The following is a 57671-nucleotide window of genomic DNA, read 5'->3' as shown; positions in this document are numbered from 1 at the left end:
AGGTCCTGCCCGGCCTCGCCCGCTCCCACGGCGCCGGCGACGAGCAGTCCACCACGCTGCGCATCGTGCGCACCGAGCGGATCCCCGAGGGCCTCGCGCTTGTCGACGCCCCCGATTTCGACTCCATCGACGACCACAACAGGGCCCTGGCCTCCCAGCTCTTGGCGGCCGCGGACCTGTGGATCTTCGTCACCACACCCGCGCGCTACGCGGACCAGCTGGTGTGGAACTTCCTCAACGACGCCGCCGGGCGCGGTATCGAGGTGGTCGTGGTGCTCAACCGCCTCGACGAGTCCTCCGCCGAGACCGTCCCCGCGGACCTGCGCCGCATGATGGACCAGTCCGGGCTGACGGGCGCGACGGTGTTCACCGTCCCCTTCGTCAACGGCACGGACGAGTTCCTGCCCAACGAGGTGGTAGCCCCGCTGCGCGACTACCTGTCCACCCTGGCCAACGACACCGCGGCCCGCCGCGACGTGGCCGGCAAGACGGTCGCGGGTGCGCTGGCGGGGGCGCTCGGGCGCGTCGACAAGCTCACTACTGCCCGCGAGCAGCAGGAGACGTTTGCGACCCAGCTGGATGCGGCGATTTCAGAGCAGTACCGCGCCGCCAGCCAGCACGTCATCGAGGCGACCAGCGACGGCAAGCTCTTGCGCACCGAGGTCATGGACCGCTGGCAAGACGTCGTGGGCACCTCGGATGTCTTCCGCGGCGTCGAGCGCTGGTTCTCCCAGGCCGTAGACAAGGTGGGCAGCTTCTTCACGGGCCAACCCGCCCCGCTGCGCGAGGTGGAAACGGAGATTGAAACCGGGCTGCACGCAGTGCTTATCGACGCCGCCGAGACCGCCGCCGCACGCTCCTGGTCCCACGTCGGCACGGTCGCCCCGGAGCTGCGCGCCCAGGCGGACCCCTCGCTGGCCCGCGCCAGCGCCACCGTCTCCGACGACGCGGCCCGCCTCGTCCGCGACTGGCAGCAGGCCATGCTGGAGCGGATCCAGGACACCGCCGGCCAGAAGCGCCAGCGGGCCCGCGCGATGTCGCTGGGCCTCAACGTGCTCACCGTCGCGCTGATGCTCGTCGTGTTCGCCTCTACCGCGGGGCTGACCGGCGGCGAAGTCGCCATCGCCGGTGGCTCCGCAGTAGTGGGACAGAAGATGCTGGAAACCATCTTCGGCGAGGACACGGTGCGCCGCATGGCAGCCGAGGCGAAGGCCGACCTCAACGAGCGCCTCGAGGCGCTCATGGAGGCCGAGCGCAACCGCTACCGCGACGTCACCGCCCCGCTGCACCGTGGCGCCGACGCGGACCAGCTGCGCGAGGCGGCAGGCCAGGCCCGCGCGCAGGCCAGCGTCCGCTTCCCGGAGGCCCTGCCCGCCCCGGCGAACCTCCCGGCGGTTGCGGGCGGTGAGGGTGGCGTCGACAAGCAACAAAGCTCCGGCGAGGCCGACTCGAAGCTGCGCGGCCTCCTGGACCAGCTGCGCGGCACGTTCACGCGCCCGGACGGGCAGGACGGGGGCACCGATGGCGCTGTTTAGCTCGAAGCCACCGCTCGGCGAGCGGCTCGACGCGCTCGGGCAGGCCGCGGAGATCGGCCGCCCCTACCTCTCCCCCGCGCAGCGCGAGCGCCTCGAGAAGGTCGCCCGCGCCGGCGCTGAACGACGCGCCCTGTCCGCCGAACACACCGTCGTCGGCTTCTTCGGCGCGACTGGCTCGGGCAAGACCTCGCTGTTCAACGCCATTGTCGGCGAGGACCTGGGCAAGGCCGCCGCGCGCCGCCCCACCACCTCCTCGCCGCTCGCCGCGGTGTGGGAGCCCGCCGGTTCCGAGGAGCTGCTCGACTGGCTCGGCGTGGAAGACCGCCGCGCCCGCGGCGGCGAGTTCGCCCCCGGCGCGGGCCCGCTCATCCTGCTCGACCTGCCCGATTTCGACTCCGTTGAGGCCTCCAACCGGGAGATCGCGGAGCGGCTCGCCGGCCAGGTCGACGTCCTCGTCTGGGTGTCTGACCCCGAAAAGTACGCCGACAGCGTCATCCACGAGCAGTTCATCCGCCCCCACGCGGACCACGCCGCGGTGACCCTCGCGGTGCTGAACAAGTCGGATCTGCTGGCCGAGGGCGACATCCCCACCGTCAGCGCCTCCTTCAAGGGCCTCTTGCTTGACGACGGCCTCTCCAACGCCCACGTCATCCCCACCTCCACCCGGACCGGCGCTGGCCTGGACAACTTACGCGACGCTATCACCCGCGTCGCCCGCGCCCACACGGCGCAGTCCGCCCGCATCGAGGCCGACATCCACTCCGCCACCGCGGACCTCATCCCGGCCGCCTCCGGCAAGCAGCTGGCCAAGCAGGAGAAGCAATCGCGGCCGGACAAGCACGCGAAGCGCGACATGGACGCCACGCTCGCCGAGGCGACGAGCGCCGACCGCATCGCCGACAAGGCCGCCGCGGCGTACCGCAAGCGCCTGCACGAGCGCACCGGCTGGCTGCTAACCTCCTGGATCACCCGCTTCCGGCCGGACCCGCTCAGACGGATGGGCGTGCGTGACGACGCCGACGAGCTCGGCGTTCACCGCTCCTCCCTCCCGGAACTGGACGCCGCCTCGAAGGCGGTGTCCAACCGGGGCGTGCGCGAGTACGCGGAGGCGGTGTCGCAGGGGTTGCCGCCCCAGTGGGCCGCCGCCGTGTCGGATCGGGCCGGTGGGGTCGCCGAGCAACTCCCCGCGGAGCTCGACCGCGCCGTCGCCCGCACGCGCGTCCCGGCGCAACCGTCGAAGGCGTGGTCGCTCCTCACCTTGATCCAGTGGCTCGCGCTCGTCGCCGCGCTCGTCGGCGTCCTCTGGTACTTGCTTGTCGCCCTCGTCCCCGGCGTCCTTACGCCGCTGCTCGGCGGAGACCTCGTCCCGGACGTCGAGGGCTGGCCCATCCCCACCCTCCTCATCATGGCGGGGCTGCTCACCGGGCTGGTGATCGGCCTGGTCAGTGCCGTGTTCGGCGGGGTGCTCGGTTCCGGGGTGCGCAGGCGCACGAAGGCGGCGCTGCGGCGAGAGATCGCCGTGGCCAGCGAGGACACCGTGGTGGCACCGCTCGGCCAGATCCGCGAGGACTACGCCCGCTTCGCCGACCGGGTGTCGCTCGCCCGCGGGTAGGCGGCGCGCTCTCCCCCCGCGGCGGGCGCTTTGTCGCGTCTCTTGGGGCGCCCCCGAATGACGAGAATGCGTAAAATTTCCCGCGCAGCCAACGGCCTAGACCGCGCCACGTGGTGAAACGCGGCGCCCCTCCGGGAAACCTCAGAAATCTCTCACACCCAGTAGGCGCCCTCCCAATGCGCTGCCACCCCACCAACGCGAAAATGCCCCCGGCTCCAAGCCGGGGGCATCGTCGTCAAGCGATCAAGCAAGCGCTTATGCGCGCTTCATCTTGCCGTCCTTGTCGGCGAACGGGAAGCCGAGGTGCGTCAGCAGCGCGCGACCCTCGTCATCGTTCGTCGCGGTGGTGACGACGGTGATGTCCATGCCGCGGACGCGATCGATCTTGTCAATGTCGATCTCGTAGAACATGGTCTGCTCGGTCAGGCCGAAGGTGTAGTTACCTGCACCGTCGAACTGCTTGTCGTTCAGGCCGCGGAAGTCGCGAATACGCGGGAGCGCAACCGTCAGGAGACGGTCCAGGAACTCCCACATGCGGTCGCCGCGGAGGGTGACCTTCGCGCCGATCGGCATGCCTTCACGGAGCTTGAAGTTAGCGATGGACTTCTTCGCGCGACGGATCTGCGGCTTCTGGCCGGTGATCGCGGTGAGGTCCTCGAGTGCGCCGTTGATGACCTTGGAGTCTCGTGCGGCGTCGCCAACACCCATGTTGACAACAATCTTGGTCAGGCCCGGGATCTGCATGACATTGTCGTAGCTGAACTTCTCGTTCAGCTGGGTGCGGATCTCGTCCTGGTAGCGGGTCTTCAGACGCGGGGTGTAGTTCTCGCTCATGCTAGATGTCCTTCCCGTTCGACTTGGCTACGCGGACCTTGTTGCCGTCCTCGTCAAAACGGTAGCCGACGCGAGTCGGGTTGCCGTCGGAATCCAGAACCATCACGTTGGACACGTGGATCGGTGCTTCCTGGGTGACGATGCCGCCGGACTCGGCGCCGCGCTCGTTGTACGAGTTTGCAACGTGCTTCTTCACACGGTTCACGCCCTCGACGAGGACCTTGTCACGCTTCGGGTAGGCCTCGATGACCTTGCCCTGCGCGCCCTTGTCCTTGCCAGAGATGACCTGGACCATATCGCCCTTCTTGATCTTCATAAGTTAGATCACCTCCGGTGCGAGAGAAACAATCTTCATGAACTTCTTGTCGCGCAGCTCGCGAGCAACGGGGCCGAAGATACGGGTACCGCGCGGCTCGGTGTCGTTCTTGATCAGAACGGCAGCGTTCTCGTCGAAGGAGATGTAGGAGCCGTCCGGACGACGGGTCTCCTTGGTGGCGCGGACGATGACGGCCTTGACAACCTCACCCTCCTTGACGTTGCCACCCGGGGTAGCTTCCTTCACAGAGGCGACGATCGTGTCGCCGATACCGGCGAAGCGTCGAACAGAACCGCCAAGAACGCGGATGCACAGCAGCTCGCGTGCACCAGTGTTGTCGGCGACCTTCAGACGCGATTCTTGCTGAATCACAGTTGGTCTCCTGACCTGGATCGATGTGCGTCAGATTTCCGTCCTGTACGCACGTGGTCATGTGCTTACTTGCATGCCTTCGCTTATCGACGAACACCACCCCGGCCCTTAAGCCGCAAGCTGGTGTCGAAGGGTCTCGGATTTTCAGCTCGGAAACGCGCTTATAACCCGACCAGCGAGAGACAACTGCAGTATTAAAGCACGATATGCGCCCGAAATCCAAATCCGGTACCATTGTCGCGGTGCCGATCCTCCCGGTTCTCGGCCATGCCCGCAACGGGGGCAATAGCGGGGGCACGGTGGCGAGGATCACCTGCGCAGAATTAGCATTGCGCAGCTTAAACCACGTATGGTGTTACCTATGAACTTCGACAGCACATTGGCCGAATCAATCGGCTTTAAGGCGTACCTTTTCACCCACGAACTCCCCAAGTTCGCCGTACGTTCCATGCTCGCCGGCATGTTCCTCACTATCATCACCGCGTTCGCCGCTGTCGCAGCGACCTCGGTCGAGGCCCAGCTCCCCGGCTTCGGTAAGTATGTCTTCGCCCCAATCTTCGCAACCGCCCTCTACATCATCATCGTCCTCGGTGCCGAGCTGGCCACCGGCAACATGATGTACGCCACCTACGGCACCATCACCGGTCGCGTCCCCGGGTTCAAAGCGTTCTTCGCCGTCGTCGTGTGCACGCTGTTCAACCTGCTCGGCGTTCTGATCACCGCGTACTTCATCACCAAGACGACCGCGTTCGACACCGTCACCGCAGAGAACTTCCTCTACGGCGCCACCGCGGGCAAGCTGGCCAAGGACCCGGCGCACCTCTTCCTGGAGGGCATCTTCGCGAACGCCGTGGTGAACATCGGCATCCTCATGGCAGTCCAGGCCGGAAAGGACTTTAGCGCGAAGCTCATCGCCATCGTGCTGGTCATCCCGTCCTTCGCAGCGATGGGCTACGAGCACTCCATCGCGTCCTTCGTCATCTTCTCCCTCTCCGGCTACGGCATCGGCCCGGAGCACTTCGAGGGCTTCACCCTGGCCAACGGCCTGTCCAACTGGCTGTTCGTCTGGCTGGGCAACTACGTCGGCGGCGGCCTCATCATGGGCGGCGTCTACGCCTGGCTGAACCGCGGCGTCTCCCCGCTGCGCAGCTTCCCAATCGGCCACAAGACGGTCTAATTACTCTCCCCCGGGGCGCGGATGCGCCCTTTTCCCAAGCGCCTACACAAACTGCCGCACAAGCGCCACCAACGCCACCACGACGATGATGCCGCGCAGTACGGAGTTTGGAAGGCGCTTTGCTATTTGCGATCCACCCACGCCGCCGATCAGGCCGCCCGCGGCGACGATGAGCACCCCGAGCCACACAATCTCCGCCCCGAAGAACGCCCACGCAACGAGGTAGACCAGCGCCGCGGTGATGTTGACAAACAGGGACAAGAAGTTCTTCACCGGGTTGACGTCCTTGAGCGAACGCCCCGTCGCCACGGACATAATGGCCATGTACAAGATCCCCTGCGCGGCGGTGAAGTAGCCCCCATAGACCGCGGCGGCCCCCATCGGCGCGATCAGCTGGGGGCGCTTCCACGCCTGGCCAACAGCACCGCCCGGCTCTCCCGGCGCCCCCGCCGCAGCTCGCTGCCCGAGCCACGCGGTGAGCTTCGGCTGGAAAATCACCATGAGCAGCGCCACCACGATGAGCACCGGCACGACAAAGTCCAGCGTGCTCGACGGCGACGACAACAACAGCAACGAGCCCGTACCGGACGCCAAAATGGTCACCACGATCATCGGCCCCAGGTACGGGAGTTCCCGTTTGATCTCCTTCCGGTACCCCAGCACCGAGCCGAACGACGCGAACATCATGCCCGTCGTATTCGTGCGCACCGCCACCCCGGGCGGCAACCCCAGCGCCATGAGCACCGGAAGCGTGAGCAGCGAGCCGGAGCCCACCGCGGAATTGATCGCCCCCGCCATCATCGCCATCACAAACAACAGCAGCGCGCTCAGCGGCTCCATTTCGTCCTCCTCTGTTGATCTACATCGCTGATTCTCCGGCCCGGAAGCCGGCCCACTCGTTCGCGTCAGGTGCGAACACAGCCGAGGAGAACGCTACCTCCCCGCCACCGCCGGTGACTTCAAGCGCTGCCCCGTCCGCGGTGCACACCAGCTCACCTGCGGCGCAGTCCGCCCAGCGCATGAAACCGTCGACGGTGACGGACAGCGTGCCGCGGACCGCACCAGTGGTCGCGGCCGGGTGCGGCGCCCAGGCGATGGTCGCGCCGACGTTGCCGTCCACGTCGACGAGCTGCGCCGAGCGCGGCTCGGCACCGAGTTCGCTGCGCCACATGACCATTTCGTCTTCGTTGTGGGGGAGGCGGAGGGTGGTGTGGACGGTGGCGTCGATAAGCGAAAGCTCCCGAGGAAGCGTGAGCTGGTGCACCCACCCCTCCGCGGCGAGCGTGGGCGTGTCGTCGCGGGCGGGCAGGCCCATCCAGCCGAGCATGAGTGCGCCGGGGCCGAAGTTGATGAGCTGCGGGGCGTAAAACTGGTGGCCGTAGTCCAGCGGGGTAAAGCCCGTGATGACCTCGAAGCGCAGGCCTTCGAGACGGCCCACGACGTAGCCGCACTCGTCAGAGTCCGCGAACTGCGGGCAGAAGACGAGCACATCGAGCTCCTCGCCGGTGGACTGATCCGTCATGCGCACCAGGTTCGGACACTCCCACATGTGGGCGGACGCGGTGTTATAGTCCAGGCCGACGAACTCGATGGGGCCGGCGTACTCCCACGACTCCAAATCGTCGGAAGTGTACACCACGACCGCGCCCGTGTTGGACTCGCTGCGCGCGCCGATGAGCATCCGCCACGAGCCGTCCGGGGCCTGCGTCACGTGGGGATCGCGGAAGTCCGAGGTGAAGCCCTCCGGGAAGCCGTTGATGATCGGATTGTCGGCGCGCCGCAGGTAGGTCCCGCCGAGCGGCCCCTGGATGTCCTCCACCTCCACGACGTTCTGGCTCGTGCGGTGCTCGTGCTCGGCGTCGGCGTCCAGGTTTCCGGTATAGAACAGGCGCATGCGCCCGTCGTGCACCACCGAAGACCCCGAAAAGCAGCCGTCCGCGTCGTACGGAAAATCCGGGTAGAGCGCGTCGGGCAGGTGGTAGTACTCGCCGCTGCCAAGCCTGGTCACCGCGTGGCCCCAACCAGTGCGGCGCCGACCGTGCGGGAAGGCCGGGTCGTGCTGGTAAAACACGTGGAGCTCGTCGCCGATCAGCGTGAGCCCGTTCGGGTCGTTGAGGCGGCCCTGGGGCGGGCTGAGGTGAAACTTGGGGCGGTACGTCATGGTGCATAGTTTAGGGTGAGGGGCATGATTACCGTGTGTGGCGAAGCCCGCGTTGACCTCGTGCCCACCACCACCGACGCGCTCGGGCCGCTCCAGCCTGCGCTTGGTGGCGGCCCGTTCAACGTCGCCCGCGCGCTCGGCCGCGAGGGCCTCCTCGCGCTTCGGGAGGACGAGTGGGCGGACATCTTGCCCTTCGCCGCCCACGCGGGTGCGCTCACCGTATCGCGCACGGGAGCAGAAACGCCCGCCCTGGAAGACGTTCTTGCCTTCCAGGGCGGGCGTGCGCTGCGCTAGCTTCGGCTGCTACTCCACAGTCACAGACTTGGCCAGGTTGCGCGGCTGATCCACGTTCAGGCCGCGGGCCTCCGCAACGGCGCAGGCGAAGATCTGCAGCGGCACCGTGGACAGGATCGGCTGCATGAGGCCGGCGGACGCCGGAATGCGGATGACCTCGTTGGCGTACTGGTTGACGTCCTCGTCGCCCTCCTCCGCGATCACGATGGTCACGGCGCCGCGGGCGCGGACCTCCTGGATGTTGGAGACGACCTTGGCATGGAGGTTATTGCGCGAGTGCTTGGAGGGCACGATGATGAACACCGGCTGCCCCTCCTCCACGAGCGCGATCGGGCCGTGCTTGAGCTCGCCGGCGGCGAAGCCCTCCGAGTGCAGGTACGCGACCTCCTTGAGCTTCAGCGCGCCCTCGAGCGCGACCGGGAAGCCCACGTGGCGACCCAGGAACAGCACCGACTTGGCGTTTGCCAGGTCCTTGCCCAGCTGCTTGACCTGGTCCTCGTTGTCCAGGACCTTCTGCAGCTTGTCCGGCATGGCCTGCAGCTCATCCACCACGCCGCGGATCTCGTCCGCGTACTTGTCGCCGCGCACCTGGGACAGGTACAGGGCGAGCAGGTAGGACGCCACGATCTGGGAGATGAACGCCTTGGTGGACGCCACGGCGATCTCCGGGCCGGCGTAGGTGTACAGGACCGCGTCGGATTCGCGCGGGATGGAGGAACCGACGGTGTTGCAGATCGCGATGACCTTCGCGCCCTGCTCACGGGCGTGGCGCACGGCCATCAGGGTGTCCATGGTCTCGCCGGACTGGGACACGGCGACCACAAGGGTCTGCTCGTTGACGATCGGGTCGCGGTAGCGGAACTCGTGCGCGAGCTCCACCTCCGTGGGGATGCGGCACCAGTGCTCGATGGCGTAGCGCGCGACCTGGCCCGCGTAGGAGGCGGTGCCGCAGGCGACGATGATGATCTTGTTGATGGAGCGGAGCAGCGATTCGTCGATACGCAGCTCGTCCAGCGTCAGGGCACCCTCCTCGTTGAAACGACCGTAGAGCGTGTCGCGGACTGCCGACGGCTGGTCGTGGATCTCCTTCTCCATGAAGGAGTTGTAGCCGCCCTTTTCCGCTGCGGTGACGTCCCACTCAACGCGGAACGGCTTGCCCTCGGCCTGCTCGCCGTCGAAGGAGGTGATCTCGTAATCGTGCGCCGTCAGGGTGACAATCTGGCCGTTGTCCATCTCCACCGCGTCGCGGGTGAACTCGATGAAGCCGGAGACGTCGGAACCGAGGAAGTTGCGGTCCTCGCCCAGGCCGATGACCAGCGGGGAGTTCAGGCGCGCAGCGACGATGCGGTCCGGGTGATCCGCGTGGATGGCCAGCAGAGTGAAGGCACCCTCGAGGCGATTCGCGGTGATCTGCATCGCCTTGGTCAGGTCGCCGTCAGCCTCGTTGTCGTAGACGTCGAGCAGGACCGTCGCGGCGACCTCAGTATCGGTCTCGGAAATAAAGGTGTGGCCCTTCTCCTCCAGCTCGTGGCGCAGGGAGGCGAAGTTCTCAATGATGCCGTTGTGCACCACCGCGAGGCGGCCGTTGCCCACTACGTGCGGGTGCGCGTTCACGTCCGTCGGGCCGCCGTGCGTGGCCCAGCGGGTGTGGCCAATGCCCAAGTTGGAGCTCGGGAGCGGGGCCTTTTCAATCTCCGCCTCCAGGTCTGCGACCTTGCCCGCCTTCTTGCGGTGCTCGATCGCGTTGCCGCTCATCACGGCAACGCCAGCAGAGTCGTACCCGCGGTACTCCAGCCTGCGCAAACCTTCAATAATCACGCCCAGGGCGTCGTGCTCGCCCGACGCGGGGTCACCAATATATCCAACGATTCCACACATAGCGACCAGAATACACGGGGTACACCATTGCTCCGAGTTCGCGCGCGCTTAATTGGATACGACAACCTTTGCGTTGTCGCCCTCGCCGTCCACCCGGACCGCGTACGTGGTGATGGTGTGGTTGTCTCCCTGCAACGATGCACCGTCGTCAAGAAAAAACTTCTGCTTCAGCAGCGGTGACGCGATCGTGGGACGCCCCTCAACCTCGCCAACGATGCCACGCGAAAGCACGCCGGCGCCGGTGTACGGATCGATATTGTCCACCGCGTACAGCTGCTCGCCATCGGCGGTGTGGAGGCGGAAGACCGCCACCTGCACCTCACCGGGCAGCAGCGCCGCAGCGCCCACGCCCACCGAAAGGTCCTTCAGTGCACAAATCACTGTGTCTGCCATTGGTTTTCTCCCTCTCTCAGGTGATACGCGCGGGCTAGTTCGCCGCGCCGATGGTCGGGGTCATCAGCGGGACCTTGCGGCCACCCTGCGGGTGCTCCTCGAACTGCACCGTCGGGTCCGGCATATCCGGCGCGTTAATAAAGGACACGAAGCGCTTGAGCTTCTCCGGATCGTTGAGCACGTCCTGCCACTCGTCGGAGTAGTTGGCCACGTGGTGGTCCATGAACGCCTCCAGGTCATCGGCGATACCCAACGAGTCATCCACCACCACATCGCGGATGTGGTCCAATCCGCCCTCAACCTCGGCCTGCCAGGCGGCGGTGCGCTGCAGACGATCGGCGTTGCGGATGTAGAAGGCCAGGTAGCGGTCGATGTAGCGGATCAGGGTTTCTTCGGTGAGGTCCTTGGCCAGCAGCTCGGCCTGGCGCGGCGTCGCGCCACCATTACCACCCACGTACAGGTTCCAACCCTGCTCGGTAGCAATCACGCCAATATCCTTGCCACGTGCCTCCGCGCACTCGCGGGCGCAGCCCGAAACGCCCATCTTCAGCTTGTGTGGCGAACGCAGACCGCGGTAGCGCAGCTCCAGGTTAATCGCCATGGCCACCGAATCCTGCTGGCCGTAGCGGCACCAGTCCGTGCCCACGCAGGACTTCACCGCGCGCAGGGACTTGCCGTACGCCTGACCGGACTCCATCCCCACGTCGATCAGGCGGCGCCAGATCTCAGGCAGATCTTCGGTGCGCGCGCCGAACATGGCGATACGCTGGGCACCAGTGATTTTGAGGTAGAGACCGAAGTCCTCGGCGATGCGCCCCATCTCCTGCAGCTGCGCCGGGGTCACGTTGCCTGCCGGCTGGCGCGGGATCACGGAGTAGGTCCCGTTCTTCTGCATGTTGCCCAACATGCGGTCGTTCGTATCCTGCAGACCGGCGGTCGCCCCGTCGAGCACGTGATTTTCGGTATGCATGGACGCCACAATGTTCGCGAAAGTTGGCTTGCACACCTCGCAACCGCCACCGGTGCCGAAGCGCTCAATGAAGGTCGGGAAGTCTGTAATACCGGTGGAGCGGGCGATTTCGAAGAGCTCGGCGCGCGATTGCTGGAAGTGGGGGCACACAGCCTTCGATTGCTCGATGCCTTCGGCTTCCAAAATGCCCTTAAGCAGCGGGATACAGGACCCGCACGAAGTACCGGCGCGGGTTGCGCTCATGAGCGTTTCTACAGAATGGCACCCCTGGCCAATCGCCGCGCGCACGTCGCCTTTGGACACGTTGTTGCAGGAACAGATTTGCGCCGCGTCCGGGAGATCGCCCGCACCAATGGCGGTGGTCCCCGCCCCGGACTCGGGGGCAATCAGGCTGACAGGGTCGCCCGGCAGCTCGGAGCCAACCATCGGGCGCAGCATCGAGTAGTTCGAGGCCTCGCCGACCAAAATTCCGCCGATGAGGCGCTTGCCTTCCGCATCCAGGATGAGCTTCTTGTACACGCCCGAGACCGGGTCCTGAATGTGCAGTTCCTTATGCCCCTCAGCCGTGGAAAACGCATCACCGAACGAAGCAACGTCCACCCCCAACAGCTTGAGCTTGGTGGACATATCCGGGTCCTCGAAATCAGGACCTTCCTCCCCCGCCAGGCGTGCGGCCACAATCTCCGCCATGGTGTTGCCGGGCGCGACCAGTCCGTACGTCTTGCCATCCACCGCTGCGCACTCGCCGATGGCGGAGATGTGCTCGATGGAGGTTCGGCACTGGCGGTCGGTGAGGAAGCCGCCGCGCGGCCCCAGTTCCAGGCCAGCGTCCGGGCCCATCGTGTCGCGCGGGCGGATGCCGGCGGAGAAGATCACCAGGTCGGTCTCGATCTGCCCGTCGTCACCCAGGTCCAACACGACGGCCCCGTCGCGCTGCGTCGACGGTTCGATCGAGCGGCTGGTCACGCCTACGTGGACGTCCACGCCCATCTGGCGGATCGCCTGCGAGAGCATCTCGCCGCCTGCGTCATCCACCTGCAACGGCATGAGCCGCGGGGCCATTTCTACAACGTGTGTTTTCGCGCCCATGTGCTGAGCAGCGCCTGCCGCCTCAAGCCCAAGGAGGCCACCGCCAATCACCACGGCGGTCGCTTCGCCGTGCGTGCCCACCACGCCCTCGATCGCCGCGCGGATACCGTCCATGTCGTCGAGCGTGCGGTAGACGTGCACCTGTGGCAGCTCATTGCCCGGGAGGCGTGGCACGAAAGCGCGCGAGCCTGTGGCAAGGACGAGTTCTTCGTAGGCGAACACGCGACCGTCGTCAAGCACGAGCTCCTTGGCTTCTGGCTTAATCGACACCGCGCGCCCCGGCACCACCGTGACATTTTCCGGGAGACGGTCGAGGTAGAGCGCCTCGCGATCCCAGTTGCCCACGTAGCTGGACAGCTGCACGCGGTCGTAGGCGTAATCCTCGGTCTCACGGTTGATCACCATGATCTGCGCGTCCGGACGCCGCGCCGAAAGCTCTTGGGCAAAACGGTGCCCAACCATGCCGAAGCCCACGACCAGAATCTCGGCATGGGTGGTCTGCGTACTCATAAAACCGTCCTTTGCAGTAGGGGCGGCGCGGCTGCGCCAATTACCCCCGATCGTACCGGCTAAAAAGCGGTGCGCGGTGGCTTTCCCCCAACAGCCAGTTCGCCGGCACCTCCGCGTCCCCTACCCCATCACGCCGGTCAATTTCCCGTGGAACGCGCTCGAACGCTCGCCCATCCCCTCGAAGGTCACCGTCTTCCCGTACTGGGCGTAGCGCTGCTCGATGGAATCCAGCGCAGCGATCGTGGACGCATCCCACAGGGTGGCCTCGCTGAGGTCCACCACCACCCGTTCCGGGTCCGCGGAGTACCGAAACAGCGTGGTCAAGTCGTTCGAAGACGCGAACAGGAGCTGGCCGCGCACCGCGTAGCAAGCCTCGCCGTCGACCTCCTCACGGGTGACCTCCACCAGGTGCGCCACGTTGCGCACGAACATCACGGATGCCGCGAGTACGCCGACCACCACGCCGATGGCCAGGTTGCCCGTCAGGATCACCACGACCACGGTAAGCGCCATGATGACCGTCTCAGACAGCGGGAGCTTGCGCAGCGTGGACGGGCGCACCGAGTGCCAGTCAAAACTGCCGATGGCCACCATGATCATCACGGCCACGAGCGCTGCCATGGGGATCTGGCCGACCAGCTCATTGAGCAGCAGCATCAGCCCAAGCAGGAACGTGCCGGCGAGGAAGGTGGACACGCGGGTGCGCGCGCCCGACGCCTTGACGTTGATCATGGACTGCCCAATCACCGCGCACCCGCCCATGCCGCCGAAGAGGCTGGAGACCATGTTCGCGGCCCCCTGCCCGATCCCCTCGCGGGTCTTGTTGGAGTGGGTATCCGTGATCTCATCGATGAGCTTCGCCGTCAGCAGCGACTCCATGAGCCCCACCAGCGCCACCGCCAGCGCGTACGGGGCCACCACCTTGAGCGTGTCAAGCTCCCACGGGATCTGCGGCACCACAATGTGCGGCAGGGAGCGCGGCAGCTCGCCGCGGTCCCCCACGGTTGGCACGTCGATGCCAAACCCGATCACCACCGCGCTGACCACCACGATGGCCACAAGCGGCGGCGGCACCGCTTCCGTGATGCGCGGCATGGCAATTACGATGAGCAGGCCGAGTGCGACGAGCGGGTAGACGGCGGCGGGGACGCCGAACAGCTCGGGCAGCTGCGCCGAAAAGACCATGATGGCCAGCGAGTTCACAAAGCCCACCATGACGCTGCGCGGGATGAACCGCATCAGTTTGGCCACCCCGAGCAGCGCCAGCACAATCTGGAACACACCGGCGAGCATGATCGTGGCCAGCAGGTAGTCGTAGCCGTGCGCGCGCACGAGCGGCGCGACGACGAGGGCAACCGCGCCTGTCGACGCCGAGATCATGGCCGGCCTGCCGCCAACTATCGCCGTGACCGTCGCCATGATGAACGACGAGTACAGCCCCACCTTGGGGTCCACGCCCGCGATCACGGAGAAGCTGATCGCCTCCGGAATCAGCGCCAGGCCCACGACGAGCCCGGCCAGCACCTCCTTGCTCAGGATCCGCGGCGTTCGCAGCGCCTCCCACACTGTTGGCCGGGGCGCGTAGCGCTCGCCGGTCTGGGCGGTCAGCGTTTCCACAGGCATCAGGTCCTCCGGGTCTCGGGGTCAGCGACGTACACACTGTAGTACCGCGCCCGGGCAGATGCCTATCGACGCCTACTTGCCCGCCACGGTGGCGTCGATAAGCATGCAAAAACCGCACCCCCCTTGGAGAGGGTGCGGCTGGTGCGGGGTCCGCTAGGGACTAGCGAGCCTTCTCGACGATCTCGACGAGACGGAAGTGCTTGTCCTTGGACAGCGGGCGGGTCTCCTCGATGAGGACCAGGTCGCCGACGCCGGCGGTGTTGTCCTCGTCGTGAGCCTTGACGCGGTTGGTCGTGCGGACAATCTTGCTGTACAGGCCGTGGGACTTGCGGTCCTCGACCTCAACAACGATGGTCTTGTCCATCTTGTCGGACACGACGTAGCCGCGGCGGCGCTTCTGCACTGCCTTCTGGGTGTTCTGTTCAGTCACGTTTGCCTCACTCATGATTAAGCCTCAGCTCCCGGGACGACGGACAGGCCGAGCTCTCGCTCGCGCAGCACGGTGTAGATGCGTGCGATGTCGCGCTTCACGGTGGAGATGCGGCGGTTGTTGGTCAGCTGGCCGGTCGCGAGCTGGAAGCGCAGGTTGAACAGCTCTTCCTTCGCGTCGGACAGGCGGCTCTTCAGCTCTTCATCGGTGAGTTCGCGGAACTCAGATGCGGGGGTACCGTTCGCCATTAGTACTGGTCCTCCTTCTTGATGATGCGAGTCTTGCACGGAAGCTTCGCAGCCGCACGGCGCAGAGCCTCGATGGCAACCTCGTCATTCGGGTAGGACATCTCGAAAAGGATGCGACCCGGCTTCACGTTGGCAACCCACTTCTCCACCGGGCCCTTACCGGAACCCATACGCACGCCGAGCGGCTTCTGGGTCAGCGGGCGGTCCGGGAAGATGTTGATCCAGACCTTGCCGCCACGCTTGACGTGGCGGTTGATGGCAATACGGGATGCCTCAATCTGACGGTTGGTGATGTAGGCCGGCTCGAGTGCCTGCAGGCCCCAGTCACCGAAGTTAATGGTGTTCCCGCCCTTGGACACGCCACGACGGTTCGGGCGGTGCTGGCGGCGGTACTTCACGCGCTTAGGGATAAGCATGTGTTTAGCCCTCCTGCTTCTTCTCGGCGCGCTGGCGGCGCTGGCCGCCGCGACGCGGGCGACGGTCGCCGCGGCCACGGCGCTCGTTGGACGGAGCGTTGAGCTCGGACTCGCGGACACCGCCAACAACGTCGCCCTTGTAGATCCAGACCTTGACGCCGATGACGCCGAAGGTGGTGTGGGCTTCTGCGGTGCCGTAGTCGATCTCCGCACGCAGGGTGTGCAGCGGCACACGGCCTTCGTGGTAGCGCTCGACGCGGGACATTTCAGCGCCACCCAGACGGCCAGAGGTCATCACCTTGATGCCCTTGACCTGCGGATTGCGCATTGCGGACTGGATAGCCTTGCGCATTGCGCGACGGAACGCGACGCGGTTGACCAGCTGCTCAGCGATGGACTGTGCAACGAGGGTCGCGTTGGCGTCAACGTTCTTGACCTCGAGGATGTTGAGGGCGACCATCTTGCCGGTGAGCTTCTCCAGCTCGCGGCGGATGCGGTCAGCCTCAGCACCGCGGCGGCCAATCACGATGCCCGGGCGGGCGGTGTGAATGTCGACGCGGACGCGGTCGCGAGTGCGCTCGATGTTGACGTCGGCGATGCCGGCGCGCTCGAGGCCCTTGGACAGGAATTCGCGGATCTTGATGTCCTCGTGGACGTAATCTGCGTAGTTCTTGTCGGCGTACCAGTGGGACTTGTAGTCAGCGGTGATACCCAGGCGCAGGCCGTGTGGGTGAATTTTCTGGCCCATTACTTAGCCCCTTCCTTGGACTCGACAACGACGGTGATGTGGGACGTGCGCTTCCGGATCTGGAAGGCGCGGCCCTGGGCGCGCGGCTGGTAGCGACGCATAGTGGGGCCTTCGTTGGCCCAGCACTCGGACACGACGAGCGTGCGCGGGTCCAGACCGAAGTTGTTCTCGGCGTTGGCAGCTGCGGAAGCAACAACCTTCGCAACATCCTTGGACGCTGCCTGCGGCGCGTACTTCAGGATGGCGAGTGCCTCAGATACGGACTTACCGCGGACGAGGGCCAGCACGCGGCGGGCCTTCATCGGGGAAGTGCGGACGAACTTGGCCGTCGCGGATGCAGTGGTGATTGTGTCAGCCATTGCTTATCGACGTCCCTTCTCTACCTTGACGTGACCCTTGAAGGTCTTGGTTGGTGCAAACTCGCCGAGCTTGTGACCGACCATGGACTCATCGACAAACACCGGGACGTGCTTACGGCCGTCGTGGACGGCGAAAGTGTGTCCGATGAAATCGGGGAGAATGGTCGAGCGGCGGGACCAGGTCTTGATGACCTGCTTGGTGCCGGCCTCGTTCTGAGCATCCACCTTGTTGAGGAGGTGCTCATCGACGAACGGGCCCTTCTTCAGGCTGCGTGGCATGTCTGTTTACCTCCTCTTAGCGCTTCTTGTTCTTCGAGCGACGACGACGCACGATCATGTTGTTGGAGTAACGGTTCGGGTTGCGGGTACGGCCTTCCTTCTGGCCCCACGGGGAAACCGGGTGACGGCCACCGGAAGTCTTACCCTCACCACCACCGTGCGGGTGGTCGACCGGGTTCATGACAACACCGCGGACAGTGGGCCTCCAGCCCTTCCAGCGCATACGGCCGGCCTTGCCCCAACGGATGTTGATCTGGTCAGCGTTGCCAACCTCGCCCACCGTTGCGCGGCAGCGGATGTCCACGCGACGGATCTCGGAGGACGGCATACGCAGCACGGCGTAGGAGCCTTCCTTACCCAGCAGCTGGATCGAAGAACCAGCGGAACGGGCAAGCTTGGCGCCAGCACCGGGCTTGAGCTCCACAGCGTGGATGGTGGTACCGGTCGGGATGTTGCGCAGCGGCAGGTTGTTGCCAACCTTGATGTCCGCGTTAGCGCCCGACTCGATCACGGTGCCCTGCTTCAGGCCCTTCGGCGCAATGATGTAGCGCTTCTCACCGTCGTAGTAGTGGAGCAGTGCAATGTTTGCGGTGCGGTTCGGGTCGTACTCGATGTGAGCGACCTTTGCCAGCACGCCGTCCTTGTCGGAACGGCGGAAGTCGATGACGCGGTAGCGACGCTTGTGGCCGCCGCCGCGGTGACGAGTGGTGATGTGGCCGTGGGTGTTACGGCCACCCTTCTTCGGGAGCGGGCGCAGCAGCGACTTTTCCGGGGTCGAGCGGGTGATCTCGTCGAACTCGGAAACGGAGCTGGCACGGCGACCCGGAGTTGTCGGCTTGTATTTACGAATAGCCATAGTGTGTCCTTTTCTATCGGTGTCTTCTGCAGCAGCCGCTGTTAGGCGGTTGCACCGCCGAAGATGTCGATGGAGTCGCTGCCCTCGCGGAGAGTGACGTAGGCGCGCTTGGTGTCCTTGCGCTTGCCGTAGCCGGTGCGGGTGCGCTTGCGCTTGCCCTCACGGTTGGCGGTGTTCACCGAAGCGACGTCGACGCCGAAGATCTCTTCCACGGCGATCTTGATCTGGGTCTTGTTAGCAGACGGGCTGACATAGAACGTGTAGGTGTTCTGCTCCATCAGCGCGTAGGTCTTCTCGGAGAGGACCGGGGCGATGATGATGTCGCGCGGGTTAACAGTCTTAGCCATTTACTTCTCCTCCTCCGCAGCGGTGGCGGTAGCCTGTGCCGCGTCGCGGTTGATGAAGGTGTGCAGTGCCTCGACCGAGAAGACCACGTCGTCTGCGTTGAGCACGTCGTAGGTGTTCAGCTGACCCGGCTCGATGATGTGGACGCCCGGCAGGTTCCTTGCGGAAAGACGGGAGTTGTTGTCATCGCGGCCGATCACCAGCAGAACGGACTTACGGTCGGTCAGGCGCTCCAGGAAGGTGCGTGCAGACTTGGTCGAGGGCTTCTGGCCCGGGACCAGGTCCTCAACGACGTGGATGCGTGCGTTACGCGCGCGGTCGGTGAGGGCACCTACGAGAGCTGCCTTAATCATTTTCTTGGGGGTGCGCTGCGCGTAGGAACGCGGCTGCGGACCGTGAACGGTGCCGCCACCGGTGAACTGCGGAGCGCGGATGGAACCCTGGCGGGCACGGCCGGTGCCCTTCTGGCGGAACGGCTTCTTACCACCGCCGCGCACGTCGGCGCGGGTCTTGGTGGCGTGGGTTCCCTGACGAGCTGCTGCGAGCTGTGCGGTGACAACCTGGTGCAGCAGCGGGATGGAAGCTTCGCGGTCAAAAAGTTCTGCCGGAAGCTCTACGGAACCGTTGGTCTTTCCGTCAGCGGTGTGGACGTCAAGCGTCAGGTTCGTCATGCGTGAGCACCGCCCTTCACTGCGGTCTTGACGGTAACAACGCTGCCCTTGGCGCCCGGGATTGCACCCTTGACCAGGATCAGATTGTTGTCGCCGTCGATGCGTTGGATCTTCAGGTTCTGGGTGGTAACGCGGTTACCGCCCATGCGGCCAGCCATGCGCTTGCCCTTGAAGACACGGCCCGGGGTAGCACAGCCACCGATGCCGCCGACGCGGCGGTGGGAGGCCTGGTTACCGTGTGCGGCACCCTGGCCGGCAAAGCCGTGGCGCTTCATCGCGCCGGCAAAGCCCTTGCCCTTGGTGGTGCCGACGACGTCGACGAACACGTCGCCGTCGAAGATGGTGGCGTTGTATTCCTGGCCGACCTCGTACTCGGAGGTATCGTCCATGCGGATCTCCGCAACAACGCGACGCGGCGTCACGCCAGCCTTCTTGAAGTGGCCAGCCTGCGGCTTCTTGGACTTACGGGGGTCAATGTCGCCGTAAGCAATCTGGATGGCGTCGTAGCCATCGGTCTCTTTGGTACGGATCTGGGTGACCACACACGGCCCAGCCTCGACGACGGTCACCGGGATTACGCGGTTCTCATCGTCGAAGACCTGGGTCATGCCGAGCTTCTTACCCAGAATGCCCTTGATCTGGTTCTCAGACATGTATTAGTTCTCCACTACTGAACGTTTTGGGGATCTCTTGCTTACTGGATGTTCACGTCGACGCTTGCCGGAAGGTCGATGCGCATGAGCGCGTCAACGGTCTTCGGCGTCGGATCGAGAATGTCGATGAGGCGCTTGTGAGTGCGCATCTCGAAGTGCTCGCGAGAGTCCTTGTACTTGTGGGGAGAACGAATAACGGCGTACACGTTCTTTTCGGTGGGCAACGGCACCGGTCCAACGACGCGGGCACCCGTGCGGGTGACCGTAGCAACGATCTTCTTCGCAGATGCGTCGATCGCCTCGTGGTCGTAGGCCTTGAGCCTGATGCGGATCTTCTGTCCCGCCACGCTTACCTCTTCCTCGCATCCCCACTTTCAATTCCCGCCTCGCTCGTAGTTGAACGAGGCAAAGACGAAGCGGTGGGGTTTGTAGCTTCTAGTTTCTCTATAACGTTGTCCGGGCTGGGCCCATGGCTCAACGCCAGTGTCGTTTCATTGACTTCTTGACACTTCCGGAAGGTGACAAGGCGCTAGCAAATAACTGCGCGCTGCAAGTCAGTGCTTCCGCCTCGGCGCGTGCCGGGGTGCAAGACTCGGAAGGGTGCGTGACCCTTGCGTACTGCCGCTGTTTATTTGCCATGGCGCCTTCTCCGGTCCTGCCCGCATTTCGAGGCAGGTCCTTCAACCGAAGGTGTCATGTTCACCGGACCATCGCGCTTGCGCGCCATGTTTCGGCAACCCGAGTATTAAAACACGTCCTCCCCATTTACGCAAGCCCGAGCTTTTTCGCTTCTCGACGCCCCCATCTCCCCCTCATCCCGCCACCCCAAAGATTGCAACTTAATACCAATTCGTGCCGGGTCTCCTCAACGCCCGGAGCCTCGGCGCGGAAAATGTGTACCCTTGTTTGCTGAGCCCGCTCATCCATCAGTTCATCGCTTGTACGCAGGTGGAACGGGCCGATTTTTCTACAGCTACAAAACGCAGTGAAGGAAGGACCAGTCATGGCCGATCACACTCTGAACGAGAACACCCCTGCCCCCACCGACTCCACCTCGACCGCCGTGGACGCCGAGCAGACCCGTCCGCGCAACGAGAACCTGGAGTCCGACTCCGGCTCCACCGTCATCGATGACAACGTCGTGGGCAAGATCGCCGGCATCGCTGCACGCGAGGTCTCCGGCGTGTACAACCTGGGCGGCGGCGCTGCCCGTATGTGGGGCGCGGTCCGCGAGTCCCTGACCTCCTCCACCAACGTCCAGCAGGGCGTCAACGTGGCTGTCGAGGACGGTCACACCTCCGTCGCCGTGGCGATCATCGCTGAGTACGGCGTGGCTATCCACGAGCTGGCGAACGCGATCCGCGAGAACGTCACCGTCGCGCTGACCCGCATGACCGGCCTGATCGTTGACCGCGTCGACGTCACCGTGCACGACGTGCACCTGCCGGAGCAGGAGGACGAGTCTGACAACGAGGACGCTGCATTCCAGTCCAACAACCAGGCGCTGGGTCAGTAGTTATGGCGCGGACCCCCATCACCCTTGAGGTCGGGGAAGCCGTCCGCGACAGTGCGCTCGGTGTTCCCGGTGTCGCCGCCCTGGACAATGGCCGCGTCGGCGAGGTAGCACTCCTGCTGCCAAAGGCCCGCATCGACGGCTTGCGCCAGGTCGCCCGCAACGACGACCGCGGCATCGAAGTGCACATCGTCTTCGACACGGCGTCGGGGCGCGACATTCAGTCAGTAGCCGAGGATGTCCGCTCCGCCGTACTCGGCGCGACGGACCTCCCGTTCGTTGACGTCGTCGTGGCCGACGCACGGTAGGCACCCGGATCTCGTCTCTTGCGGCTGAGCGCCGCCCCGCCACCCGCGGGGGCGCACGGCCACCAATCCCCGAAAAGTGGTATTGATATGAATCTTTCTTCCAATAAAACGCTGGCCGGCGTGATCATCGGCGTGGTCATCGCATTCTTCGTCATGTTCGGCGGATGGCTGGGCCTGCTTTGGCTGCTGCTGTTCACCATCGTCGGTGGCGTCATCGGCGCGCAGCTCGACGGCCGCCTCGACATCGCCGAGATCCTGAGCACGAGCTCCGGTAAAGGCCGCAGCTAATGGGTACGACGTTCTACCACATCAGCGAGCGCTCAGTTGAGCGCGTCGCCGAGGTGGCGGCTTCGTCGGTGCCCGGCACCCTCGCGGTGGATGCGAAGCTCGCCGGACTGGCCGGCCGCAGCTTCCCCAGAATTGATGTCCACCTCGACCGACAATCGGGTGTCGCGGCAATCGAAGCCGAGATCGCTACCGCCTACCCCGCGCCGATCGCCGCCATTACGGACGCCGTGCGCGCCACCGTGATCTCCCACGTGCGCACCCTCACCGGTCTGGACGTCTCGCGCGTCAACGTGTCCGTTTCCAGCGTGGAGGCGCAGGACCTGAACTCGCGCGTGACGTGGGACGACGTGGCAAGCCACTCCGCGTTTGCCATCCCGACGCCGATCAAGGTCAACCAGCTCAAGGTGACCTCTCCTGTGACGCGGGAGCGCCAGCCGCTGAAGGCCATCCACGCGCGTTCCCTCGTGGACGACATGTGGGAGTTCAACACGCCGCACCCGACGAAGGTCGCGTCGGTGCACGCGCCAGCCGAACCCACCGCGAGGTCCATCCGCGCGCCGAAACCGATGGACGTGCAGACGAAGGGCTTTGTGGCCGCGGGGCCGGGGCTCAGGGGCGTCGATAAGCCTGCTCCTGCGCAGCCGTGGTCCCCGCGCACCCCGGAGCCGCGCGTGCCAGCACCGTTCACCGTGAACTCCACGCAGCTCAAGCGCGTGCGGGTGCCGGAGCCCGCAGCGGTGCGCCGCACCGAGGTGCCGCCTCGCCGCAGGCTCACCGAGATCACCGCCGCCCCGCTGCGCCTACGGAAGGTGGAGACGCGGCCGGCGCGCCCGCTGCGCAAGGTCACGGTCAACGCCACGCCGCTGCGCGAGCCTCAGGTCCCGACGCCGCAGCGCGTCGTCCGCCCGCGAGCGCCGCGCCCGCAACCGCTGAAACAGATCTCTATTACACCGGTGGTGAATAAGTATGACCGCACCCGATAGCACCTCCGCGCCGGCTTACGACGCCACAGCACCGGTCGACCAGCCGCACACCCAGACCGTGCAGCCCACCGCACACCCGGCGGGCCCGCACCCGGGCGACGAGCCGCGGGCAAACCCCGCTGTCCGCTGGCTCACCCTGCTGATCGGTTTGATCCTGCTTGCGCTCGCCGCGGTGGTCGGCCGCGACCTGTGGTACTTCTTCCAAAACAGCAATTCCGACGATTCGTGGCTGCGCCCGGTCTTCGAGTTTGTCGGCCGCGCCACCATGGACGTCACCGCCGTGACGGTGGGCATCATCATCGCCATCATCGGTCTCGTGCTCATCGTCTACGCCTTCGTGCCCAGGGGACGCACGCACGTGCGTGTTGATTCGCCGGCGTCCATCTGGACCCGCCCGGTGGACATCGCGCGCAAGGCGACCCACACCACGCGCGCCGAGGTCGGCAACGCGCGCATCCAGTCCCGCGCGGACCGCAAGAAGCTGCGCGTGCAGGTCGAGGACGACGGCTCCGGTGCCGCGCTCCAGGAGCGCCTGACCTCGGTGCTGTCCGGCGAATTCCAGCGGCTCACCACCCCGCCCGCCATCAGCGTCAAGGTCACGCCGAAGCAGCAGAGCGCCTCGACCAGCACGGCGAGTGCGGAGACCCAGACCGGCAGCGCTGCCGACGCGTACGCCACGCCGGAATCAGCCGCAGAGATTTCCCAGCAGACCCAGGGGGTTCAGCGATGAGCAAGACACTGTCCTTCTTCGACCGACTCGTTGTGTTCCTCGTCGGCCTGCTCCTGCTGGTCGCGGGGCTCATCCCCGTGGCCTACTACTGGGAAATCCCCTACGTGAGCGAGTACCTCAACCGCTTCGACCGCGAATCGCTGGGCACAACGCCCGACGAGTCCTGGTACCGCACGGCGCTGATCATCGCGTTCGTCGCTCTGCTGATTCTTGGCGCATGGTTCGTCCTGGCCAACATCCGCAGCCGCGCGTTCAGCACCCGCGAGATCATGTCCGCGGACTCGCAGCACGGCGACAGCACAATCAACGTTGCCCGTGTCGCCGACGCCGCCTGCGCGTTCCTGGAAAAGTCCGAGATGGTTACCGAGGCCCGCAGCAAGGTCTCCGTTGTGGGCAACCGCCCCACGGCGCGCTTCACCGTCACTGCGTCCCCGAGCTATTCGCTTGACGACGTCACGCGGTTCCTCGAAGCCGCCGACGAGGACTTCCGTCTGGCCAACCACACCATGGAGATTGACACGGTGTGGCAGCTGCACCTGGATAGGATCGTCGCGTAGCGCCCCGTGCCGCTGGACCGGCTCCTACACCTCCAGCAGCACGATCTGCGTCACTCGCCCCAGCGACGCCGGCCCCGCGCCGCCTCCTGGGGCGATTTGCATGTCCTCCCCCACTGCACACCGCAGGATCCGCGACCACCGCAATTCCTCGCGAGCCGTCGCGCGGCGCCCCTCGGGCCGCCACACACGCAGACGCTGACCCAGCACGGCACGTGCGCCGTCCTCGAGCGCAACAAGCCACCGGGTACCGCCAATGTCCCCGCGCTCCAGCCCCGCAAGTTCCGGCGCGTCCTGCGCGTCCAGTACCGTCACGAGCCTCACCACGCCAAGACGGTGCTGGAACCCTTCCGTGTCCTCGACGACGAGCGGCCTGCCCGGCCCCACGGGCCGAAACGCCGCGTACTTCCACACGCTGGGCATCTGATCCGGGTTCGCGCTTGAGCGCACCACCACGGTGCTGCCGTCCATGCTCACTTCGTGTGCGGGTTCCTCGGTGGTGATCAGCACGGGTTGTTCCGGGAGCTCGCGCAGCAGCGCGGGGTGTTCGGCTTCGAGTTCGCGGAGCAGCCCCAGGAGTTCCTCGTCCGTGGTGCCGTAGGAGGCTCCCCGGTTTTGCAGCACGCCGATCAGCGCGGAGAGCGACAAGTCGGGTTGGCCCTCCCACGTGTCTCGGAGCGCGTCGAGGAGGGTGGGGATGCGGGTTGGGTCGTTGTGCACAGTTGCAGAGTCTAATCAGGCGCTGAATTCGGGCGCGCGAAAAGGGCCACCTCCCCTCGCGGGGTGGTGGCCCTTTGCTTATGCTCTGGTGCTTACCAGATCAGCGACTGAATTAGTCGAGGATCTTGGTAACGCGGCCAGCGCCGACGGTGCGGGAGCCCTCGCGGATAGCGAAGCGCAGGCCCTCATCCATAGCGACCGGCTGGATGAGCTCGACGGACATGTCGACGTTGTCGCCCGGCATGACCATCTCGGTGCCCTCCGGCAGCTTCACAACACCGGTGACGTCGGTGGTGCGGAAGTAGAACTGCGGACGGTAGTTGTCGAAGAACGGGGTGTGGCGGCCGCCCTCGTCCTTGGACAGGACGTAGACGGAACCCTCGAACTTGGAGTGCGGGGTGTAAGCGCCCGGTGCGATGACAACCTGGCCACGCTCAACGTCCTCGCGCTTCAGGCCACGGAGCAGCAGTGCTGCGTTGTCGCCAGCCTCAGCGGTGTCGAGGAGCTTGTTGAACATCTCGATGGAGGTGACGGTGGTCTTGGTGGCCTTGTCACGGATGCCGATGATCTCGACCTCGTCGTTGATGTTCAGGACGCCACGCTCAACACGGCCGGTCACAACGGTACCGCGGCCGGAGATGGTGAAGATGTCCTCAACCGGCATCAGGAACGGCTTGTCGGTCTCGCGCTCCGGATCCGGGATGGAGTTGTCGCAGGCTTCCATCAGGTCGATGACGGACTGGACCCACTTCTCGTCGCCCTCGAGAGCCTTCAGAGCGGAGATCTGCACGATCGGAGCTTCCTCGTCGAACTCCTGCTCGGCCAGCAGCTCGCGGACCTCCATCTCGACGAGCTCGATGATCTCTTCGTCGTCAACCATGTCGCACTTGTTCAGTGCAACGAGGATGTACGGGACGCCAACCTGGCGAGCGAGCAGCACGTGCTCACGGGTCTGCGGCATCGGGCCGTCGGTAGCAGCGACGACGAGGATAGCGCCATCCATCTGAGCAGCGCCGGTAATCATGTTCTTGATGTAGTCGGCGTGGCCCGGGGCGTCAACGTGTGCGTAGTGACGCTTCGGGGTGTTGTACTCCACGTGGGAGATGTTGATGGTGATGCCGCGCTCGCGCTCCTCCGGAGCCTTGTCAATCGCGTCGAACGCGAAGGCCTTGTTCTCCTCCGGGTAAGCGTCAGCGAGCACCTTGGTGATTGCGGCGGTGGTGGTGGTCTTGCCGTGGTCGACGTGACCGATGGTGCCGATGTTCACGTGCGGCTTGCTGCGCTCGAACTTTTCCTTTGCCACTGTATGTCCTCCTGGACTTCATGGTGGCTACGACCTTCGCAGCCACGTAGTTTACATTTGCCCTGCCCCGGCCCCGTTCAAACGATGCCGAGGGCAGTGACCATTTCACAATGTGCCAGTTACATGATCCTAGATATTTGGTGACCGTTTTTCAAACCGGTCGACCCGAAAAACCCGGATCTACCAAGTGAGTAACGGCCGGCTCAGACACCCACAGTCTGCGGACGACCCTCGACGGATCCTTCCGAGCTGTGCGGTGACTCAGCCCAGCCGTTACCCCTTTGGCGGGAGCGCCTCCCCCATCAGCCGGTACCTCCGCTGGCACGCGGAGCTACCGTCCGAGGAAGGTGCCGGGGCGATCGACTAGTTGCCGTTGCGCTCGTCGATGATCTCCTGTGCGACGGACTGCGGAACCTCAGCGTAGGAGTCGAACACCATGGTGAAGTTCGCACGGCCGGCGGTGGAGGAGCGCAGGTCGCCGATGTAGCCGAACATCTCGGACAGCGGCACCTTTGCCTTGACGACCTTCGCGCCGGAGCGGTCCTCCATTGCGTAGACCTGGCCACGACGGGAGCTGATGTCACCGTTGACGGTGCCCATGAACTCCTCCGGGGTCACGACCTCGACGGCCATGAGCGGCTCGAGCAGCACCGGCTTTGCCTTCGCAACTGCTTCCTTCAGCACCTGGGAGCCGGCCATCTTGAAGGCCATCTCGGAGGAGTCGACCTCGTGGTAGGCACCGTCTTCCAGGGTGGCCTTGATGTTCACCAGCGGGAAGCCAGCCAGGTAGCCGTACTGCATCGCGTCCTGGATACCAGCGTCGACGGACGGGATGTACTCCTTCGGAACGCGGCCACCGGTGACGGCGTTCTCGAACTTGTAGGTCGCGGACTCGCCCTCCTCCAGGGTCTCCGGATCCGGATCGTACGGCTCGATGGTGACGATGACCTTTGCAAACTGGCCGGAACCACCGGTCTGCTTCTTGTGGGTGTAGTCCAGGGACTCGACCTTCTTGCGGATGGTCTCGCGGTAGGCAACCTGCGGGTTACCAATGTTTGCCTCGACCTTGAACTCGCGCTTCATGCGGTCAACCAGGACGTCGAGGTGCAGCTCGCCCATGCCGCCGATGACGGTCTGGCCGGTCTCCTCGTCGAGCTTGACGGTGAAGGTCGGGTCCTCTTCCGCCAGCTTCTGGATAGCGGTACCCAGCTTCTCCTGGTCGGCCTTGGTCTTCGGCTCAATTGCCACCTGGATAACCGGATCCGGGAAGTCCATGGACTCCAGGATGATCGGGTGGTCCGGGTTGCAGAGGGTGTCACCCGTGGTGGTCTGCTTCAGGCCGATGAACGCGTAGATGTTACCGGCGTCGGCGTGCTCGACCGGGTTCTCCTTGTTCGCGTGCATCTGGAAGAGCTTGCCCACGCGCTCCTTGTTCTGCTTGGTGGAGTTGAGCATGTTCTCGCCCGGGATAGCCTGGCCGGAGTACACGCGCACGTAGGTGAGCTTGCCAAAGAACGGGTGGACGGCGACCTTGAAGGCCAGTGCGGAGAACGGCTCCTCCACGGACGGCTTACGGGTCATCGGGGTCTCGCCGTCGAGGGCGGTGCCGTGCACCTCGCCCACGTCGAGCGGGCTCGGCAGGTAATCGACGACAGCGTCGAGCAGCGGCTGGACACCCTTGTTGCGGTAAGCGGTGCCGCACAGGACCGGGTAGATCTCGGAGTTGACCGTCATCTTGCGGATGGCAGCCTTGATCTCGTCCTTGGTCAGCTCCTCGCCGCCGAAGTACTTCTCCATGAGCTCCTCGTCGGACTCAGCGACTGCCTCGAGCAGCTTCTCGCGGTACTCCTCAGCCTTGTCCTTGAGGTCGGCCGGGATCTCCTCGATGGTCGGCTCTGCACCGGTCTCGACCTTGCCGCGCCAGGTGATGGCCTTCATGTCAATCAGGTCGACGACGCCGTCGAAATCGTCCTCAGCGCCGATCGGCAGCTGCATGACCAACGGCTTCGCGCCGAGGCGGTCGATGATGGTCTGCACGGTGAAGTAGAAGTCAGCGCCCAGCTTGTCCATCTTGTTGACGAAGCAGATACGCGGCACGTCGTACTTAGCAGCCTGGCGCCAGACCTGCTCGGACTGCGGCTCAACGCCCTCCTTGCCGTCGAACACGGCAACAGCGCCGTCGAGCACGCGCAGGGAGCGCTCCACCTCAACGGTGAAGTCCACGTGGCCCGGGGTGTCGATGATGTTGATCTGGTTGGAGTCCCAGAAACAGGTCACGGCAGCGGACGTAATGGTGATGCCGCGCTCCTTCTCCTGCTCCATCCAGTCGGTGGTGGAAGCACCGTCGTGGGTCTCGCCGACCTTACGGTTGATGCCGGTGTAGAAGAGGATGCGCTCGGTCGTGGTGGTCTTACCAGCATCGATGTGAGCCATGATGCCGATGTTGCGAACCTTGTGCAGGTCCTTAAGCACTTCTTGTGCCACGTTATTACCCCAACTTAAAAGTCGTCGACGCTCTGCAGACTCGGGGGAATCTCCAGCGGGCGCCTATGGCGAATAATTTCCTTTGTCAATTCTGCCACCTTTTTCATCAAATGGCAGGGTGAGTCGCGTCGGTCATTCCAAAAAACACCCGGACGCAACTGCACAACAACGATGCACGAAGCAGATATTCAATTTGCTTCTACGCAGTTGCGGCAGCTGACATCCGGGTGTCATAGAAAACCGTGCGCGCCGGTGATTACCAGCGATAGTGGGCGAAGGCGCGGTTGGCCTCGGCCATCTTGTGCATGTCCTCGCGACGCTTCACGGAAGCACCGAGACCGTTGGATGCATCCAGGATCTCGTTAGCAAGGCGCTCGACCATCGTGTTCTCACGACGCTGGCGGGTGAAGGTCACCATCCAGCGAAGTGCGAGGGTGTTGGAACGGCCGGGCTTGACCTCAACCGGGACCTGGTAGGTCGCGCCACCAACACGGCGGGAACGAACCTCGAGGTCCGGGCGGATGTTGCCCAGGGCCTTCTCCAGGGTGCCAACCGGGTCGGTGCCGGTCTTCTCGCGGCACGCCTCGAGTGCGCCGTAGACGATGCGCTCGGCGGTGGACTTCTTGCCGTCCTGCAGCACCTTGTTCACCAGCTGGGTAACAAGTTCGGACTGGTAAACCGGGTCCTTGACTACGGGACGCTTCGGAGCTTGCTGTTTACGCATTTCTGATTACTGTCCCTTCTTTGCGCCGTAACGGGAACGAGCCTGCTTACGGTCCTTGACGCCCTGGGTATCCAGTGCGCCGCGGATGATCTTGTAGCGGACACCCGGGAGGTCCTTCACACGACCACCACGCACGAGCACCATGGAGTGCTCCTGCAGGTTGTGGCCCTCACCCGGGATGTATGCGGAAACCTCGATGCCGGAGGTCAGGCGCACACGGGCGACCTTACGCAGTGCCGAGTTCGGCTTCTTCGGAGTGGTGGTGTACACGCGGGTGCACACGCCGCGACGCTGGGGCGAGCCCTTCAGCGCAGCGGTAGCCACCTTCTTGCTCTTATCGTGGCGGCCCTTGCGGACCAGCTGCTGAATAGTAGGCATTCACGCTCTTTCTGTTAAGCGGTGCGCGCTAAGGTGGCCGTACATGCAAAAATGGGGGCTCTTTTCGGGGCCCTGCCGTGTGCATGAACTACCTGACCGCGAGTGCGCAGCCGCACGGAGTTCGTATCTTTCCGCCACGCGAATTATCGCGAGCGAAACCTCATTCAAGCTACATCACCCCGCGTCACAAGAGCAAATCGCTTATCGACGAGCCACCCGACGCCTCCTCATTTACACTGCAAGCATGTCGACCACGACCTCACCGCCGGGTGAGTTCTCCCAGTCTGCGCGCGAGATCGCAGCCGAGTCCGTCATCATTCCCGTACGCGCCGCCGGTCTCCTCCTCCGGCACCTCCCGCAGCTCATCACATGTGTCTGCCTGGGGCTGGCGGGACGCCAGGCCGTGATCTGGCTCGCGGTGTGGATTTCCAACTTCAGCAAGGTCGGGGCCAGCCTGGTGATGCCGCTTGCTCCGCTCTCCGTCATGGTCGCACTGATCTACGCCCTGTGGTACCTCCGCCCGTCGCTCCCCTTCCTCTCCCGGGCGATTCCGGGGCGGGAGGAGACGTCGTCACGCACGCGCCTGTTTTCGGCGGGCGGGATGCTGATTTCGTTTCTCACTGTGTACGCCACGCACGGCATGCTTAAGGAGGACCTCGCCGCGTTCCGCCGCGCCGCCACGAACGACGAATTCATGAACCAGGGCTTTGCCGCGGACTTTAGCCGGGTGTTCGTCGACGGCACCGCATCCCTGCTCGCCCTCATGGCGGTGACGATCGTGCTGCGCAAGATTATTGGTTACTTCGCGCTGGCAGAACGTGGTCTCGGCCTCACCTATCTTGCCGCCTACCTCGACGTGCTGTGGATGTCCACCGTATCGATATTTGTGACCAACAAGCTCGCAGACGTACAGGATTGGGCGCTGAGCAGGCGGGGAATTGCGCCCGCGTACGACCGCTACGTGGACCTGAGGGACGGCATTGCCGAGCACACAGGCATCCTCGCCAGCGCCTGGGATTGGCTGGCGGAGGCGTTACCGGTGATCAACCAGCTGGTGACCATTCCGGTCGCGTGGCTCACCCTCGGCGCAGTGGTCTTCGGCACGTCGCTGGTTGCCAGCCGGGAGAAGGAAGCGGCGCCGGACGCCGAAGCTGCGGACAGCTCGCAGCGCTTCAGGAGGCGGGCGCGCCACGTGGTTGAAAAGGAGGCCAAGTACGTTGCCAACCAGGCGATGCAGCCTATCGCCGGGCCGCTGAAGACCACGTGGAGCGGCCTTCGCACGCTGGCCAAGGCAGGCATCGTGCCAATGGTGATGTTTTGCATCGTGTTCATGCTCGCCGCCGGAGTCGAGTTGGGCGTGGTCGAGGTGGGTCGCGCCATCGTGGGACCACAGGACGCGCTTGTCAGCGAAGTCATCGCTGCGTACATCCTCATCGTCGCGCGCGCCGCGTACCTGCTGCTCGTGGTGTGCCTGATCGCCTCGGGGCTCGACTTCTTCCTGCGCCGCTCCTACTCGCCCGCCGCAGATCCCGATGCGTCTCTCGCCTTGGACTCCGGGTCATCCACGTAGTTTTTCGGCTCCGGCAGGTCGAGGGTGACGTAGTCGGGCTCGTTCCACCCGAGGTGGAGCTGCTCCGGCTGCACGCCCTCCGGCATCGCGATGGGGATGAGTTTGCGCCACTCCTCCGGGCGCGGGTCACCCTGGACAACGCGGACCGTAGCGGTGCGGAGGTCCACCGACTCCGTCGCCGGCCCGCCCTCGCCCGGCGGGGTGCAGCTGTGCAGGGCGCTCATGCCACTCACCACTTCGCCGAAGATTTGATCCGTGCGCTGGTAGTCACGCCCGTCCGAGCCTGTCGCCCACATGCGGCAGTGGGACAGCACCGAGTCTTCCGGTGCGCGCCACTGGGTGAGTAGCGCCCAGATGGCAAACCCGTCGGGCGCATCGAGCCCGATCTCTTCCTCGTGTTCGACCCGTTGGAACCCGATCACCTCCACCTCAGCGGTGCGGCGCGGCGGCGCGCTCCCCTCCCCCTCCACGAGGCCATCGATGGGCAGGTCAAACGAGCCCGGGGTGCCGGCCGCGATGCGTTGCTCCTGGGTCCAGGACCACGGCCGATAGATCCCGAAGTACGGCTGCGACGATGCCGCCAGCATGCACCCGATCGCCACCGGGGCGGCAGCCCACCAGGCAAGTTTCATAGCGTGAGCCCCTCCCTGCTGATGTTTCCGGCTTCGACTGGTTCGCCGAGCTCCAGCACCACCCGCGGCGCCATCTGCGTGGCGGACGGGTGCAAGAACAGCCTCGCCCCCGCAATCTGCTCTGCCGGCATTTCGAAGACGAGGGTGCACTGCGTAGGAAGTTGCGGGTACAGGGTGCCACACGACGACGCGAGGTGGTTCGCGGGTCCGTAGAGCGTGCCGTCGGTAGCCTTGATCTGCCCTTCGAGTACCTGGCCAGTATCGGGTGTGTGGGTAAAATCCACGACCAGCCAGCGGGCGTGCGTTGGTACGCCGTTGATCGCATCGGCGGTAATGGTGTGGACTCCATCAACCCGCCCGATCTTCGGTGCCTCGGCGCCGTAGTCAAACGGCGCGAAGGCCCGGTCCTGCGCGTCGGGAAGCTGCTCGCGGATGAGGCCGCCCAGGCTGAGCAGGGCCAGCGCGGCCGCGGTCGCCACTATTCGGCGCGGCATCGTCGTCACCGCAGGCTCACCTCCGCAGCACGGTCCTTAGTCAGCCAGGCCTTCGCCCCGTCCAGGAAGGAGGTACGGTACTCCAGCGACGTGATCACCAGCGTGTCCGCCTCCGCGGCATTCGTGCCGCTCGGGCCTTGGAAGATGAGCGCGACATCCAGCGGCACGCCAGGGTTGGGCGAGATCGCCTCGGATGGCGCAACCTCGGTGAGCGCCTCCGCGCTGTGCTTGCGTACGACCGCGGCTCTCATGTCCGGTTGCTCCTTTGGGCCAAGGCGCGAATCCTCCAGCGCGAACGCCATGAGGAACTGCGGCGCAGGGACAGGCCGTGAGGCAGTGTTGGTGAGTCGCATTTCCACCACGCGTGCGTCGCCAAGCGTATAGGTGCGCCGCACCGAGATCTCGAACGGTGCGGCCGTGAACTCGGCAGGCTGCGCGAGCGCACCGGTGCCCCTCGGCGCCGCGGCCACGGTGAGGCCCTCGGGCGGGGCCGCTTCCAGTCCGCCGCTGACACCGGTGATGCCCACAACCGCGAGCAACGCCGCGAGGGTCGCGTTGGTCCGGGTGCCAAGGTCGGCCGCGACCGATTTGGCCAATCCAGCAAATGGCCGGGGGCCTTTCGCCGCTGGTGTCGACGATACTTCGCTCACACCTGGAATCTAAGCAGAGTTTTCGCAGGCGCGCTCGGCACGCGTGCTTATCGACGCCAACGGCCCGGCCCCTGCCGCGCAGTCGCGGAGGAGCCGGGCCGGTTGGTGAGCAGACCTAGCTAACAGCCAGAAGGCTAGATCTGGTCGATGCCGTACTCGTCGAGCGGGACGGAGGCGCCGGTGTACTCGCCGTAGCCCTCGTCGCCGTAGATGCCCTCGCCGAAGCTCGGGATGGAGTACGCCGCGGAGCGCGCGGCCTCGGTCGGCTTGACCTGGATGTTGCGGTAGCGGGAAATGCCCGTACCAGCCGGGATCAGCTTACCGATGATCACGTTCTCCTTCAGACCGATGAGCTGGTCGGAGCGCTTGTTGATCGCGGCGTCCGTGAGCACGCGGGTCGTCTCCTGGAAGGAGGCGGCCGACAGCCAGGACTCGGTAGCTAGTGAGGCCTTGGTGATACCCATGATCTCGGAGCGCATCTCCGCCGGCTGGCCCTCGTCCGCCACGGTGGCGGCGTTGACCTGGCGTGCCTCGGAGAGGTCGATCAGCGTGCCCGGCAGGAACTCGGTCGAGCCGGAGTCGATGACCGTGCCGCGGCGCAGCATCTGGCGGATGATGATCTCGATGTGCTTGTCGTGGATGGACACACCCTGGGTGCGGTACACGGCCTGCACCTCGTCGATGAGGTGCTTCTCCACGCCGCGACGGCCGAGGACCTCGAGCACGTCGTGCGGGTCTGCGGCACCGCGGAGCAGGCGCTCGCCCACCTCGACGTGGTCGCCCTCGCGCAGGGAGCGCTCGATCATGGCGTCCGGGTTGGACTCCATCGGGCGGCGCACCTGGGCCAGGCCCTGGCGCTTGGACAGCTTCTCGTACACCACGTCGTCGGAGTCATCGTCCGGGTGGATGGTGAGGGTCCAGAAGTTGCCCTCGTCCTCCAGGGAGACCGTACCGGCGACCGACGCGATCGGCGCGCAGTTCTTGGGCACGCGGGCCTCGAACAGCTCCTGGACACGCGGCAGACCACCGGTAATGTCGCCGCCGACACCACCCTGGTGGAAGGTACGCATGGTCAGCTGGGTACCCGGCTCACCAATGGACTGTGCAGCGACGATGCCGACGGCCTCGCCGATGTCTACCAGCTGGCCGGACGCCATGGACTTGCCGTAGCACTTGGCGCAGACGCCAGTCGGGGTCTGGCAGGTCAGCACGGAGCGGACCTTGACCTCGGCGACGCCCTTCTGCACGAGCACGTCGATACGCTCCTCGGACAGCTCGGTGCCGGCCTCGAAGACGACGTTGCCCTCGGAGTCCTTCGCGTCGGAGGCCAGGACTCGGCCGGACACGGAGGTCTCCACCAGGTCATGGCGGACGAAGGAGTCACCAGCGGCCTCTGCCACCGGGACCTTGACGCCCTGGTGGGTGCCACAGTCCAGCTCGCGGACGATGACGTCCTGCGCCACGTCCACCAGGCGACGGGTGAGGTAGCCGGAGTCCGCGGTACGCAGTGCGGTATCGGCCAGGCCCTTACGGGAACCGTGGGAGTTGTTGAAGTACTCCATCACGGACAGGCCCTCGCGGAAGGAGGTCTTGATCGGGCGGGTGATGTACTCACCGCGCGAGTTCACGACCATGCCCTTCATGCCGGCCAGGGTCCAGATCTGGCGCATGTTACCGGCAGCACCGGACTTCACGATCATCGGAATCGGGTTGTCGTCCGGGTAGAGGTCCTCCACGGCCTGGCCGACCTTGTTGGTGGCGTCCTGCCACAGCTCAACCAGTCGGTCGTAGCGGTTCTCCTCGGTAAGCGCACCCTTCTCCCAGAACTTGCGCTCGATCTCCTCGGCTTCCTTCTCGTAACGCTCGAGGAACTGCGTCTTGTTCGGGAGCACCAGCACGTCAGACATGGTGATGGTCACGCCGGAACGGGTTGCCCAGTAGAAGCCGGCGTCCTTCATCTTGTCCAGCGTCTGCGCGACGGTGATCATGGGGTACTTCTCCACCATGTCCTGGATGATGTCACCCAGCAGCACCTTGCCGGCGCCGCCGCCCTTGCGCACCATGGCGCCTTCCTGGAAGGGGAAGTTGAACGGCAGAAGCTCGTTGAACATGATGCGGCCGAGCGTCGTCTCGGTCATCCATGCCTGGCCCTTGGTCCAGCCGTCCGGGAACTGCTCCTCCTCGACCTCAACGGTCGGGCGCAGGTGGTCGATGCGGACCTTGATCGGGGCCTGCAGGCCGAGCACGCCGCGGTCGTACGCCATGATCGCCTCGCGGTAGGAGGAGTAGACGCCTTGTGCCGGGCCGTTCTCGTCGGCAGGCGCGTAGGCGCCCTCGCCGCCGATCTCATCGGTGGACTTCAGCATGGTGAGGAAGTACAGGCCGGTCACCATGTCCAGGCGCGGCATTGCCAGCGGCTTGCCGGACGCCGGGGACAGGATGTTGTTGGAGGACAGCATCAGCACGCGGGCCTCCGCCTGCGCCTCTGCGGACAGCGGCAGGTGGACTGCCATCTGGTCGCCGTCGAAGTCAGCGTTGAACGCCTCGCACGCCAGCGGGTGCAGCTGGATGGCCTTGCCCTCGACCAGCTTCGGCTCGAAGGCCTGGATGCCCAGGCGGTGCAGGGTCGGTGCGCGGTTGAGCAGCACCGGGTGCTCGGAAATGGCCTCTTCGAGCACGTCCCACACCTCGGGGCGCTGGCGCTCCACCATGCGCTTCGCGCTCTTGATGTTCTGCGCGTACTGGTTGTCCACCAGGCGCTTCATCACGAACGGCTTGAACAGCTCGAGCGCCATCAGCTTGGGCAGACCGCACTCGTGCAGCTTGAGCTGCGGGCCGACGATAATCACGGAACGACCGGAGTAGTCGACGCGCTTACCCAGCAGGTTCTGGCGGAAGCGGCCCTGCTTGCCCTTGAGCAGGTCGGACAGGGACTTCAGCGGGCGGGAGCCCGGTCCGGTGACCGGACGGCCGCGGCGGCCGTTGTCAAACAGCGCGTCCACGGACTCCTGCAGCATGCGCTTCTCGTTGTTCACGATGATCTCGGGCGCGCCGAGGTCAATCATGCGCTTGAGGCGGTTGTTGCGGTTGATCACGCGACGGTACAGGTCGTTCAGGTCGGAGGTGGCGAAGCGTCCGCCGTCCAGCTGCACCATCGGGCGCAGCTCCGGCGGGATCACCGGGATCGCGTCCAGGATCATGCCGGCCGGGTCGTTGCCGGAGCGCTGGAACGCAGCGACAACCTTCAGGCGCTTGAGCGCGCGGACTTTCTTCTGGCCCTTGCCCTCAGCGATGATGGTGCGCAGCTCCTCGGCCTCGGACTCGAGGTCGAAGTTGCGGATCAGCGTCTGGATGGCCTCAGCGCCCATGCCGCCGGTGAAGTAGTCCTCGTAGCGGTCGACGAGCTCCTCGTAGAGCACCTCGTCGATAATCATCTGTTTCGGGGCGAGCTTCTGGAAGGTCTGCCAGATGTCGTCGAGGCGCTCGACCTCGCGCTCGCCGGCCTCGCGGATGTGCGTCATTTCCTTGTCGGCTGCCTGCTGCACCTTCTTGCGGGCAGCGGCGGTCGCGCCGGAAGCCTCGAGCTCGGCGAGGTCTTCCTCCAGCTTGTGTGCGCGCTCGGCGATCTCGGAGTTTGCGTCCTCCTCGACTTCCTTCTTCTCCAGCAGCATCTCCGCCTCGAGGGTGGACATGTCGTTGTGACGTGCCTCCTCGTCGACGCTGGTGATGATGTTGGCGGCGAAGTAGATGATGCGCTCCAGGTCCTTCGGAGCGAGGTCAAGCAGGTAACCCAGGCGAGACGGGACGCCCTTGAAGTACCAAATGTGGGTCACGGGAGCGGCGAGCTCGATGTGGCCCATGCGCTCACGGCGCACCTTGGACTTGGTCACCTCGACGCCGCAGCGCTCGCAGATGATGCCCTTGTAACGGACGCGCTTGTACTTACCGCAGGCGCACTCCCAGTCGCGGGTGGGGCCGAAGATGCGCTCGCAGAACAGGCCGTCCTTCTCGGGCTTGAGGGTGCGGTAGTTGATGGTCTCCGGCTTCTTCACTTCGCCGTGGGACCACTTACGAATGTCTTCTGCAGTGGCCAGGCCGATGCGAAGCTCGTTGAAGAGGTTTACGTCAAACACGTAAATTCCCTTTCACCTCCCCCAGCTGGGGAGGATTGCGTGTGGATAGTTTCTTCTCGTTTCATTCAGGGCGCCGCAAGCACAAGTGCTTATCGACGCCCACCTGGCGCCTAGACGGTATCCGCCGCTGACCCCTCGTCGCGCGAGAGGTTGATGCCCAGCGAGGAACCGGCCTGGTCAAACTCATCGTCGTCGCCGTCGAGCTCCATGGCGCTGCCGTCCGTGGAGAGCACCTCAACGTTGAGGCACAGGGACTGCAGCTCCTTGAGCAACACCTTGAAGGACTCCGGGATACCCGGATCCGGGATGTTGTCGCCCTTCACAATCGCCTCGTAGACCTTCACGCGGCCGACCACGTCGTCCGACTTGATGGTCAACAGCTCCTGCAGGGTGTAGGCAGCGCCGTACGCCTGCATTGCCCACACCTCCATCTCGCCGAAGCGCTGGCCGCCGAACTGGGCCTTACCGCCCAGCGGCTGCTGCGTAATCATGGAGTACGGGCCGGTGGAACGGGCGTGGATCTTCTCGTCCACAAGGTGGTGCAGCTTGAGCATGTACATGTAGCCGACGGAGATCGGGTACTTGTACGGCTCGCCGGAGCGACCGTCGTAGAGACGGGTCTTGCCCTGGCCGTCGACCATCACGTCACCGTCGCGGTTCGGCTTGGTGTTTGCCAGCAGGCCTGCGATCTCCTCGTTGGACGCACCGTCGAACACCGGCGTTGCGGTCAGCGACTCCGGCGGGACGTCGTAAAGGTGCTCCGGCAGGGTCTCCAGCAGCGCGGCGTTCTTCGGGTCGTCCGGGTTCACGGTCCAGCCGGCCTTGGCCAGCCAGCCCAGGTGCACCTCGAGGACCTGACCGATGTTCATACGACGCGGCACGCCGTGCGTGTTCAGGATGATGTCCACCGGGGTGCCGTCCTCCATGAACGGCATGTCCTCCGTCGGCAGGATCTTGCCCACAACGCCCTTGTTGCCGTGGCGGCCTGCCATCTTGTCGCCGTCCTGGATCTTGCGCTTCTGCGCGACGTAGACGCGGATCATCTCGTTCACGCCTGCGGACAGATCGTCGTCGTCCTCGCGGGAGAAGCGGCGGACCGCGATGACCTTGCCGGTCTCACCGTGCGGCACCTTCAGGGAGGTGTCGCGGACCTCGCGGGCCTTCTCGCCGAAGATGGCGCGCAGCAGGCGCTCCTCCGGGGTCAGCTCGGTCTCGCCCTTCGGGGTGACCTTACCCACGAGGATGTCGCCGTCGCGCACGTCAGCACCGATGCGGATCACGCCGCGCTCGTCGAGGTCCTTGAGCACATCCTCGGACACGTTCGGGATCTCGCGGGTGATTTCCTCGGCACCGAGCTTGGTGTCGCGGGCGTCAATCTCGTGCTCCTCGATGTGCACGGAGGTGAGGATGTCCTCCTCCACCACGCGCTGGTTGAGGATGATTGCGTCCTCGTAGTTGTGGCCTTCCCACGGCATGAAGGCGACGAGCAGGTTGCGGCCGAGCGCCATCTCGCCGTTCTTCGTGCCCGGGCCGTCCGCGATCACCTGGCCAGCCTCGACGCGCTGACCAGCAGACACGATCGGGGTTTGGTTGTAGCAGGTGCCCTGGTTGGTGCGGTGGAAGGTGCGCAGCTGCTGGGTGTCGCGAGTGCCGTCGTCGCCCAGCACGGTGATGTAGTCGCCGGTCACGGTCTCGATGACACCGGAGAGCGGGGAGATGACGGTATCGCCAGCGTCGTAAGCAGCGCGCTGTTCCATGCCGGTGGCCACGTACGCGGCCTCGGAGCGCAGCAGCGGCACAGCCTGCTTCTGCATGTTCGCACCCATGAGGGCGCGGTTCGCATCGTCGTGCTCGAGGAACGGGATCATCGCCGTTGCCACGGAGACCATCTGGCGCGGCGAGATGTCGAGGTAGTCAACACCCTGCGGGCCGACGACGCCGATGTCGCCGTCCTTGAGGCGGACCTCGATGCGCTCACCGGTCAGCTCGCCGTCCTTGGTCATCGGGGTGGCCGCCTGCGCAATCGCGTAGCGGTCCTCCTCGTCGGCCGTAAGGTAGTCGATCTGGTCCGTGAGCTTGCCGTCGTTGACCTTGCGGTACGGGGTCTCGATGAAGCCGAACGGGTTGACGCGCGCGTAGGACGCGAGCGCGCCGATCAGGCCAATGTTCGGACCCTCAGGGGTCTCAATCGGGCACATGCGGCCGTAGTGGGACGGGTGTACGTCTCGGACCTCGATGCCGGCGCGCTCACGCGACAGGCCGCCCGGACCCAGCGCGGACAGACGACGCTTGTGTGTCAGGCCGGACAGGGAGTTGTTCTGGTCCATGAACTGCGAGAGCTGCGAGGTACCGAAGAACTCGCGGATCGCGGCGGAGACCGGACGCACGTTAATTAGAGAGGTCGGCGTGATGGACTCCGCGTCCTGGGTGGTCATGCGCTCGCGCACGACGCGCTCCATGCGGGAGAGACCGACGCGGACCTGGTTCTGGATCAGCTCGCCAACGGTGCGCAGGCGACGGTTACCAAAGTGGTCGATGTCGTCGGTGTTGATCGGGATGAGCTCGCCGGACGGGGAGGTCATCTCGGTCTCGCCAGCGTGCAGGCGCACGAGGTACTCGAGCGTGGTGGCGATGTCTTCCTCGGTCAGCGTCATCAGGCCATCGTGATCGCCGCCGAGGCCCAGCTTGCGGTTGACCTTGTAGCGGCCAACGCGGGCCAGGTCGTAGCGCTTGGGGCGGAAGAAGGAGTTCTCCAGCAGGGACTGCGCGAGGTCGCGGGTCGGCTGCTCGCCCGGGCGCTGCTTGCGGTAGATCTCCAGCAAGGCCTCGTCCATGTTGGCCACGCCGTCGTTCTCCAGCGTGGACATCATGAGCTCGGAGAAGCCGAAGCGCTCCTTGATCTGCTCCTCGGTCCAGCCGAGCGCCTTCAGCAGGACGGTCACCGGCTGACGACGCTTACGGTCAATGCGCACACCTACGGTGTCGCGCTTGTCCACGTCGAACTCCAGCCACGCACCACGGGAAGGGATCACCTTCACGGCGTGCAGCGGACGCTCGGTGGACTTATCAATCGTCTCGTCAAAGTAGACGCCCGGGGAGCGCACGAGCTGGGAGACAACGACACGCTCGGTGCCGTTGACAATAAAGGTGCCCTTGTCCGTCATCAGCGGGAAATCGCCAATAAAGACGGTCTGGGACTTAATCTCCTGCGTATCGTTATTAATAAACTCCGCCGTCACGTAGAGCGGCGCGGAGTAGTTAATGTCCTTCTCTTTTGCTTCCTCGATGGTGTACTTCGCATCTTCGAAGCGCGGCTCGGACAGCGTCAGGCTCATGTTGCCGGAGTAGTCCTGGATCGGAGAAATCTCCTCTAGGATGTCCTCCAGGCCGCTGGCCACGCGGGCGTCCTCGCCGCGCAGCTCCTGCTCGCGGGTGCGCCACTCAGGCGTACCGACGAGCCACGCAAAAGATTCAAGCTGTACATCAAGAAGACCCGGGACGGTGATCGGCTCAGCGATCTTGGCGAACGAGTAACGTTCGGGGGCCCCGGGAATATCAGCCATTGACATGGTCTGGTTTGAGACTGCCAAGTTGGGTCCTTCCAGCACCTAGGGCGGACGCCACGCTATTTACTCTGGCTCTGTAAACAACCGGCATTTCCGCTGGGTAAGTTAGCATTTCGGTCTGCTTCGGAAGACCCGCCCCCAGAGATGACAAAATCACCTTGTCAAATCAGCACCCTTCGACATACCCCCTGCTCACACAGGCTTTCCGACGGGCGCCTCATGCAAGGCTCGCGCACTTCACTGGAGACGGCTTCCAGCGCAACGACTTAGCCTATAGCACAGTGCACGCTTTGTAAAGAGCAGACACACCCCCGTGTCGCCTGCGCGCCGTCGGAGCGAAAGCGGTGCCGTCGATAAGCTTGCTCCTGCACCGGAAACCTCACCGGTGACGTCGCTGCGGGGAAGCCTACCACCAGAGGTTGCTAACTCGGCAACCCCGCGACACCCGGCTAGCGGGCGCGGCCGGGACGGAACGCGCCGACCAGGCCAAACAGGGCAACAAGCGCGCCGAGCGCGATGGTACCCCACGTAACCTTTTGCGATACGGATTGCGGCACCACGCGGGAGAGCTGGGCCACCATCGCCTCGGTATCCTCCGGCGACATCGCGGCGTCGTAGGTAATGACGTTGGTGGGGTGCTCGCCGTTGTCGTCGGCGTAGAAGATGTCGACCTTTTCTCTCATGCCAACCACAAGACCGGTGACCTGGTCGACCTGAATTTCGCGGTCCGCAGCGTAGTTGCGGAAGGTGCGCACGCTGTCAGCATCCTCGCCTTCGCCGACCTCGACGGTGCTGGCGTTCAGGGCGTCGGCGTAGCGCAGTGCCAAGTTCGTCGGCTCGATGTGCTGAGTAAAGGTATACACAGTGCGGCCGCCGATCTCTTCTTCGCCGGCAAACTGCGCGGGCGCACTCCCCCGCAGCTGCGGGTCGAACACGTTGTAGTCCTGCTGCTGCACGTCGGACGGCAGCTTCAGCCAGGGCCCGTCCACGGGCACCTCCGTCGCAGGCATCGCCATCTGGCTGGACACCTGCGCAGGCAAGGCCACCTGGCCGGTGGCACGGTCCAGCACCATCGACCAGGTGGACGCGGTAACGAGGTTGTCAAAGTCCGAACCGGCCGTGCCGGCACGCAAGGTATCGCCGATGCGCACGCTCGCCACGTCGTCATTCGAGGGGTCCTGTACCTCCATATGGAGCTGGCGGGTCACGGGGGCAGGCTCGCCTTCGCGTGTGCCGTCGTCGTCGCGAAGCGTCCAGGTGGTGTGCGCGAGGTCGAGGGGCAGGCGGGCGTCGCCAAGCAGGAAGCGCGGCGCGAGCAGGCCGGCAACCACGAGCGCGATGCCGAGACCCACGAGGAGCGCGGAGAGAATCCTGGATTTAGGCAGCATGGGCCAAAGTGTAGTGGACACAGCTCGGGCTCCCCTGCGGGCGGGCATGACCACGTAACATCCTCAGCGAACGAGGCGTTGCGCCCCCGGTATCTCAGAATGCAAGATTTTTGCACACAGCTTCGGCTCAGCATATGTAAGGACATTCGCGCGTTTCGCACCCGCTTTGCAATGCTTCACGCCCACCTCCCCCTTTTGCGCGAATACAAATACGTACCTCTATACCCTTTGCGGCAGGTAAATTACCCTTTCCGGCCTACTGGTTAGTGTTTGAAAACTATTACCCCCCCCCTGATCACCCCCGCAATTCACACGGCCCGGATATAAGCTTGGACGCATACATAGTGAGTAGGGACACATTTATACCGCCTTTTCGCGTACTGGCGTCGCCGAATCACCCCCAGGCACCCCAAAGCCATTTCCAGCTTCCTGAGACTCACTTAGAATATCGTGCCAAACCGCCAGAAAACGCTAAGGAGAATATGATGGCTTACCCACCTGCCCAACCCCATAAGAGAGGCCGTCGCCGCGGCATGACAATGCTTGCAGCCTCGATGGCCATCGCCGTCGGATCGCAAGCGCTGCCAGTAGTTGGCCCTCACGCAGCAATTGCCAACGTGGCTCACGCCGCCGAGGCACCGAGCGCGAGCGACTGGGACCCCGCCAACATCGTCGCAGCGGATGCCATCACGCCGACTGACCGCGTGAACAAGGGCGTCCTCGACGGAAAACGCAACGTGGTGTGGGGCTACCTCTCCTACGCTGACCGTGGCACCATGGAGGTCGACGATATGCGCAACCCATGGAGCGACACCCCGGTTCCGGAGGGCGCGGACATGTACATGCGCTACGACACCGGTGGCGGGAAGATGTCTCGCATCCACAAGGCGACGACACACACGGATGACTTTGGCAACACGGTCTACGCCTTCGAGTTCAAGGACGGCTCCCCGAAGCTGGCTGCAGGCACCTGGAAGGATGGCTCCGCTGACGTCCAGCTGCTGATCGGCGAGAACAACTCGGCGATCAACCCGCACATCAACGAGCCGTTCTCCGTCGTACGCGCGACCCCGGGTGGCGCATGGTACAGCGGCAGCGTCGAAGATTCCCGCAACCTCAACTGGTCCATCCACCCAGTGGCAGTCAACGACCGTCGCGGCCCCACGTGGGGTGAGACGGTGGTCAAGGTCTACCAGGTCTCCCCCGCGTCGAATACCCTGAAGAGCCAGCTCTCCGAAACCCCGGATAAGGCCGTCAAGCGTACGTACTCCGGCCGGGTATGGAACGACTCTATGAAGGGCACCAACACGGAGAACGTGTGGGCCAAGGACCAGTACAACATCAACGTGGACAATGGTGTGCTTTTCGACGGCACGGACACTCCGGCCGAGGGACACACTGTCTACCAGGCCGTGCCGAACGACGAGGCGTACCAGGCGCTTGATGCGATCCGTCGCGATACAAACACCACCGGTAACCGCACGAGAGCCGACATCCAGGGCCGTATCAAGCGAACGGCTGACTACGTCCGTGCGCATCCCGAGAACTTCACCGTCTACTCCGCACCGGTGAAGGCGGATGGCACCTACATGCTGCGCTCTTCCTTCGACCAGGCCCGTCACGCGGACTACGTCTACATGTGGGTCGAGGACGCAGACCACAACATCAAGACCAACCTGTCGTCCTGGAACACCTCTGAGTTCCGCGCACCGGTGGGCAATGACGTCTACACCGAGTCGGGCCACGCACAGCGCTCCCTTGCCGACACCGACTGGGCGCATAACGGCCACGTGCCTGGCCAGAAGCACCTGGGCAACAATGCGAACGTTGCCACCGCCCCGCACCGCGACGGTGGCGGCAACTGGACCAACGTGAACTTCGCGTTGGCTACAAACGCTGACGGCTCCAGCCACACGGTCACCCCGGGCCAGCCCGATCGCGAGGCTGATAACGACGCGAACGATCCGACCTATGGCGGCCGCGTCGAAACGCCGCGCGGGACCGACACCGTCATCGACGGCCCGAAGAACACGGACGGCTCCGACCTTCCTGGCGACACCACCTTCGAGCAGCACCCGACTAAGCCGGTCACCGGCCCGAACGGTGAGCAGCTCCCGGGCTTCCCGGGCAAGGTAACGGTCGACCCGGGTACCGGCAAGGTCACGGTCAACCCGGACAACGGCGCTCGCGAGGGCGACTACGACATTCCGGTCAAGGTCACCTACCCGGACGGCACCACCGATACGGTCGACGTTGAGGTCACTGTCCCGGCGCGCGACAACGCGACCGAGGATCCGGACAAGTCCGATGCGGAGAACTTCGACCCGTACTACCAGCCCGCACAGGGCAAGCCGGGCGTGGGCACGAAGGTTGACCAGACCCAGGACCTGCCGAAGGGCAGCACGTTTGCCCCGACGCTGCCGAACGGCTGGACTGCGTCCGAGCCGGATGAAAACGGCGACTTCACCGTCACCCCGGCGAAGAACGCTCGCCCGGGCAAGGTCGACATCCCCGTCCTGGTGACCTACCCGGACGGCTCACAGGACACCGTCACCGCGCCGTTCACCGTCCTGCCGCTGGATAAGGACACGAACGACCCGCGTTACGAAGACACTGAGACCCCGAAGGGCGAGCCCACCGAGATCGATTCGCCGAAGAACCCGGACGGCTCCGAGCTTCCGGAGGACACCACGTTCAAGCCGGGCGAGAACGACTTCCCGGGCAAGGTCGAGGTCGACCCGGGCACCGGTAAGGTCACCGTCACTCCTGACGACGATGCAACCCCGGGCGACTACGAGATCCCAGTTGAGGTCACCTACCCGGATGACTCCGAGGAGACCACCACCGTCACCGTCACCGTCCCCGAAGACCCCAAGGACAACGGCGACGGCGGCGATACCGGCTCCTCCGACCAGGCTGCTGACAACGACCCGAGCTACGGCACCACCGAGGGCGCGGCTGGCAAGGAGACCAAGGTTTCCCAGAACGGCGACCGCGAGCTGCCTAAGGGTACCAAGGTCACGGTCGCAGATGCCCCGGAGGGCTGGACCTTCGGCGAGCCGAACGCGGCCGGCGACTTCACCGTCACCCCGGATAAGGACGCGTTCTCCGGCACCCGCGTGACCATCCCGGTTCGCTTCACCTACCCGGACGGCACCATCGACGACACCGAGGCCGTCTTCGTGGTGACCAACGACGCAGCCGACAACGACCCTGCGTACAAGGAAACCAAGGCTCCGCGAGGCAAGGACACGCGTGTCGACGCCCCCACGAACCCGGACGGCTCCTCGCTGCCGGAGGACACGACCTTCGAGCAGGGCGACTCTGACGATTCGGACTTCCCGGGCAAGGTCACCGTCGACCCTGGCACCGGTGAGGTCACGCTCACGCCTGACGAGGACGCCACCCCGGGCGACTACACCATCCCGGTTGAAATCACCTACCCGGACGGCACCGAGGAAACCATCGACCTCCCGGTCCTCATCCCGGATGACACCACCATCACCCCGCCGGACAACGGCGGCAGCGACAACGGTTCCGGTGACGGTTCGGACGATGGCTCCGGCGACGGTTCCGATGATGGCTCCGGCGACGGTTCGGACGATGGTAAGGACAACGGCTCTACCGACGCTGTAGACAACGATCCTGCGTACTCCCCCGGGTCCGGTCCGGCGGGTACCGCGACCGAGCTGAAGCAGGATGGCGACCGTGAGCTCCCAGAGGGCACCAAGTTCGTCCTGCCGAAGGCACCGGCTGGCTGGACCTTCGGTGAGCCGAACGAGAACGGCGACTTCACGGTCACCCCGCCCGAGTCCGCTCTGCCGGGTACGGCAGTGTCTATTCCGGTCAGCGTGGTCTACCCGGATGGCTCCCGCGAGACCGTCAACGCACCGTTCGAGGTTGTTGGCACTTCCGATGACGCAACGGACAACGAGCCGGTGTACGACGGCGACACCAAGGTCGAACCCGGTGACACCGAGACCGTCGACGCACCGCGTAACCCGGACGGTTCTGCGCTTCCGGATGACACCAAGTTCGAGCACAAGGACGACGATTTCCCTGGCAAGGTCGAGGTCGATCCGGGCACCGGCGAGATCACTGTCACTCCGGACGAGGACGCAAAGCCCGGCAAGCACACTGTCGTCGTGGAGGTGACCTACCCGGACGGCACCACCGACACCGTTGAAGTCCCCGTCGAGGTCATCCCGGCTGACAGCGGAGACGACGACAAGGACGACGGTAAGGGCGGCGACAACGGTAAGGGCAGCGAGGACTCGACTTCCCAGGCTGACAACAACAACCCTGGCTACGAGAACCAGCGCGGTCCGGCCGAAACCCCGGTCAAGTTCGAGCAGAACGGCGACCGCGAGCTGCCGGAAGGCACGACGTTCGTCTTCCCGAAGTTCCCGTCCGGCTGGACCCTGGATGGTGACGCTGACACCGGTGACTTCACCATCAAGGCGCCTGCGAACACTCCGAACGGCACCGAGGTGACCATCCCGGTCATCGTTTCCTACCCGGATGGTTCCAGTGAGACACTGTCTCCGATCTTCACCGTCGGTACCACCTCGGGCGGTTCCGATAAGCCCGGCGACGGCGGCAATACCGGCACGACCCCCGGCGGAAACACCGGCGGCAACGACACCGATGGCAAGGACCCGCAGGATAGCGACGCGCACGATCCCACCTACGGTGGCGACCGCACCACGACGCCTCGCGAACAGGACACTGTTATTGAGGGCCCGAAGAACGAGGACGGCTCCGATCTTCCGAAGGACACCACCTTCGCACCCGGTAAGCACACCTTCCCGGGCAAGGTGACCGTCCACCCGGGCACCGGCAAGGTGACGGTAAACCCGGACAAGGACGCCAAGGGCGGAAGCTACGACATCCCCGTCGTGGTGACCTACCCGGATGGTTCGAACGAAACGATCACCGTCCCTGTGCAGGTTCCGCCGCAGGTGTCCAACGGTGCGACCGTTGAGGTCAAGCCGGGCGATACCGTCACCGTTGGTGGCGACATCGACCCGAAGGATCTGCAGATCCGCTACCCGGATGGCACCATCAAGGACATCTCCGAGCTCAACCCGGGCAAGGACGCTGATGGCAACATCACCATCACTGTCCCGAAGGACTGGGCCGAAGGCACCTACGTCGTCGAGACCAAGGATGGCGACCGCGTCGTGGTCATCAAGGTTTCCTCGGAGTCGCAGGGCACGACCACTGGTTCCTCGGAACTGAGCGATCGCTGCATCGCCGGTCTCGCGGGCGTCGGCATCCCGCTCCTGCTCCTGATCCCGCTGGGTGTGGCTACCCAGGTGGCTATCCCGGGTCTCGAGGAGTTCCGCGCCGAGGCTGGCAAGGCTATCGAGCAGGTGAACACGCAGATCCAGCAGCAGCTGGGTATCTTCGACGAACAGTTTGCCCAGGCGGCACAGTCCGTGCTTGGACCGAACTTCCCGGCCCGCGAGCTCGGCACCGCAGCCGCGGCTCTGGCGCTCACCGCACTCGGTCTGCTCATCGCTGACCAGATTGCCCAGGCCTGCGCGCCTGAGTACGACGGCCTGAGCTCCAAGATTGGCGGCGGCGAAGGCGCCAAGGGGTCTTCCAGCAAGGAAGACGCGAAGAAGAACGAGGCTGATGAAAACTAGTTCCACCTAGTTGGCCGCGGCCGCCAGCATCAAACCCCCTGCACGATTGTCTAGATAGGCTTCTAGAGGATCAGGCAGGGGGGTTTGTCGTGCAGCGCAAACGCCGGCGATCACGCTTCAAGCGCCTCCGCTGCACTGCTTTTGCGCTGCATCACTATTCTTTACCGGCGTTTGAGGTCATCGATGGAGGCCTGCAGCCACATATCACTCATCATTTGCGCATGATGGTGTCGTTCGAGCTGCTCGGTAAGCTGATTCTGCGCGCGACGGGCTTCGGCCAACTGCCTGTTGTGCTTTTCATCCTGCTCGTACAGATTAGCTGCCTGGCTAAAATTCTGAGCCCGGCCTGCTGCAACGTACTCCCCTATTCTGCGAAGTACCGCGGAGGAAAAGTAGACATCAGGAAATCCAAGGCTGTTATAGCGCTGACGCAGTTCTCCCAGCTGTTGGGCGTACTGTTGCATCTGCGCTTCAGTCGCCCGATTCTTCGCGCGGCGTGAAGCATTCTCTCTTCCAAAAAGCGCGCGGTTCAATGTGTTGAGATTTTTGTTGTAGAGGTACAACGTGCCGAAGATGAGGCCGAAAATGAAGATCCCGCCAATAACTATGAAGAACAGCATTTCTAACACTGATTCGGGAAAATAGAATGGAGGATCCCCAGGCCGAGTGCTGTAGTTGTCGACGATTTCTCGCGCTTCCTCTTCGGAGATGTCATTGAGCGTTGCAACGAAACTGGCTTCAGACTCGGCGTATTCTTCCCACTCTGCCATGGTGCGCTTATAGGTCCGCAGCCTTGCCCAACTTTTATACGCGTGGACGGCCCACAACAACAGTGATACAACAAATGCCCATTTCAGCACGTCGGATGTGATTTGAGGCAGGCTCCTGGGGCGCCTCAACTGGGATTTCAAGGCAGCCCACCGAGAAAGGTACTGCTCATGTTCTTGCGCTATATTGCTTGCTTCGCGGACCTGCATTGCAAGTTGTCGATTAATCATTGCCTCACTCCCTAGTCTCAAGTCAGCCTCCGCGACGCGGCTGCCACTCGCTAGGCACAATACAAGGCAAAGTGTTGCTGCACTGGTTTAAAGCTAATCGCCCCTGTTGCGAATACTTACGTGAAAGAACCCAGCCCCTCTCCCCCCCCAAACACGCGAAACCCCCGCTCCCCGGTGTTTCGTACCGGTGGACGGGGGTGACGTCGAGAAGCGAAAGGCTCTTACTTGAGGGTGACCTTTGCGCCAGCCTCCTCGAGCTTGGCCTTTGCAGCCTCAGCGTCGTCCTTGTTTGCGCCCTCGAGGATGGCCTTCGGAGCACCCTCGACCATTTCCTTAGCGTCCTTCAGGCCCAGGCCGGAGACGATCTCGCGGACAGCCTTAATGACACCGATCTTCTTGGCGCCCGCGTCCTCGAGCACGACGTCGAACTCGTCCTTCTCTTCCTCAGCAGCAGCGTCGCCAGCAGCGCCCGGAGCGGCAGCAACAGCAGCAACCGGTGCAGCAGCGGTGACGTCGAAGACCTCCTCGAATTCCTTCAGGAACTCGGAAAGCTCGATGAGGGTCATTTCCTTGAACTGCTCAATGAGCTCGTCCTTGGACAGCTTAGCCATAATGGCATCCTTTCTGTTTGTGGGCGCTTTGGCCCGAATGTTTGGTGTGTGTAGTTAGTTCGCGTTATGCAGCGTCGTCCTGCTTGTCCTGCAGTGCAGCGACAAGGCGGGCCGTCTTGGACGCCGGAGCCTGGAACAGGCCGGCGGCCTTTGCCAAGGAGCCCTCGAAGGCACCAGCGAGCTTTGCAAGAGTGGTCTCGCGGTTGTCCATCTCGGCGATGGCGTCAACCTGAGCGGCATCGATGGCGTTGCCATCCATGTAGCCGCCCTTGATCACGAAAGCATCGTGATCCTTGTTGAACTTCTTCATGACCTTCGCAGCGTCGACAGCCTCGCCCTTGATAAAGGCGATAGCGGTCGGGCCGACAAGAAGATCGTCGAGACCCTCGATGCCCTGCTCGTTAGCAACGATCTTGATGAGGGTGTTCTTGGCGACGTGGTATTCGACGTCGAAGCCGAGCTCACCGCGCAGTTCCTGCAGCTGACCAACGGTCAGGCCACGGTACTCAGTCAGCACGATCGAGCTAGCTGCCTCGAACTTCTCCTTCAGAACCTTGAGCTCCTGCTCGTTCTTCGGGTTAGCCATGTACACACGCCTCCTTCCAATTCTTCATATCCTTCAATCCGCCCGGAGCATTTCGCTTCTCGACGCTCACACGTCCCAAAGAAAAATGCCCCGTGCAGAAGCACGAGGCACCCTGAAAGGCAAGCCACGTTTCTCCTGCGTGGGCCGATCCCTGGAGTGGGATTCCTTCGACTCTGCGATGGCAGAGTGACCGACGGTCTTCGGTGAAACTTGAGCACGGGTTTTCACCCGTTCAAACTTCGCGTCGTACGTTAGTCGGTCCCCTGCCAAAACACCAAATCGCGCCTACACTCCCGACGATTCCGCCGCGTCCGCGCTGGAGCTCCCCGGTTTCGGGGCGTGCCGCAGCATCTTCGCCGCCGCCGTGAAGAGCACGATGCCGCCGAGCAGAGCCATCAGGCCCACGCCGAGAATGAGTCCTCCCCAGAAGCCGCTGGCGGTCATGCCCTGCGAGGTCGCGACCTGCGCCTGCGCTGCATCCTCGCCGCTATCACCATCGCTGTCGCTTCCGCGCTTCGGCTTCGTGCCGTCGAAGGAGGACACGATCCCACCGGAACCGCTGCCGGTGGTCTTTTCGCCGGAGCCGTGGTCAGGCTTCGCGGGCGTCGTTGTTTGCTTCTTCGGTGTTGTCTGCTTCGTCGGTTTCTGCTTCTTCGGCGCCGACTTGCCCTGGGGAGTGGTGCCCGCCTTCTTGCGCGGAGCACTGCTCGCGCTCTCCGAGCCCTTGCCGCCAACGGAGCCCCTGCCGCCGGCGGAGGCGCTAACCCGATGCTCGCGTGTCGGGGCGGCCGCGCCACTTCCCCGCCTGCTGGGAGCACTCTGAGCCGGTGCCGGCGGCTTCGGCGACGTCAGCTGTGGTGCCGGCGGCTTCAGCGACGTCGTCGCGACGGCATCCTTGCCCCCACCACGCAGGTGCGCGAAGAACGGCCCTGCTTTCTCCCCGAAGGCGCCAAACTCCTTGTCCACGGAGCGGATCCCCTTGGCCAGGGCCCCCACCCACGTGTCCGAGCTGCCGGCACCAGAATCGGCGCCGGGCTCGTCGCTGGTATTGGCACAGTCGGTGTCGTCAAGCGATGCGTACCCGCTCGACGCGTACTCCTTCGCCTGCGCCACTGCGGAGTCGCCCACGGCAAACGCCGCGGTCAGCTCCTTCGAGAACGCCTCGCCCGAGCTGGCGGTGCCCTCGAAGCGGAACGTCGCGGAGTAGAGGCCGTCCTTGGTAAAGCCGAACGCCTGGTGGTCGTGGTCGTTGACCCCGTACTCCAGCGCGGTCGCAGCGTCACCGGAATCGAGCTCCAGTGTCGTGCCACCGAGCGACTCGTGCCAGGAGAAGATCCGCCCGGGGCCTTCCACATCCTTCATGGTCACCTTCACGTTGCTGCCTGGTGCCAAGCTGTCCTGCGTCAGCCGCGTCGTGGAAAACCCGAGCCACGGCAGGCCCTTCACCTGCGCCTGTGGCAGCACCCACATTGATTCGGGTTCGCCGGGGAAGCTTGCGCGGAAGTTCGCCGGGATCTGAGTTCTCGCCGCGTCGGGCACCTCGAACAGGAACGTGCCGGAGTCACGCGGGGTCGGCGAGCGCGGATCACTGTCATCGATGAGCTTCGCCCCAATGCCGCCGTCATCCACCAGCCCCATATCCATGTGACCAGCACTGATCAACGCCTCCGGCTTGGTGCGCAGTGCGCGCGCCGCCTCGCAGCGCCCCTCGTCCGGTCGCGTCGCGCTGGGCTGCTCGCTTGTCGACGCCACCGCACCCCCGCCCGACGCGGAGCCGTCATCGGGTTCTTGACTGGGTTCTTGGCTGGGTTCGCCTTCCTGCGGAAGCAGCTGCACCGTGGTCAGCGGCGCGCTCTCGCCGGTGCCACCGGTGCCAGCTTCCGCGCCAGCACCGCCGTCCTCAACGCCCTGCCCCGGGTCGCCGCCAACGTAGTTGGTCACTTTGCGCAGTTCGGTGGTGGTGCCGTCGGCCAGGCCCACATCGCCGTCATCGCCGACGAGCCAGTATTGGGTGATGGGCTTGGTGTGCTGCGGCGTGCCGTCGATAAGCGAGGCCCTGCCCTGCCACGTCAAGGCGTAGATGCCGGGCTTGGAAAAAGCCCAGTTGAAGTGGCCGTGCGCGCCGACTTCGTAGTCGACCGTGCGGGCCTGCGGGTCGGCACTGTTGAAGACGATTTCCGCGGGCGAGATGGCATTTTTGAAGAAGATGTGCACGTCGCCGGGCCCCTCGATGTCTGTGAGGTCGAAGTGCATGAGGTCGTCCTCGAAGTTGCTGGGGATGGCGGACGGGTCGCCCTCGTGGGCGGGATCGAAGGCGCCGAGACCCGACCAGATGGGGCGCCAGTTGTCGGCCCAGTCCACGGACTGCGGTGCGAGCCACACGGTATCGCCGGGCTGACCAAGGAAGTCGAGCGAGCCGTCGTCCGGGATCTGGATGCGGGAGACCTCGTTGCCGTCCGGATCGGCGTCGCGCGGCAGGCGGAAGCAGACATCGTCCTGGTTTACGACCTGCTGCCCGTCCACTGCCATGACGGTGAGGTCCCCGCCGACGCGGGTGCCGTAGAGCGCGTCGTTGTGGGAGTGATAGAGCAGCTTGCGGCCTGCGCAGGGGTGCGTCTTGCCGTCGCGGCCTGCCCACGGGGTATCGGCCGGCAGGTCGACGCCGAAGCCGGTATCGCCAGGCACGTGGCCAGTGTCGGTCAGCTCGGCTGCGGCAGCCACCGGAGAGCTGGCAACAACGAGCGCCGCCGCGGCGATGAGTCTGAGCAGTCGCATCTAGACGGTCTCCTTACGCGGCGCCCGGCCCGGCGCGCGCAGCACCCCGCGGCGCGGCGCGAACAGCCAGCTCAACCCGAAGATCGCGGTCACGCACAGGACGATGGTCGCACCGGTCGGCGAGTCGAAGGACCAGGCCAGCCACACGCCGAGGACGCTGCCGACGATGCCGATCAGCGCGGCCAGCACCATCATCGTCTCCAGGTTGTCCGTGAACAGGCGCGCGGCGGACGCGGGCGTGACCAGCAGCGCGATGACCAGGATGTTGCCAATGGTCTGCACCGAAATCACCACGGCAGCGGTCACGCACAGGTAGAGCACCAGGTCGAGCGCGGCCACGGGCAGGTTCATCGCACGTGCGGTCTCGCGGTCCAGCGCCACCGCGGTAAGCCACGGCCGCAGCGCCGCAACCAGCGCAATGATCACCGCGCCGGTCACGCCGCTCACCCACAGGTCGCGCACGCTTACGCCAGTCAGGGAGCCAAAAAGAAATGCGCTTAACGACGCCGTGTAGCCCTCGACCCGCGAAATAATCACCAACCCAAACGCGAACGCCGCGGCGAACACGATGCCGATGATCGCGTCCTCCTTGATCGTCCTGCGCTGCGACAGCACGGCGATCACGACGGCGACGACCGCCCCGGCCACAGCCCCGCCGAGCAGCACCGAGGCGTGGAGCGCGAACGCGATGGCCACCCCCGGAAAGACCGCGTGGGCGACCGCGTCGCCGATGAACGCCATCCCGCGCAGCACCACGAAGCAGCCGACCACGGCGCACAACACCGAGGCCAGCACCGCCGCCAGGAGCGCGCGGGGCAGGAACGCGAGCTGCGGGTTGGCCACGTCAGCGAGGAACTGCAGGAAACCAATCTCAAGCATGCGTGGCCTCCTTGGCACGGTGTGGTTGGTGTGGCTGGTTCCGTACGTGCGTCTGCAAGGCGGCCAGCCAGGGCGAGGACGGCCCAACCCCAAACGTGTCCATCCACGGTTGGGTGTCGCACAGCTGTCCGGGGGCCGAGTCGGCCACGACCCCGCCGCGGAAGAGGATGAGGCGGTCGCAGGAATCGACGGCCTCGACGATGTTGTGCGTGGACATGACGATGGAGATGCCGTGGCCCGCCAACTCGCGGAACAGGGCGAGCAGCTGCTCGGTGGACGGGATGTCCAGGCCGGTGAACGGCTCGTCGAGGAAGAGGGCCCGGGGTTTGCGCACGAGCGCGCGGGCGACCAGAACGCGCTGGCGCTGCCCGCCCGAGAGGTCCGCGATGGGGCGCGCGGACAGCTCGGTGAGGTTGACGCTGTCCAGGGCGTCCGCGACGGCGTCGCGCTCCGCGGCACCCGCGCGCGTGTACCAGGGCCGCAGGTCCAACGTGGCGTTGAGCACCGCGGACGCGACGTCGATGGGAAAATCCCAGGCCACGTCGTGACGCTGCGGGACATACCCCACTGCCTTGCGCACCTGCGCGCCGGTGCGCCCGGCGACGCGCACCGTGCCGCGCGCGCCAGGGATCAGGCCAAGCATGGCGCGCAGCAGCGTCGTTTTGCCCGCCCCGTTCGGCCCGAGCAGTCCGACAAACTGTCCGCCCAGAATGTCCAGGTCAACGCCGTCGAATACTGCGCGCCCCGGGTACCCGGCGCTAAGTCCCGAGACCCGAATCAGCGCATCTTGACTGCTCGCGGCCATTACGCGCGCCCCTTCCGCGAACGCACGACCAACAGGGCCACCAGCGCGACGACGAGCACGCCAATCCCCAGGGCGACGAGGAGCCCGGCGTTGCTGCCAGCAGATGAGCCCGCGGCAGCATCCGCAGCGCCGTCCGTGGCCTCGTTCTCGGCGCCATTTTCGGCCCCGCGCCACGGGCCGGAGAACTCGGCCGCCTGCGCCTCGGCGGGGTCGGTATCGCTGCCCACCGCGATGCGCACGACTTCCTCGTCGGTGTGGGTGTTGCCCTCGTTGTCCTTCACCACGGCGCGCACGCCCACCAGCTGCACGCCCGGCTGGGTAAACACCCAGTTGGCGTGGGTGTGCGTGTTCGGCTCCACCCACATCGGCTGCGTGCCGTCTTCGCGCGAGGACCACAGCAGCTGCGGCTCGTGGAACCCGCCCGGCTGCAGGAAAAGCGAGAAGTCGCCGTCGCCCTCGTGCCCGCCGAACTCCAGGCTCACGCCGTTTGAGGAGCGCTCCAGCAGCGACGGCGACTGCGTATTCCACCCCAGCCAGGGCACGCCTTGCACCTCGGTCTGCGGGATCACCCACACGTCATCGCCCGCGCCCGCGCCGGTGAAGTCGAAGGCCCCAGTGTCGGGCAGGGTCTGTTTGGCGTCGTCGGAGACCTGAAAGACGACGTCGTTAAGCCTGCGCCACACGGGCGGGTCCTGCGAATCGTCGCGCGCGAGGAAGATGAGCTCGTCGCCATCGAAGGTCGCGCCGAGGTCGACGTGGCCCGCGGAGATCACGGCCTGCTCGCCGGCGGGCGCGATCGCCTCGTCGTTGCGCACCGTCTGCTGCAGCGCGGGGTCATTGTCCATCCCCTGCGCGCCAGCAACGGGCGCGAGCGCGGTCGCCGCGGCGAGGGTGAGGGCTGCAAGTTGAAGTTTCATGTCAGGGTTCCTTTCTTATGGCGCAAGGCAAGTGCTTATCGACGCCGCGTTTTCTTCCACAAAGTGCACATACGTATCCGCGGGCCCCTCCCCCGGCGGGTCGAGGGTGTCGCCCCAGATCGGGCAGACCTGGATTCCCAGGTGCGCCGCCGTCTCCGTGAGCACGCTGCTGCTGCCTTCCAGCTGTGGTTCCAGAAAGACCGCGGGGACGTGCAGGTTTTCCAGCGTGCGGGTAAAGGCGATGACGTCGCGGGGGCTCGGCTCGATACTGGGGTTCGGCGTGACAAACCCGGCGATGCGCAGCCCGTAGGCCGCGCCCAGGTAGGAGTAGCCGTGGTGGGTGGTCACCAGGTTGCGGTTCGCTTCCGGGATGCGCTCCACCGCCTGCCGCATCCTCTGGTCCGCCGCGTCCAGCTGTGCGAGGTACGCGGTGGCATTGCGGGCGTAGTCCTCGGCGTGGGCGGGGTCGGCGGTGCTGAGCTCGTCGCGCACCACCTTGACCACGGCTTTCACCGCAGCAACGTCGTGCCAGAAGTGCGGGTCCAGCTCGCCGTGGACGTGGTTGCCCAGCACCGCCTGCGGCAGCAGGTAGGTCTCCTCCCCGGGGTTGCCCAGGAAACGGAAGGCGCGCTCCGGCGGGACGGGCTGCAGCGTGGTCGTCGGCACCGCGATCACGGCGTCGGCCGGGTCGAGGTCGCCCAGATCGTCGTCGCGCAGGGTGAGGCGGGTCTCGCCGTCGCGGAGCGTGGTGGTGATGTCCACGTGCCCCTGGTCCAGCACCGTTTTTCCGGGCGTCACTTGGGCCGGGTCCTGGCCGACGACCACCGTGAACGTGTCCTCGGCCTCGCCGCGGGTTGCCGCATCTTCCACGGAGTCACGAACCTCACCGCGCATGGTCAGCTCGTACACTCCTGGCTCGGAGAACGCCCAGCTGACGTGGGTGTGCGCGTCGACGGGCAGCACCGTCGAGTCCTTGGTGTCAATGCCGTCGTGGGAATCGAACACCACCTCGGGGGTGCCGAAGGTGCCGAGGATGAAGGCGTAGGCATTGCCGGGGCCGTGGGCGTCGATAAGCGAAAGCTCCGTCACCCCGGTTGGTGGCAGGGACTTGCCGGTGTCCACACGGAGGCCGAGCCACACGGTGTCCAGGCTGGCGTCCTCGACGAGCGGGATTGGCGAGAACCCGTAGCGCTGCGCTTGCTCCGCGACCGGCACGACGGGCACCGTTTCGCGGACGGTGGAGTCGATGGTGTGGGACAGCGATTGCGGCTCGAGGAGCAGGCCGTTGGTGAATACGGCGTCGGCGTAGGCGATGTCGCGGGTGGCGTGCAGACTCGGTTCGTAGGTGTGCGGGTCGACCCCGCGTCCCATCAGCGAAGTCACGGTCGCATCGTCGCCCGCAACGTTGCTCACCACGTCCGCGAGGATCGAGGTGGACGCGACGACGTTGAGGGTGCCGTCGTCGCCCTGGTCGCCACTCGCGCTGCCGCAGCCGCCCAGCGACGCGGCCAACGCAACGACGGCGCACGCGCCGACGGCACGGGTGGTCGCGCGCCTCACTTGGTGGCCCCAAGCACGGCGAGCAGGCGGCGTCGCAGCGCCGTGTCCAGGCAGAGCATGCCGCCGCCGAAGACGAGCACGCCAATCCCCAGCACGGCGATGGGCAGCGTCATCACGGTTGGGCCGGTCTCGGCGAGCCCGCCGCTGCGGGACCCGGACGCCGAACGCTGAGCTCCCCCGGCGGCCGCGCTTTCGCTGCCGGAATCTGCGGGGCCCGCGGAGCCTGCGGGGCCTGCGGAGCCGGTGCCGGCTGCGCCCGCGCCACCGCAGTCCCCCTCCGCGTCGTAGACGGAGCCGAAGTCGAAGTGGCCGTCATCGGCGTTGCCGGAACCGCCCACCTCGAAGGTGAGCGTCGCGGCGCCGCTGAGTTCAGTGCCGTCCTTCGCAGTGGCGGTGTGGCGCACGGTCACGTGGTAGGTGCCTGGGGCGCTAAAGACCCAGTTGGGGTGCACGTGCGAGTTCGCCGGAATGGTGTGGGCGCCCTGCGCGGTGCCGTGCTCGGCGCGGAACCACTCCTCGCCCACGATCTTGCCCAAGCCGCCTTGGGTGAACACAAACATGTTGCCGGGCCCGTCGAAGTCGGTGACCTCCCACGTCACCTCGCCGGTGGTGTGCTCCAGCAGGGACTCGTGCTGGGTGTTCGCACCCAGCCACGGCACCCCGGCCTGCTGGGTCGCGCCGATCATCCAGGCCTCTCCGGCC

General features: G+C 65.0%; 52 protein-coding genes (2 of these 52 only partly in view). 12 read left to right on the top strand and 40 right to left on the bottom strand.

From position 1 onward, the window contains the following. On the top strand, positions 1-1535 hold the 3' portion of the coding sequence (locus EAW56_RS00830; RefSeq protein ID WP_244213299.1) for a GTPase family protein. It extends 355 nt beyond the left edge of the window; only the last 1535 of its 1890 coding nucleotides appear in the window; its start codon lies off the left edge, out of view; it ends in the stop codon at positions 1533-1535. Beyond that, positions 1522-3147: a GTPase gene (locus tag EAW56_RS00825; protein WP_122084688.1), complete on the top strand. Its 1626-nt coding sequence runs from the start codon at positions 1522-1524 to the stop codon at positions 3145-3147. Before EAW56_RS00830 ends, EAW56_RS00825 begins: the two co-directional genes overlap by 14 nt. Positions 3148-3402: 255 nt before the next feature. Here EAW56_RS00825 and rplE read toward each other — a convergent pair whose 3' ends face one another. From rplE to rplN, 3 genes are read right to left on the bottom strand one after another with little or no spacing between them, the layout of a single operon-like run. Next, positions 3403-3981 carry a 50S ribosomal protein L5 gene (gene rplE / locus EAW56_RS00820; RefSeq protein WP_095277921.1) on the bottom strand — a complete coding sequence of 193 codons (579 nt, stop codon included), beginning with the start codon at positions 3979-3981 and terminating at the stop codon, positions 3403-3405. Position 3982: 1 nt separating this feature from the next. Next, positions 3983-4297 (bottom strand): 50S ribosomal protein L24, encoded by a 315-nt coding sequence (gene rplX, locus EAW56_RS00815; protein ID WP_095277923.1) that lies wholly within the window; start codon positions 4295-4297, stop codon positions 3983-3985. A gap of 3 nt (positions 4298-4300) precedes the next feature. Beyond that, positions 4301-4669 (bottom strand): 50S ribosomal protein L14, encoded by a 369-nt coding sequence (gene rplN / locus EAW56_RS00810; protein WP_095277925.1) that lies wholly within the window; start codon positions 4667-4669, stop codon positions 4301-4303. 361 nt (positions 4670-5030) lie between these two features. Here rplN and EAW56_RS00805 point away from each other — a divergent pair, with 361 nt between their 5' ends. Beyond that, positions 5031-5846 (top strand): formate/nitrite transporter family protein, encoded by an 816-nt coding sequence (locus tag EAW56_RS00805; RefSeq protein ID WP_158221603.1) that lies wholly within the window; start codon positions 5031-5033, stop codon positions 5844-5846. 42 nt (positions 5847-5888) lie between these two features. Here the strand turns inward: EAW56_RS00805 and EAW56_RS00800 are convergent, their stop codons facing one another. After that, positions 5889-6686: a sulfite exporter TauE/SafE family protein gene (locus EAW56_RS00800; protein ID WP_122084687.1), complete on the bottom strand. Its 798-nt coding sequence runs from the start codon at positions 6684-6686 to the stop codon at positions 5889-5891. A gap of 19 nt (positions 6687-6705) precedes the next feature. Then, positions 6706-8007, bottom strand: coding sequence for a glycoside hydrolase family 32 protein (locus EAW56_RS00795; RefSeq protein WP_122084685.1), 1302 nt, complete (start codon positions 8005-8007; stop codon positions 6706-6708). Positions 8008-8031: 24 nt separating this feature from the next. Between EAW56_RS00795 and EAW56_RS13185 the strand changes: the two genes are divergently transcribed. Continuing rightward, the gene (locus tag EAW56_RS13185) at positions 8032-8301 is read left to right on the top strand and encodes a hypothetical protein (protein ID WP_415528402.1); all 270 of its coding nucleotides are present in this window, start codon (positions 8032-8034) and stop codon (positions 8299-8301) included. 9 nt (positions 8302-8310) lie between these two features. On the opposite strand, the gene glmS is transcribed toward EAW56_RS13185, so the two are convergent. The 15 genes from glmS to rpsJ form a co-directional block, all read right to left on the bottom strand. Beyond that, positions 8311-10179, bottom strand: a complete 1869-nt coding sequence (gene glmS / locus EAW56_RS00785) for a glutamine--fructose-6-phosphate transaminase (isomerizing) (protein ID WP_095553372.1) — start codon at positions 10177-10179, stop codon at positions 8311-8313. A gap of 48 nt (positions 10180-10227) precedes the next feature. Further along, positions 10228-10572, bottom strand: coding sequence for a nitrite reductase small subunit NirD (nirD, locus tag EAW56_RS00780; RefSeq protein WP_095553371.1), 345 nt, complete (start codon positions 10570-10572; stop codon positions 10228-10230). Positions 10573-10606: 34 nt separating this feature from the next. Next, positions 10607-13141, bottom strand: a complete 2535-nt coding sequence (gene nirB, locus EAW56_RS00775; protein ID WP_122084684.1) for a nitrite reductase large subunit NirB — start codon at positions 13139-13141, stop codon at positions 10607-10609. A 120-nt stretch (positions 13142-13261) separates the two neighbouring features. Then, complete coding sequence (locus tag EAW56_RS00770; RefSeq protein ID WP_095553369.1) at positions 13262-14764, bottom strand: SulP family inorganic anion transporter; 1503 nt, start codon at positions 14762-14764, stop codon at positions 13262-13264. A 160-nt stretch (positions 14765-14924) separates the two neighbouring features. Further along, positions 14925-15209: a 30S ribosomal protein S17 gene (rpsQ, locus tag EAW56_RS00765; RefSeq protein WP_095277945.1), complete on the bottom strand. Its 285-nt coding sequence runs from the start codon at positions 15207-15209 to the stop codon at positions 14925-14927. Positions 15210-15211: 2 nt separating this feature from the next. Beyond that, positions 15212-15442: a 50S ribosomal protein L29 gene (rpmC, locus tag EAW56_RS00760; RefSeq protein ID WP_038588270.1), complete on the bottom strand. Its 231-nt coding sequence runs from the start codon at positions 15440-15442 to the stop codon at positions 15212-15214. Beyond that, a complete protein-coding gene (gene rplP, locus EAW56_RS00755) occupies positions 15442-15858 on the bottom strand; it encodes a 50S ribosomal protein L16 (protein WP_095277947.1) in 417 nt (138 codons plus the stop codon). The genes rpmC and rplP overlap by 1 nt, the downstream gene beginning before the upstream one ends. A 4-nt stretch (positions 15859-15862) precedes the next feature. Next, on the bottom strand, positions 15863-16606 hold the full coding sequence (gene rpsC, locus EAW56_RS00750) for a 30S ribosomal protein S3 (RefSeq protein WP_095277949.1): 744 nt from the start codon (positions 16604-16606) through the stop codon (positions 15863-15865). Continuing rightward, positions 16606-16965 (bottom strand): 50S ribosomal protein L22, encoded by a 360-nt coding sequence (gene rplV / locus EAW56_RS00745; RefSeq protein WP_095277951.1) that lies wholly within the window; start codon positions 16963-16965, stop codon positions 16606-16608. Before rplV ends, rpsC begins: the two co-directional genes overlap by 1 nt. A 3-nt stretch (positions 16966-16968) precedes the next feature. Further along, positions 16969-17244 carry a 30S ribosomal protein S19 gene (rpsS, locus tag EAW56_RS00740; RefSeq protein WP_095277954.1) on the bottom strand — a complete coding sequence of 92 codons (276 nt, stop codon included), beginning with the start codon at positions 17242-17244 and terminating at the stop codon, positions 16969-16971. 16 nt (positions 17245-17260) lie between these two features. Further along, complete coding sequence (rplB, locus tag EAW56_RS00735; RefSeq protein WP_095277956.1) at positions 17261-18100, bottom strand: 50S ribosomal protein L2; 840 nt, start codon at positions 18098-18100, stop codon at positions 17261-17263. A 41-nt stretch (positions 18101-18141) separates the two neighbouring features. Beyond that, positions 18142-18447: a 50S ribosomal protein L23 gene (rplW, locus tag EAW56_RS00730; RefSeq protein ID WP_095277958.1), complete on the bottom strand. Its 306-nt coding sequence runs from the start codon at positions 18445-18447 to the stop codon at positions 18142-18144. Beyond that, complete coding sequence (gene rplD / locus EAW56_RS00725) at positions 18448-19116, bottom strand: 50S ribosomal protein L4 (protein ID WP_095277960.1); 669 nt, start codon at positions 19114-19116, stop codon at positions 18448-18450. Further along, positions 19113-19769: a 50S ribosomal protein L3 gene (rplC, locus tag EAW56_RS00720; RefSeq protein WP_095277962.1), complete on the bottom strand. Its 657-nt coding sequence runs from the start codon at positions 19767-19769 to the stop codon at positions 19113-19115. The genes rplD and rplC overlap by 4 nt, the downstream gene beginning before the upstream one ends. A 41-nt stretch (positions 19770-19810) precedes the next feature. After that, complete coding sequence (gene rpsJ, locus EAW56_RS00715; RefSeq protein ID WP_038588232.1) at positions 19811-20116, bottom strand: 30S ribosomal protein S10; 306 nt, start codon at positions 20114-20116, stop codon at positions 19811-19813. 656 nt (positions 20117-20772) lie between these two features. Between rpsJ and EAW56_RS00710 the strand changes: the two genes are divergently transcribed. The 6 genes from EAW56_RS00710 (at position 20773) to EAW56_RS00685 (ending at position 24148) form a co-directional block, all read left to right on the top strand. Beyond that, positions 20773-21285 carry an Asp23/Gls24 family envelope stress response protein gene (locus tag EAW56_RS00710; protein WP_095535286.1) on the top strand — a complete coding sequence of 171 codons (513 nt, stop codon included), beginning with the start codon at positions 20773-20775 and terminating at the stop codon, positions 21283-21285. Positions 21286-21287: 2 nt separating this feature from the next. Then, positions 21288-21590 (top strand): hypothetical protein, encoded by a 303-nt coding sequence (locus EAW56_RS00705; protein ID WP_095537556.1) that lies wholly within the window; start codon positions 21288-21290, stop codon positions 21588-21590. An 87-nt stretch (positions 21591-21677) separates the two neighbouring features. Beyond that, positions 21678-21878 carry a hypothetical protein gene (locus EAW56_RS00700; protein ID WP_095277968.1) on the top strand — a complete coding sequence of 67 codons (201 nt, stop codon included), beginning with the start codon at positions 21678-21680 and terminating at the stop codon, positions 21876-21878. Next, positions 21878-22861 (top strand): Asp23/Gls24 family envelope stress response protein, encoded by a 984-nt coding sequence (locus EAW56_RS00695; RefSeq protein ID WP_122084682.1) that lies wholly within the window; start codon positions 21878-21880, stop codon positions 22859-22861. The genes EAW56_RS00700 and EAW56_RS00695 overlap by 1 nt, the downstream gene beginning before the upstream one ends. Next, the gene (locus EAW56_RS00690) at positions 22845-23591 is read left to right on the top strand and encodes an Asp23/Gls24 family envelope stress response protein (RefSeq protein WP_198949269.1); all 747 of its coding nucleotides are present in this window, start codon (positions 22845-22847) and stop codon (positions 23589-23591) included. Before EAW56_RS00695 ends, EAW56_RS00690 begins: the two co-directional genes overlap by 17 nt. Beyond that, positions 23588-24148 (top strand): Asp23/Gls24 family envelope stress response protein, encoded by a 561-nt coding sequence (locus EAW56_RS00685; RefSeq protein ID WP_095535283.1) that lies wholly within the window; start codon positions 23588-23590, stop codon positions 24146-24148. The genes EAW56_RS00690 and EAW56_RS00685 overlap by 4 nt, the downstream gene beginning before the upstream one ends. A 24-nt stretch (positions 24149-24172) precedes the next feature. On the opposite strand, the gene EAW56_RS00680 is transcribed toward EAW56_RS00685, so the two are convergent. The 5 genes from EAW56_RS00680 to rpsL all read right to left on the bottom strand — a co-directional run bounded on the left by EAW56_RS00680 (position 24173) and on the right by rpsL (position 29754). Continuing rightward, a complete protein-coding gene (locus EAW56_RS00680; protein WP_095546810.1) occupies positions 24173-24865 on the bottom strand; it encodes a hypothetical protein in 693 nt (230 codons plus the stop codon). Positions 24866-24977: 112 nt separating this feature from the next. Further along, positions 24978-26168, bottom strand: coding sequence for an elongation factor Tu (gene tuf / locus EAW56_RS00675; protein ID WP_095277977.1), 1191 nt, complete (start codon positions 26166-26168; stop codon positions 24978-24980). Positions 26169-26531: 363 nt separating this feature from the next. Then, on the bottom strand, positions 26532-28652 hold the full coding sequence (gene fusA, locus EAW56_RS00670; protein WP_095535281.1) for an elongation factor G: 2121 nt from the start codon (positions 28650-28652) through the stop codon (positions 26532-26534). A gap of 256 nt (positions 28653-28908) precedes the next feature. Next, positions 28909-29376, bottom strand: coding sequence for a 30S ribosomal protein S7 (gene rpsG / locus EAW56_RS00665; protein ID WP_095277982.1), 468 nt, complete (start codon positions 29374-29376; stop codon positions 28909-28911). Between the two features lie 6 nt (positions 29377-29382). Further along, positions 29383-29754 carry a 30S ribosomal protein S12 gene (gene rpsL / locus EAW56_RS00660; protein ID WP_076598032.1) on the bottom strand — a complete coding sequence of 124 codons (372 nt, stop codon included), beginning with the start codon at positions 29752-29754 and terminating at the stop codon, positions 29383-29385. A gap of 244 nt (positions 29755-29998) precedes the next feature. On the opposite strand from rpsL, the gene EAW56_RS00655 reads away from it, so the two are divergent. Continuing rightward, positions 29999-31324, top strand: a complete 1326-nt coding sequence (locus EAW56_RS00655) for a hypothetical protein (protein WP_095546812.1) — start codon at positions 29999-30001, stop codon at positions 31322-31324. Here the strand turns inward: EAW56_RS00655 and EAW56_RS00650 are convergent. From EAW56_RS00650 to pgfA, 6 genes are all read right to left on the bottom strand, one after another. Then, on the bottom strand, positions 31264-31956 hold the full coding sequence (locus tag EAW56_RS00650; protein WP_095546813.1) for a hypothetical protein: 693 nt from the start codon (positions 31954-31956) through the stop codon (positions 31264-31266). The genes EAW56_RS00655 and EAW56_RS00650 overlap by 61 nt on opposite strands. Further along, positions 31953-32459, bottom strand: coding sequence for a hypothetical protein (locus EAW56_RS00645; RefSeq protein WP_095546814.1), 507 nt, complete (start codon positions 32457-32459; stop codon positions 31953-31955). The genes EAW56_RS00650 and EAW56_RS00645 overlap by 4 nt, the downstream gene beginning before the upstream one ends. Beyond that, positions 32456-33100 (bottom strand): hypothetical protein, encoded by a 645-nt coding sequence (locus EAW56_RS00640; protein WP_143340357.1) that lies wholly within the window; start codon positions 33098-33100, stop codon positions 32456-32458. Before EAW56_RS00640 ends, EAW56_RS00645 begins: the two co-directional genes overlap by 4 nt. 134 nt (positions 33101-33234) lie before the next feature. Then, a complete protein-coding gene (locus EAW56_RS00635; protein ID WP_095546816.1) occupies positions 33235-37233 on the bottom strand; it encodes a DNA-directed RNA polymerase subunit beta' in 3999 nt (1332 codons plus the stop codon). Between the two features lie 110 nt (positions 37234-37343). Further along, positions 37344-40841: a DNA-directed RNA polymerase subunit beta gene (rpoB, locus tag EAW56_RS00630; protein ID WP_095535276.1), complete on the bottom strand. Its 3498-nt coding sequence runs from the start codon at positions 40839-40841 to the stop codon at positions 37344-37346. Positions 40842-41248: 407 nt separating this feature from the next. Further along, the gene (gene pgfA / locus EAW56_RS00625) at positions 41249-42187 is read right to left on the bottom strand and encodes a cell envelope lipid trafficking protein PgfA (protein ID WP_095546817.1); all 939 of its coding nucleotides are present in this window, start codon (positions 42185-42187) and stop codon (positions 41249-41251) included. Positions 42188-42720: 533 nt separating this feature from the next. Between pgfA and EAW56_RS00620 the strand changes: the two genes are divergently transcribed. After that, positions 42721-47838 carry a Rib/alpha-like domain-containing protein gene (locus tag EAW56_RS00620; protein WP_167457367.1) on the top strand — a complete coding sequence of 1706 codons (5118 nt, stop codon included), beginning with the start codon at positions 42721-42723 and terminating at the stop codon, positions 47836-47838. Positions 47839-47999: 161 nt separating this feature from the next. Here EAW56_RS00620 and EAW56_RS00615 read toward each other — a convergent pair whose 3' ends face one another. The 9 genes from EAW56_RS00615 to EAW56_RS00575 all read right to left on the bottom strand — a co-directional run. Further along, positions 48000-48836, bottom strand: coding sequence for a hypothetical protein (locus tag EAW56_RS00615; protein ID WP_147453234.1), 837 nt, complete (start codon positions 48834-48836; stop codon positions 48000-48002). Positions 48837-49057: 221 nt separating this feature from the next. Then, on the bottom strand, positions 49058-49447 hold the full coding sequence (rplL, locus tag EAW56_RS00610) for a 50S ribosomal protein L7/L12 (protein ID WP_095275082.1): 390 nt from the start codon (positions 49445-49447) through the stop codon (positions 49058-49060). Positions 49448-49511: 64 nt separating this feature from the next. After that, positions 49512-50033 (bottom strand): 50S ribosomal protein L10, encoded by a 522-nt coding sequence (rplJ, locus tag EAW56_RS00605; RefSeq protein ID WP_095546822.1) that lies wholly within the window; start codon positions 50031-50033, stop codon positions 49512-49514. 285 nt (positions 50034-50318) lie between these two features. Beyond that, positions 50319-52808, bottom strand: a complete 2490-nt coding sequence (locus tag EAW56_RS00600) for a choice-of-anchor M domain-containing protein (RefSeq protein ID WP_095546823.1) — start codon at positions 52806-52808, stop codon at positions 50319-50321. Then, complete coding sequence (locus tag EAW56_RS00595; RefSeq protein WP_095546824.1) at positions 52809-53687, bottom strand: anchored repeat-type ABC transporter permease subunit; 879 nt, start codon at positions 53685-53687, stop codon at positions 52809-52811. Continuing rightward, entirely contained in the window at positions 53680-54492 is an 813-nt protein-coding gene (locus tag EAW56_RS00590; protein WP_122084678.1) for an anchored repeat-type ABC transporter ATP-binding subunit, read from the bottom strand. The genes EAW56_RS00595 and EAW56_RS00590 overlap by 8 nt, the downstream gene beginning before the upstream one ends. Then, positions 54492-55409: a choice-of-anchor M domain-containing protein gene (locus EAW56_RS00585; RefSeq protein WP_095546826.1), complete on the bottom strand. Its 918-nt coding sequence runs from the start codon at positions 55407-55409 to the stop codon at positions 54492-54494. The genes EAW56_RS00590 and EAW56_RS00585 overlap by 1 nt, the downstream gene beginning before the upstream one ends. Positions 55410-55424: 15 nt before the next feature. Continuing rightward, on the bottom strand, positions 55425-56969 hold the full coding sequence (locus EAW56_RS00580; protein WP_165765487.1) for an anchored repeat ABC transporter, substrate-binding protein: 1545 nt from the start codon (positions 56967-56969) through the stop codon (positions 55425-55427). Continuing rightward, a protein-coding gene (locus tag EAW56_RS00575) for a TIGR03773 family transporter-associated surface protein (RefSeq protein WP_122084676.1) crosses the window boundary here: on the bottom strand, positions 56966-57671 show its 3' portion. The gene runs 950 nt beyond the window's last position; the window shows 706 of its 1656 coding nt (coding positions 951-1656); the start codon falls outside the window, past its right edge; the stop codon is at positions 56966-56968. The genes EAW56_RS00580 and EAW56_RS00575 overlap by 4 nt, the downstream gene beginning before the upstream one ends.

The sequence above is a fragment of the Corynebacterium gottingense genome (genome assembly GCF_003693265.1).
Taxonomy (GTDB): Bacteria; Actinomycetota; Actinomycetes; order Mycobacteriales; family Mycobacteriaceae; genus Corynebacterium; species Corynebacterium gottingense.
This window is presented reverse-complemented; position numbering and strand designations above follow the sequence as displayed.

Bases quoted from the DNA above. Each gene is read 5' to 3' on its own strand.
- EAW56_RS00825 (WP_122084688.1), top strand. From the start codon at position 1,522: ATGGCGCTGTTTAGCTCGAAGCCACCGCTCGGCGAGCGGCTCGACGCG.
- rplE (WP_095277921.1), bottom strand. From the start codon at position 3,981: ATGAGCGAGAACTACACCCCGCGTCTGAAGACCCGCTACCAGGACGAG.
- rplX (WP_095277923.1), bottom strand. From the start codon at position 4,297: ATGAAGATCAAGAAGGGCGATATGGTCCAGGTCATCTCTGGCAAGGAC.
- EAW56_RS00805 (WP_158221603.1), top strand. From the start codon at position 5,031: ATGAACTTCGACAGCACATTGGCCGAATCAATCGGCTTTAAGGCGTAC.
- EAW56_RS00800 (WP_122084687.1), bottom strand. From the start codon at position 6,686: ATGGAGCCGCTGAGCGCGCTGCTGTTGTTTGTGATGGCGATGATGGCG.
- EAW56_RS00795 (WP_122084685.1), bottom strand. From the start codon at position 8,007: ATGACGTACCGCCCCAAGTTTCACCTCAGCCCGCCCCAGGGCCGCCTC.
- EAW56_RS13185 (WP_415528402.1), top strand. From the start codon at position 8,032: ATGATTACCGTGTGTGGCGAAGCCCGCGTTGACCTCGTGCCCACCACC.
- glmS (WP_095553372.1), bottom strand. From the start codon at position 10,179: ATGTGTGGAATCGTTGGATATATTGGTGACCCCGCGTCGGGCGAGCAC.
- nirD (WP_095553371.1), bottom strand. From the start codon at position 10,572: ATGGCAGACACAGTGATTTGTGCACTGAAGGACCTTTCGGTGGGCGTG.
- nirB (WP_122084684.1), bottom strand. From the start codon at position 13,141: ATGAGTACGCAGACCACCCATGCCGAGATTCTGGTCGTGGGCTTCGGC.
- EAW56_RS00770 (WP_095553369.1), bottom strand. From the start codon at position 14,764: ATGCCTGTGGAAACGCTGACCGCCCAGACCGGCGAGCGCTACGCGCCC.
- rpsQ (WP_095277945.1), bottom strand. From the start codon at position 15,209: ATGAGTGAGGCAAACGTGACTGAACAGAACACCCAGAAGGCAGTGCAG.
- rpmC (WP_038588270.1), bottom strand. From the start codon at position 15,442: ATGGCGAACGGTACCCCCGCATCTGAGTTCCGCGAACTCACCGATGAA.
- rplP (WP_095277947.1), bottom strand. From the start codon at position 15,858: ATGCTTATCCCTAAGCGCGTGAAGTACCGCCGCCAGCACCGCCCGAAC.
- rpsC (WP_095277949.1), bottom strand. From the start codon at position 16,606: ATGGGCCAGAAAATTCACCCACACGGCCTGCGCCTGGGTATCACCGCT.
- rplV (WP_095277951.1), bottom strand. From the start codon at position 16,965: ATGGCTGACACAATCACCACTGCATCCGCGACGGCCAAGTTCGTCCGC.
- rpsS (WP_095277954.1), bottom strand. From the start codon at position 17,244: ATGCCACGCAGCCTGAAGAAGGGCCCGTTCGTCGATGAGCACCTCCTC.
- rplB (WP_095277956.1), bottom strand. From the start codon at position 18,100: ATGGCTATTCGTAAATACAAGCCGACAACTCCGGGTCGCCGTGCCAGC.
- rplW (WP_095277958.1), bottom strand. From the start codon at position 18,447: ATGGCTAAGACTGTTAACCCGCGCGACATCATCATCGCCCCGGTCCTC.
- rplD (WP_095277960.1), bottom strand. From the start codon at position 19,116: ATGACGAACCTGACGCTTGACGTCCACACCGCTGACGGAAAGACCAAC.
- rplC (WP_095277962.1), bottom strand. From the start codon at position 19,769: ATGTCTGAGAACCAGATCAAGGGCATTCTGGGTAAGAAGCTCGGCATG.
- EAW56_RS00710 (WP_095535286.1), top strand. From the start codon at position 20,773: ATGGCCGATCACACTCTGAACGAGAACACCCCTGCCCCCACCGACTCC.
- EAW56_RS00705 (WP_095537556.1), top strand. From the start codon at position 21,288: ATGGCGCGGACCCCCATCACCCTTGAGGTCGGGGAAGCCGTCCGCGAC.
- EAW56_RS00700 (WP_095277968.1), top strand. From the start codon at position 21,678: ATGAATCTTTCTTCCAATAAAACGCTGGCCGGCGTGATCATCGGCGTG.
- EAW56_RS00695 (WP_122084682.1), top strand. From the start codon at position 21,878: ATGGGTACGACGTTCTACCACATCAGCGAGCGCTCAGTTGAGCGCGTC.
- EAW56_RS00690 (WP_198949269.1), top strand. From the start codon at position 22,845: ATGACCGCACCCGATAGCACCTCCGCGCCGGCTTACGACGCCACAGCA.
- EAW56_RS00685 (WP_095535283.1), top strand. From the start codon at position 23,588: ATGAGCAAGACACTGTCCTTCTTCGACCGACTCGTTGTGTTCCTCGTC.
- rpsG (WP_095277982.1), bottom strand. From the start codon at position 29,376: ATGCGTAAACAGCAAGCTCCGAAGCGTCCCGTAGTCAAGGACCCGGTT.
- rpsL (WP_076598032.1), bottom strand. From the start codon at position 29,754: ATGCCTACTATTCAGCAGCTGGTCCGCAAGGGCCGCCACGATAAGAGC.
- EAW56_RS00655 (WP_095546812.1), top strand. From the start codon at position 29,999: ATGTCGACCACGACCTCACCGCCGGGTGAGTTCTCCCAGTCTGCGCGC.
- EAW56_RS00650 (WP_095546813.1), bottom strand. From the start codon at position 31,956: ATGAAACTTGCCTGGTGGGCTGCCGCCCCGGTGGCGATCGGGTGCATG.
- pgfA (WP_095546817.1), bottom strand. From the start codon at position 42,187: ATGCTGCCTAAATCCAGGATTCTCTCCGCGCTCCTCGTGGGTCTCGGC.
- EAW56_RS00620 (WP_167457367.1), top strand. From the start codon at position 42,721: ATGACAATGCTTGCAGCCTCGATGGCCATCGCCGTCGGATCGCAAGCG.
- EAW56_RS00615 (WP_147453234.1), bottom strand. From the start codon at position 48,836: ATGATTAATCGACAACTTGCAATGCAGGTCCGCGAAGCAAGCAATATA.
- rplL (WP_095275082.1), bottom strand. From the start codon at position 49,447: ATGGCTAAGCTGTCCAAGGACGAGCTCATTGAGCAGTTCAAGGAAATG.
- rplJ (WP_095546822.1), bottom strand. From the start codon at position 50,033: ATGGCTAACCCGAAGAACGAGCAGGAGCTCAAGGTTCTGAAGGAGAAG.
- EAW56_RS00600 (WP_095546823.1), bottom strand. From the start codon at position 52,808: ATGCGACTGCTCAGACTCATCGCCGCGGCGGCGCTCGTTGTTGCCAGC.
- EAW56_RS00595 (WP_095546824.1), bottom strand. From the start codon at position 53,687: ATGCTTGAGATTGGTTTCCTGCAGTTCCTCGCTGACGTGGCCAACCCG.
- EAW56_RS00590 (WP_122084678.1), bottom strand. From the start codon at position 54,492: ATGGCCGCGAGCAGTCAAGATGCGCTGATTCGGGTCTCGGGACTTAGC.
- EAW56_RS00585 (WP_095546826.1), bottom strand. From the start codon at position 55,409: ATGAAACTTCAACTTGCAGCCCTCACCCTCGCCGCGGCGACCGCGCTC.